59 protein-coding genes and 1 pseudogene (2 of these 60 only partly in view) are annotated in these 55,455 nt (G+C 64.4%); 36 read left to right on the top strand and 24 right to left on the bottom strand.

Going from position 1 to position 55,455, the window contains the following annotated elements:
• The 7 genes from H3Z74_RS15505 to H3Z74_RS15475 form a co-directional block, all read left to right on the top strand.
• Positions 1-179: the 3' portion of a tautomerase family protein gene (locus H3Z74_RS15505; protein ID WP_187760495.1), read on the top strand. Its footprint begins 58 nt before the window's first position; 179 of the gene's 237 nt are visible here — the last part of the coding sequence; its start codon lies beyond the left edge, outside the window; its stop codon occupies positions 177-179.
• 444 nt (positions 180-623) lie between these two features.
• Positions 624-1,250, top strand: coding sequence for a M23 family metallopeptidase (locus H3Z74_RS15500; protein ID WP_187760494.1), 627 nt, complete (start codon positions 624-626; stop codon positions 1,248-1,250).
• A gap of 95 nt (positions 1,251-1,345) precedes the next feature.
• On the top strand, positions 1,346-1,609 hold the full coding sequence (locus tag H3Z74_RS15495) for a hypothetical protein (RefSeq protein WP_187760493.1): 264 nt from the start codon (positions 1,346-1,348) through the stop codon (positions 1,607-1,609).
• A gap of 27 nt (positions 1,610-1,636) precedes the next feature.
• Positions 1,637-2,710, top strand: coding sequence for a suppressor of fused domain protein (locus H3Z74_RS15490; protein ID WP_187760492.1), 1,074 nt, complete (start codon positions 1,637-1,639; stop codon positions 2,708-2,710).
• Positions 2,711-2,793: 83 nt separating this feature from the next.
• Complete coding sequence (locus H3Z74_RS15485; RefSeq protein WP_229726612.1) at positions 2,794-3,108, top strand: hypothetical protein; 315 nt, start codon at positions 2,794-2,796, stop codon at positions 3,106-3,108.
• Between the two features lie 99 nt (positions 3,109-3,207).
• Entirely contained in the window at positions 3,208-3,621 is a 414-nt protein-coding gene (locus tag H3Z74_RS15480) for a glycine zipper 2TM domain-containing protein (RefSeq protein ID WP_187760491.1), read from the top strand.
• Positions 3,622-3,695: 74 nt separating this feature from the next.
• Positions 3,696-4,910 (top strand): hypothetical protein, encoded by a 1,215-nt coding sequence (locus H3Z74_RS15475; protein WP_187760490.1) that lies wholly within the window; start codon positions 3,696-3,698, stop codon positions 4,908-4,910.
• Positions 4,911-5,277: 367 nt separating this feature from the next.
• Here the strand turns inward: H3Z74_RS15475 and H3Z74_RS15470 are convergent, their stop codons facing one another.
• Positions 5,278-5,874, bottom strand: a complete 597-nt coding sequence (locus H3Z74_RS15470; RefSeq protein ID WP_187760489.1) for a DUF4126 domain-containing protein — start codon at positions 5,872-5,874, stop codon at positions 5,278-5,280.
• Positions 5,871-6,536, bottom strand: a complete 666-nt coding sequence (locus tag H3Z74_RS15465; RefSeq protein ID WP_187760488.1) for a TMEM175 family protein — start codon at positions 6,534-6,536, stop codon at positions 5,871-5,873. The genes H3Z74_RS15470 and H3Z74_RS15465 overlap by 4 nt, the downstream gene beginning before the upstream one ends.
• 171 nt (positions 6,537-6,707) lie before the next feature.
• Between H3Z74_RS15465 and H3Z74_RS15460 the strand changes: the two genes are divergently transcribed.
• From H3Z74_RS15460 to H3Z74_RS15415, 10 genes are all read left to right on the top strand, one after another.
• Positions 6,708-9,248, top strand: coding sequence for a penicillin-binding protein 1A (locus tag H3Z74_RS15460; protein WP_187760487.1), 2,541 nt, complete (start codon positions 6,708-6,710; stop codon positions 9,246-9,248).
• Positions 9,249-9,344: 96 nt separating this feature from the next.
• Positions 9,345-10,472 carry a peptide chain release factor 2 gene (prfB, locus tag H3Z74_RS15455; protein ID WP_187760486.1) on the top strand — a complete coding sequence of 376 codons (1,128 nt, stop codon included), beginning with the start codon at positions 9,345-9,347 and terminating at the stop codon, positions 10,470-10,472.
• A 38-nt stretch (positions 10,473-10,510) separates the two neighbouring features.
• Complete coding sequence (locus H3Z74_RS15450) at positions 10,511-11,254, top strand: class I SAM-dependent methyltransferase (RefSeq protein WP_187764353.1); 744 nt, start codon at positions 10,511-10,513, stop codon at positions 11,252-11,254.
• Positions 11,254-12,048 (top strand): thymidylate synthase, encoded by a 795-nt coding sequence (locus tag H3Z74_RS15445; protein WP_187764352.1) that lies wholly within the window; start codon positions 11,254-11,256, stop codon positions 12,046-12,048. Before H3Z74_RS15450 ends, H3Z74_RS15445 begins: the two co-directional genes overlap by 1 nt.
• Positions 12,045-12,515, top strand: a complete 471-nt coding sequence (locus H3Z74_RS15440) for a dihydrofolate reductase (protein WP_187760485.1) — start codon at positions 12,045-12,047, stop codon at positions 12,513-12,515. Before H3Z74_RS15445 ends, H3Z74_RS15440 begins: the two co-directional genes overlap by 4 nt.
• A 75-nt stretch (positions 12,516-12,590) precedes the next feature.
• On the top strand, positions 12,591-13,757 hold the full coding sequence (locus H3Z74_RS15435) for a dipeptidase (RefSeq protein WP_187760484.1): 1,167 nt from the start codon (positions 12,591-12,593) through the stop codon (positions 13,755-13,757).
• Positions 13,758-13,841: 84 nt separating this feature from the next.
• On the top strand, positions 13,842-14,765 hold the full coding sequence (locus H3Z74_RS15430) for a bifunctional riboflavin kinase/FAD synthetase (RefSeq protein ID WP_187760483.1): 924 nt from the start codon (positions 13,842-13,844) through the stop codon (positions 14,763-14,765).
• 62 nt (positions 14,766-14,827) lie between these two features.
• On the top strand, positions 14,828-17,734 hold the full coding sequence (gene ileS, locus H3Z74_RS15425; protein ID WP_187760482.1) for an isoleucine--tRNA ligase: 2,907 nt from the start codon (positions 14,828-14,830) through the stop codon (positions 17,732-17,734).
• A complete protein-coding gene (lspA, locus tag H3Z74_RS15420; RefSeq protein ID WP_187760481.1) occupies positions 17,731-18,267 on the top strand; it encodes a signal peptidase II in 537 nt (178 codons plus the stop codon). The genes ileS and lspA overlap by 4 nt, the downstream gene beginning before the upstream one ends.
• Positions 18,260-18,676 carry a DUF3035 domain-containing protein gene (locus H3Z74_RS15415; protein WP_187760480.1) on the top strand — a complete coding sequence of 139 codons (417 nt, stop codon included), beginning with the start codon at positions 18,260-18,262 and terminating at the stop codon, positions 18,674-18,676. The genes lspA and H3Z74_RS15415 overlap by 8 nt, the downstream gene beginning before the upstream one ends.
• A 526-nt stretch (positions 18,677-19,202) precedes the next feature.
• On the opposite strand, the gene H3Z74_RS15410 is transcribed toward H3Z74_RS15415, so the two are convergent.
• The 3 genes from H3Z74_RS15410 to sseA all read right to left on the bottom strand — a co-directional run bounded on the left by H3Z74_RS15410 (position 19,203) and on the right by sseA (position 22,997).
• Positions 19,203-20,720, bottom strand: a complete 1,518-nt coding sequence (locus H3Z74_RS15410; RefSeq protein ID WP_229726611.1) for a TorF family putative porin — start codon at positions 20,718-20,720, stop codon at positions 19,203-19,205.
• A 238-nt stretch (positions 20,721-20,958) separates the two neighbouring features.
• The gene (metC, locus tag H3Z74_RS15405) at positions 20,959-22,203 is read right to left on the bottom strand and encodes a cystathionine beta-lyase (protein ID WP_187760479.1); all 1,245 of its coding nucleotides are present in this window, start codon (positions 22,201-22,203) and stop codon (positions 20,959-20,961) included.
• Positions 22,158-22,997: a 3-mercaptopyruvate sulfurtransferase gene (gene sseA, locus H3Z74_RS15400; RefSeq protein WP_187760478.1), complete on the bottom strand. Its 840-nt coding sequence runs from the start codon at positions 22,995-22,997 to the stop codon at positions 22,158-22,160. Before sseA ends, metC begins: the two co-directional genes overlap by 46 nt.
• 399 nt (positions 22,998-23,396) lie before the next feature.
• Here sseA and H3Z74_RS15395 point away from each other — a divergent pair, with 399 nt between their 5' ends.
• From H3Z74_RS15395 to H3Z74_RS15380, 4 genes are all read left to right on the top strand, one after another.
• Positions 23,397-24,593 carry an MlaA family lipoprotein gene (locus tag H3Z74_RS15395; protein WP_187760477.1) on the top strand — a complete coding sequence of 399 codons (1,197 nt, stop codon included), beginning with the start codon at positions 23,397-23,399 and terminating at the stop codon, positions 24,591-24,593.
• 68 nt (positions 24,594-24,661) lie between these two features.
• Positions 24,662-25,108, top strand: coding sequence for a preQ(1) synthase (gene queF, locus H3Z74_RS15390; RefSeq protein ID WP_187760476.1), 447 nt, complete (start codon positions 24,662-24,664; stop codon positions 25,106-25,108).
• Positions 25,109-25,273: 165 nt separating this feature from the next.
• Positions 25,274-27,547, top strand: coding sequence for a glycosyltransferase family 4 protein (locus H3Z74_RS15385; protein ID WP_187760475.1), 2,274 nt, complete (start codon positions 25,274-25,276; stop codon positions 27,545-27,547).
• A gap of 43 nt (positions 27,548-27,590) precedes the next feature.
• Positions 27,591-28,874 carry a glycoside hydrolase family 130 protein gene (locus tag H3Z74_RS15380; RefSeq protein ID WP_187760474.1) on the top strand — a complete coding sequence of 428 codons (1,284 nt, stop codon included), beginning with the start codon at positions 27,591-27,593 and terminating at the stop codon, positions 28,872-28,874.
• A 174-nt stretch (positions 28,875-29,048) separates the two neighbouring features.
• Here the strand turns inward: H3Z74_RS15380 and H3Z74_RS15375 are convergent, their stop codons facing one another.
• The 3 genes from H3Z74_RS15375 to H3Z74_RS15365 form a co-directional block, all read right to left on the bottom strand.
• Complete coding sequence (locus H3Z74_RS15375; protein ID WP_187760473.1) at positions 29,049-31,037, bottom strand: OPT family oligopeptide transporter; 1,989 nt, start codon at positions 31,035-31,037, stop codon at positions 29,049-29,051.
• Positions 31,038-31,217: 180 nt separating this feature from the next.
• A complete protein-coding gene (locus H3Z74_RS15370; RefSeq protein WP_187760472.1) occupies positions 31,218-31,358 on the bottom strand; it encodes a hypothetical protein in 141 nt (46 codons plus the stop codon).
• Between the two features lie 14 nt (positions 31,359-31,372).
• The gene (locus H3Z74_RS15365; RefSeq protein ID WP_187760471.1) at positions 31,373-32,242 is read right to left on the bottom strand and encodes a Crp/Fnr family transcriptional regulator; all 870 of its coding nucleotides are present in this window, start codon (positions 32,240-32,242) and stop codon (positions 31,373-31,375) included.
• A 72-nt stretch (positions 32,243-32,314) separates the two neighbouring features.
• On the opposite strand from H3Z74_RS15365, the gene H3Z74_RS15360 reads away from it, so the two are divergent.
• The 3 genes from H3Z74_RS15360 to H3Z74_RS15350 all read left to right on the top strand — a co-directional run bounded on the left by H3Z74_RS15360 (position 32,315) and on the right by H3Z74_RS15350 (position 33,293).
• Positions 32,315-32,533, top strand: coding sequence for a hypothetical protein (locus H3Z74_RS15360; RefSeq protein ID WP_187764520.1), 219 nt, complete (start codon positions 32,315-32,317; stop codon positions 32,531-32,533).
• Between the two features lie 182 nt (positions 32,534-32,715).
• The gene (locus H3Z74_RS15355; protein WP_187760470.1) at positions 32,716-32,976 is read left to right on the top strand and encodes a YjhX family toxin; all 261 of its coding nucleotides are present in this window, start codon (positions 32,716-32,718) and stop codon (positions 32,974-32,976) included.
• 116 nt (positions 32,977-33,092) lie between these two features.
• Positions 33,093-33,293, top strand: coding sequence for a hypothetical protein (locus tag H3Z74_RS15350; RefSeq protein ID WP_229726610.1), 201 nt, complete (start codon positions 33,093-33,095; stop codon positions 33,291-33,293).
• A 2-nt stretch (positions 33,294-33,295) separates the two neighbouring features.
• Here the strand turns inward: H3Z74_RS15350 and H3Z74_RS15345 are convergent, their stop codons facing one another.
• The 6 genes from H3Z74_RS15345 to H3Z74_RS15320 form a co-directional block, all read right to left on the bottom strand.
• The gene (locus H3Z74_RS15345) at positions 33,296-33,631 is read right to left on the bottom strand and encodes a DMT family protein (protein WP_187760468.1); all 336 of its coding nucleotides are present in this window, start codon (positions 33,629-33,631) and stop codon (positions 33,296-33,298) included.
• A 30-nt stretch (positions 33,632-33,661) separates the two neighbouring features.
• Complete coding sequence (locus tag H3Z74_RS15340; protein WP_187760467.1) at positions 33,662-34,342, bottom strand: hypothetical protein; 681 nt, start codon at positions 34,340-34,342, stop codon at positions 33,662-33,664.
• Between the two features lie 77 nt (positions 34,343-34,419).
• Entirely contained in the window at positions 34,420-34,857 is a 438-nt protein-coding gene (locus H3Z74_RS15335) for an ExbD/TolR family protein (RefSeq protein WP_187760466.1), read from the bottom strand.
• A 64-nt stretch (positions 34,858-34,921) separates the two neighbouring features.
• Entirely contained in the window at positions 34,922-35,518 is a 597-nt protein-coding gene (locus H3Z74_RS15330; protein ID WP_187760465.1) for a YdeI/OmpD-associated family protein, read from the bottom strand.
• A gap of 107 nt (positions 35,519-35,625) precedes the next feature.
• Complete coding sequence (locus H3Z74_RS15325) at positions 35,626-35,958, bottom strand: DNA primase (protein WP_187764350.1); 333 nt, start codon at positions 35,956-35,958, stop codon at positions 35,626-35,628.
• Positions 35,959-36,207: 249 nt separating this feature from the next.
• Entirely contained in the window at positions 36,208-37,434 is a 1,227-nt protein-coding gene (locus tag H3Z74_RS15320; protein WP_187760464.1) for a multidrug effflux MFS transporter, read from the bottom strand.
• Positions 37,435-37,567: 133 nt separating this feature from the next.
• Between H3Z74_RS15320 and H3Z74_RS15315 the strand changes: the two genes are divergently transcribed.
• The gene (locus tag H3Z74_RS15315; protein ID WP_187760463.1) at positions 37,568-37,930 is read left to right on the top strand and encodes a DUF3597 domain-containing protein; all 363 of its coding nucleotides are present in this window, start codon (positions 37,568-37,570) and stop codon (positions 37,928-37,930) included.
• A 91-nt stretch (positions 37,931-38,021) separates the two neighbouring features.
• Positions 38,022-38,537: a hypothetical protein gene (locus tag H3Z74_RS15310; RefSeq protein WP_187760462.1), complete on the top strand. Its 516-nt coding sequence runs from the start codon at positions 38,022-38,024 to the stop codon at positions 38,535-38,537.
• Between the two features lie 135 nt (positions 38,538-38,672).
• On the opposite strand, the gene H3Z74_RS15305 is transcribed toward H3Z74_RS15310, so the two are convergent.
• Positions 38,673-39,041, bottom strand: a complete 369-nt coding sequence (locus H3Z74_RS15305) for a winged helix-turn-helix transcriptional regulator (RefSeq protein ID WP_187760461.1) — start codon at positions 39,039-39,041, stop codon at positions 38,673-38,675.
• A 105-nt stretch (positions 39,042-39,146) separates the two neighbouring features.
• Here H3Z74_RS15305 and H3Z74_RS15300 point away from each other — a divergent pair, with 105 nt between their 5' ends.
• From H3Z74_RS15300 to H3Z74_RS15280, 5 genes are all read left to right on the top strand, one after another.
• Positions 39,147-39,857 (top strand): glutathione S-transferase family protein, encoded by a 711-nt coding sequence (locus H3Z74_RS15300; RefSeq protein WP_187760460.1) that lies wholly within the window; start codon positions 39,147-39,149, stop codon positions 39,855-39,857.
• 71 nt (positions 39,858-39,928) lie between these two features.
• Positions 39,929-40,882 carry an isopenicillin N synthase family dioxygenase gene (locus tag H3Z74_RS15295; protein ID WP_187760459.1) on the top strand — a complete coding sequence of 318 codons (954 nt, stop codon included), beginning with the start codon at positions 39,929-39,931 and terminating at the stop codon, positions 40,880-40,882.
• A gap of 10 nt (positions 40,883-40,892) precedes the next feature.
• Entirely contained in the window at positions 40,893-41,759 is an 867-nt protein-coding gene (locus H3Z74_RS15290; RefSeq protein ID WP_187760458.1) for a helix-turn-helix domain-containing protein, read from the top strand.
• Positions 41,760-41,828: 69 nt separating this feature from the next.
• A complete protein-coding gene (locus H3Z74_RS15285; RefSeq protein ID WP_187760457.1) occupies positions 41,829-42,248 on the top strand; it encodes a VOC family protein in 420 nt (139 codons plus the stop codon).
• 302 nt (positions 42,249-42,550) lie between these two features.
• Positions 42,551-43,840, top strand: a complete 1,290-nt coding sequence (locus H3Z74_RS15280) for a homoserine dehydrogenase (protein WP_187760456.1) — start codon at positions 42,551-42,553, stop codon at positions 43,838-43,840.
• A 21-nt stretch (positions 43,841-43,861) separates the two neighbouring features.
• On the opposite strand, the gene H3Z74_RS15275 is transcribed toward H3Z74_RS15280, so the two are convergent.
• From H3Z74_RS15275 to H3Z74_RS15255, 5 genes are read right to left on the bottom strand one after another with little or no spacing between them, the layout of a single operon-like run.
• Entirely contained in the window at positions 43,862-44,233 is a 372-nt protein-coding gene (locus H3Z74_RS15275; RefSeq protein WP_187760455.1) for a hypothetical protein, read from the bottom strand.
• Between the two features lie 39 nt (positions 44,234-44,272).
• The gene (locus H3Z74_RS15270) at positions 44,273-44,755 is read right to left on the bottom strand and encodes a hypothetical protein (protein ID WP_187760454.1); all 483 of its coding nucleotides are present in this window, start codon (positions 44,753-44,755) and stop codon (positions 44,273-44,275) included.
• The gene (locus H3Z74_RS15265; protein ID WP_187760453.1) at positions 44,752-45,153 is read right to left on the bottom strand and encodes a hypothetical protein; all 402 of its coding nucleotides are present in this window, start codon (positions 45,151-45,153) and stop codon (positions 44,752-44,754) included. Before H3Z74_RS15265 ends, H3Z74_RS15270 begins: the two co-directional genes overlap by 4 nt.
• A 31-nt stretch (positions 45,154-45,184) precedes the next feature.
• On the bottom strand, positions 45,185-45,613 hold the full coding sequence (locus H3Z74_RS15260; protein WP_187760452.1) for a CoA-binding protein: 429 nt from the start codon (positions 45,611-45,613) through the stop codon (positions 45,185-45,187).
• A gap of 1 nt (position 45,614) precedes the next feature.
• Entirely contained in the window at positions 45,615-46,559 is a 945-nt protein-coding gene (locus H3Z74_RS15255; RefSeq protein WP_187760451.1) for an Mrp/NBP35 family ATP-binding protein, read from the bottom strand.
• Between the two features lie 70 nt (positions 46,560-46,629).
• Here H3Z74_RS15255 and hflK point away from each other — a divergent pair, with 70 nt between their 5' ends.
• From hflK to H3Z74_RS15240, 3 genes are all read left to right on the top strand, one after another.
• The gene (gene hflK, locus H3Z74_RS15250; protein WP_187760450.1) at positions 46,630-47,787 is read left to right on the top strand and encodes a protease modulator HflK; all 1,158 of its coding nucleotides are present in this window, start codon (positions 46,630-46,632) and stop codon (positions 47,785-47,787) included.
• Complete coding sequence (gene hflC / locus H3Z74_RS15245) at positions 47,784-48,650, top strand: protease modulator HflC (protein WP_187760449.1); 867 nt, start codon at positions 47,784-47,786, stop codon at positions 48,648-48,650. The genes hflK and hflC overlap by 4 nt, the downstream gene beginning before the upstream one ends.
• A 100-nt stretch (positions 48,651-48,750) precedes the next feature.
• On the top strand, positions 48,751-50,298 hold the full coding sequence (locus tag H3Z74_RS15240) for a Do family serine endopeptidase (protein WP_390901763.1): 1,548 nt from the start codon (positions 48,751-48,753) through the stop codon (positions 50,296-50,298).
• Positions 50,299-50,380: 82 nt separating this feature from the next.
• On the opposite strand, the gene H3Z74_RS24440 is transcribed toward H3Z74_RS15240, so the two are convergent.
• Complete coding sequence (locus tag H3Z74_RS24440) at positions 50,381-50,530, bottom strand: hypothetical protein (RefSeq protein WP_229727120.1); 150 nt, start codon at positions 50,528-50,530, stop codon at positions 50,381-50,383.
• Between H3Z74_RS24440 and H3Z74_RS15235 the strand changes: the two are divergent.
• Positions 50,462-52,065 (top strand): annotated as a pseudogene (locus H3Z74_RS15235) (helicase HerA-like domain-containing protein). The gene H3Z74_RS24440 and the pseudogene H3Z74_RS15235 overlap by 69 nt on opposite strands.
• Before the next feature lie 2 nt (positions 52,066-52,067).
• Entirely contained in the window at positions 52,068-53,300 is a 1,233-nt protein-coding gene (locus H3Z74_RS15230) for a M20 metallopeptidase family protein (RefSeq protein ID WP_187760447.1), read from the top strand.
• A 316-nt stretch (positions 53,301-53,616) separates the two neighbouring features.
• Here the strand turns inward: H3Z74_RS15230 and H3Z74_RS15225 are convergent, their stop codons facing one another.
• The 3 genes from H3Z74_RS15225 to H3Z74_RS15215 all read right to left on the bottom strand — a co-directional run.
• The gene (locus H3Z74_RS15225; RefSeq protein ID WP_187760446.1) at positions 53,617-54,882 is read right to left on the bottom strand and encodes an MFS transporter; all 1,266 of its coding nucleotides are present in this window, start codon (positions 54,880-54,882) and stop codon (positions 53,617-53,619) included.
• Entirely contained in the window at positions 54,879-55,322 is a 444-nt protein-coding gene (locus H3Z74_RS15220; RefSeq protein WP_229726609.1) for a MarR family winged helix-turn-helix transcriptional regulator, read from the bottom strand. Before H3Z74_RS15220 ends, H3Z74_RS15225 begins: the two co-directional genes overlap by 4 nt.
• Before the next feature lie 123 nt (positions 55,323-55,445).
• Positions 55,446-55,455: the final stretch of a TonB-dependent receptor plug domain-containing protein gene (locus tag H3Z74_RS15215; protein ID WP_187760445.1), read on the bottom strand. 2,183 nt of this gene lie beyond the right edge of the window; only the last 10 of its 2,193 coding nucleotides appear in the window; the start codon falls outside the window, past its right edge; its stop codon occupies positions 55,446-55,448.

Below are 55,455 nucleotides of genomic sequence, written 5' to 3'. Positions count from 1 at the left end.
TCACGGCGGAAGAAAAGGCGAAACTGATCGCCGGCGTCAGCCAGCTGCTGCTCGATGTGCTGCACAAGCCGCTGGAATCGACCTTTGTCGTCATTGAGGAAGTCGATACCGACAATTGGGGCTGGGGCGGCTTGCCCGCGCTGGAATACCGCAAGAAGCGCGCAGCGGGCGGGACCTGATCGAATCGGAGGTCGGCGGTGATGCGCCGGCCTCCACTCCATATCGATTCAACGCATCGCGCATCCTGGCAATATCGGAGCGACCGGGGCGATGCGCGTCCCGACCGCTCTTTCTCATCCTGAAACAAGCGATCCTCATGCTTCCGGCGGAAATGACCTCTGTTTCCGCCCGCTGTTGACCGCTGTTCCTGCCCTGTCCCACCCCTGTTATCGCGCAGTTCCACCGCTGTTCTGGATAACAGCGGTGAAGGCCGCCAAGGCACTGAAAACAAGCTGGTAATTCGCTCGGGGAAGCCAACTTAACAGGGGTGGCTTTTTTATTTATGCCGGAACAGGGATAAGCGGGGTGTCGCCATGTGCATGCCGGTCTTGTTTGGCACGGCGACAGGCCCGAAAGAGCGCCGGAGACTGGCCTTTCGGGCCGTAACGAATGGGAGAGATTCGATGTGGCCGGCCAAATTGACTCTCATTCTCGGGGCACCCGTGCTGCTCGCGGCTGCCGATACGGTCGCGGCGCCTGAAACCGGCGCGAGCCAGGGACAATACCGGCTCCCTTATGAAGACGGCACGACGGTGAAGGTGTTCGACGATTTTACCTCGCACCGGCCGGTCGGCCGAGTGGATCTCTTCGCCGTCGCGGGGGCCAGGCCCTATAAGGTGCTGGCCGCTGCGGACGGTGTGGTGAAGGCGATCCAGAACGGCTTTTCCGAACAGCTGTCCGGCCGCGCGGCCAAAGATTGCCACAATAATTATGTCTGGATCGCTCACGCCAATGGCGAATGGTCCAATTACTCGCATGTCGCTCATGGCTCGGTGGCCGCTGCCGGGTTGCGCGTCGGCGACCGGGTCAAGGCCGGGCAGGTGATCGGCATCGAGGGGGCGGTGGGATGCGCGATGCTCGACCATGTCCATTTCGAGATCGCGGTTCCATCCTCGGTCGCCCCGCTCGACGCCAATGGTTTCCTGACCGACAATGACGGCGGCAGGCGCGAACGCAATCCGCGCTTTTGCGGGCTCGGCGATCATCCGGCGGTCAAGGGCCAGACCTATACCGCCCGCCCATGCGGTTGACCCTGCGGTCACCGTAGGGAAGGCGCAGTCCTGTCGCGGTTGAGTATCGACCACGCCCCCGCTAGCCTCACGGTACAGGGGCGGGGACCGGGATCATGGGCGATGCGATCGGATTGTTGATACTTCTGGCGTGCGTCGCCTTTCCCTTCGTCGCGATGCCGCTGCTGTGGCGGCGCATGAAACGCGTACGCAACCAGGCTTATATTCGCAGCGAGCCGGTGTCGCATCAGCCGGCCTGGCAAGAACCGATCCGCTCCGAAAACGGTCTCGACCTTGGTCGCGCGAACAGCCCCAATGACGACCTGATCGGGCTGGGCGACAAGGCGACACAGGCGCGCTGGCCGCTCGACAATCAGTGAGTTGGCGTTCGAAACCGGAAAGCAACGATGGCGACACCAGACGATCCGCAAGATGATGCCACGCCGGGCTGGGATGCGATCACCGCAGCCTTTGAGCCGCTCTATCCCGGTCAGGAGCCGAGGCATGTCGGCCCGGTCATACCCTGGCAATTCAATGGCAATGATCCGCTTGACGGCATCAGCGCGTGGCAGCGCCTGGAGCCGGTGCCGCACTGGCATTTCGTCAGCTACGGCCTGTCCGAACTTTACGACAAGGCGTCCGACAACCCCGCACTTAGCGGCTATGGGTTCGAGCTGACGTTCCGCCTTGCCTGCGACCCCGACGAGGTCGATCCACCGGCCTGGGCATTCAGCCTGTTCCAGAATCTCGCCCGGTATGTCTTCCAGAGCGGCAATGTCTTCGAGGACGGCCATTGGATGAATCTCAACGGCCCCATCGCGCTGGGAAGCGATACGCTGATCGGCTCGCTTGCGTTTGTGCTCGATCCGGAAGTGCCGCAGATCGACACGCCCCATGGCCGTGTCGCGTTCATCCAGCTCGTCGGGCTGACCGTGGACGAGGAGGCGGCAGGAAAGCGCTGGGATGCCCGCAAGATGCTGGACACGCTGCTTCCGCATATGCCGCTGTGGATCACCGACATCTCCCGGGCGTCGCTGCTCGACCGGGACGACATCCGCGCGGCGCTCGATGCGGGGTCGGCGCGCGACGGGTCCTCGACCGCCATGCTGTTCAACGAAGCGCTCGGCTGGACACAGCGGAGCCGGTTGCTCCGCACCGACCTGACCACCATCACGATCGGCGCCAATCATGTCGAGAATATCCTCACATTGCTGCGGCTCCGCCTGCCGTTCGGCAATGAGTTGCGTCTCATCGGCCCGGAAAAATACATCATGATCGAGCCGGGCGAGGCCAACGGCCTGGTGCCGGAGAAAGAACAGCTCCGCGTGACGCTGACCAGAGCGACGGTCGACGCGCTCGCCACCACGCTGCGCCCGCGTGCCGGCATTTATACCGTGCCCGGCCTGGACACGGTGCGCTGGGACATCCGCCAGACTCAGATCAAGGATGCAGAGGGCAAGGTGGTCGAAACGATCGGCTGAGGGCGTGTCGCGGCGTCCCGCGAGGAACGCCGCGACACGCCATCCGTTGAACGGCGGAACGCACATCATCCGGAGCCCCGATCATGGCCGACACCCGAACCCCCAGGCCCACCGCCAGGAAGTCCTCTCGTCGCGCGCGCAAGACCTCGACCGCATTGTCGATCGGTGCGGCGGTGCTGACGGTCGGCGCGGGGCTCGCCGCCTGGCTCGCCCGGCGCCAGATTGCCGCCTGGGTCGCCCCCGGATCGGCGGAGCATGATGCGCCCGATCTCGCACTCGATCAGCCGCGCCCTGCCGCCGGCGACCGCGCGCCGGTCGACTTCCGCCCCGACATCGGCGCCCCGATGTCGCCTGCCGAACGCGAGGCGCTGCGTCCCGCGCCCGGCCCGGCCGGCTGAGAGGCGAGAGCCATAGCTTGTCCTCCCTGCGGAATCTTATCGGGAACGCAACGAATACGCCGCTCGCGCATTACCCCAGTACCAAAGAGGAGAGAAGCAATGCGCGCACTCACGCTTGGCCTTGTCGCCGCGGCGACCATGGTCACCGGCTGTGTCGGGACCGACGATGGCGGGATGGACCCGCGATATCGCAGCTATAGCCAATATGACTATGATCGCCCCGATCCCTCCTATAACGGCTATGATGCCGGGCGTTATTATCGCGAGGACAATCGCCGCTATCGCGAACGTCGTCTGAGCAGCAATGATCGCGTCTATCGCGGCCAGGACGGGCGCTATTATTGCCGACGCAATGACGGCACCACCGGCCTGATCGTCGGCGGTATCGCTGGCGGCGTGCTCGGCAGCCTCATCGCCCCCGGCGGTTCGGGCGTGCTCGGTGCACTGATCGGCGGCGCTGGCGGTGCGGTTGCCGGCAAGGCGATCGACAAGGACGGCGCACGCTGCCGCTGAGGCGCGCCTGACCGCATTTTGACCCCCTGCCCCGTCCCGTAGTATCCGGGACGGGGCAGGGCGGGGGTGCGGCAATGAGCGATCTGACGGTGAGTGCCAGTGGCGGTGCGGTCGAACCGCAAACCGCGGGCAGTCCTCCCGCGCGCTCGCTGAAGCAGCGCGGGGTCGAGCTATGGGGCAAGACTCGCACCGGCCTGTCCGATGGGCTCGATGTGGCGGGCGCCTCGATCCAAAGCGTCCATCGCCGCTTGATGCTGGTGATCGCCGCGCTGTTTGCCATCCTCATGCTCGGCGCAATATTCCGCAGCATCGGCTGGCCGCAGCTCAACTATGCGTTGATCGGGCTGTTCGGTGCGGGTGCGCTCTACGCATTTCTCAGCCCGGTGCATGTTGTCGGCGTGCTGCTGGTCAGCGGTGGTGTCGGCATGGTCAGGGGCGTGGATGGCGCCCGCGACGCATTGCTCGGTTACGCCCGTTTGCTCGGCCGCGCCTTTCTTGCCTTCCTGCTGCCGTTGTTCCTGTTTGCGCAGGGGCGCGGCGACATGTCGCTGGGGACCTCGCTGCGGCTGATCCTATTCGCGCCGATCGCATTGCTCGCCATGTGGCTGTTCGGACGCGCCGCGCCGAAGGTCGAGCGGCTGGTCTTTCTGGTCGTGCCGCTCGCCGCGCTGGTGCTGGCGGCCGCCAATATGATCGTGCCGCAAGGCACGCTCGCCCGGATCGGCATCCCCGCCTGGCTGCGCGCCGAACGTCCGCAGGACGACGAACTCGCCCGGGTCGAATTATTGCTCGAAAAGCGCCGCAACGAGGCACGCGCCGAACAACTGCGCGCGATCCGGGTGAAGATCGAATCCGGCACTGTGCTCACGCCTGGGGATGAGGCCGTGGTCGCCGCCGCTCAGGCCGACCGTGTCACGCTGACCGGCTGGGTAGGCAAGCAATATGACGAGGTACTTACCGGCCTGCGCCAGCGCGTCGCCGCCCGCGCCGCCGGGGCGAAGCAGGCCGCCTCGGCCGGCGCCATGCCGACCGGATCGATCTTCGCTCCGCGCAAGGGCTGGTCGACGGTGGTGGCGAGCCCGGCTGGTTATCGGCTCTGCGCGACGAGCGAGCGCCGCTTCGTCAGTCAATGCCATCTGCGCGGCCGCAGCGCCGACCTATGGTATGCCGAGGACTCCGACATGTGCGATCCAGCCCGGATCGACATGACCCGTTTCCGCGGCACGACGGCCAAGCAGGAAGTGGGGTATCGCTTCGTGCGGTCGGGCGAGGCGTGCGCGAGGAAATAGCCCTCGTTGAAATGGCGCAAGATCTCGGGTCGGACGATCCCCTCGGTGTTCACCCAAAGCGATTCAATGAAGCTGCGGGATGCAGCACTGCTACGGTCGGACGAAACGCCGGTCAGGCGCTCTTGTCCCGCTCTTTGACATGGCCGCGAAGCACCGGGCGATCATCCCCCTGTTTTGATCGCAACGGCCCCTGTTATTGCCCCTGTTCCACCCCTGTTTGCATAACAGGGGCCGGTCCAGCCAAGTTGCTGAAAACAAACGCGCAACCCCGCAATCGAATCCAACATAACAGGGGCGAGAAAATACAATGCCGAAAACAGGGGATAACAGGGGCGGGCAGCCGATCGCGGCGGGGTGGAAATCGGGCCTAACCCGTCTTCGCCTTCGGTCCGATCAATCTCGCCAGCATTCGCCGCAGCACCACCAGCGCCGCCACGGCAGCGCCGACAATGCCCAGCGCGATCACCACCGCCGCGATCGGGTTGGCTAGTGCGAGGACCAGCAGCCCGCCGGTCGCGACATCCTCGCCGGTTGACACGACCACATTGCTCACCGGCTCGGGGCTGGCATTGACCACCGCGCGGGTGCCCGCCTTGGCGCTGTGCGTCAGCAATGAGGCGCCGCCGCCGAGCAGGACGGCGATCACTTGCCATTCGGGCTTGCTTGGGTCGACGATCGCCAGCGCGAGCAGCGCGCCGCCGACCGGGCGCACCAAAGTGTGGACCGCGTCCCAGGCGCTGTCGATCCACATCACCTTGTCGGCGGCGAACTCGATCAGCGCGAGCAGGCCGGCCACGCCCAGCACCCAGGGATTGGCCAGTATGTCGAGCTGCATCAGGTGATCGGGCAGGGGTACCCAGCCGGTGCGCATCGCCAGCCCGACCGCGAACACGCAGAGATAGAGCCGCCACCCGGCAAGCAGGCTGACGCTGGCCGCGACGCCGAGGATCTCGACGATGCTCATGCCGCCGCTGCTCTGGCCTTGCGTGCGACCTGCCGGTCTACCCGTCGCAGGAACAGCCGCTGCCAGATCGGGATGGTGAGCAGCCCCATCTGGCTGAAACGCGGATCGATGAACGCGATCAACAGCGCGCACAGCGCGCCGAAGATCACCGTCCCGCTGCGCGCGCGGACATAGGCGATCATCTCGGGCGAGACATCGGCAGCGACCACGGGCGCCGAGGTCACGATGAACATCAATCGCCGGTTGAAGAGCCCGGTCAGCAGCAATGTTGCGGCATACAGCACCGAAGGCACCAAAGTGCCGGTATTGGCGCTCATGAATGCGGTCGCGAACGGCATGAATACTATCAGGCACAGCACCATCAGATTGGCGCCGACCAGCCGCTCCGAATAATGCGCGGCGAGCCCGAACATGCGATGATGCGCAGCCCAGAACGCGCCGATCACGAAGAAGCTGACGATAAATCCGAAGAAGTTCGGTATCAGGTGCCACAGCGCTTCAAGATAGGCATGATGCGGCGATCCAGGCGGCAGGTCGGGGACGTGCACTTCGATGATCAGCAAGGTGATGGCGATCGCGAACACCGCATCGGAGAAGAAGATCAACCGTTCGAGCGAATGCTCGGGGCCGCTCGGCCGATCGCCCTTTGCGCGTGTCGTCATGATCCGCCTTTTCCCCCGGAAGCGTTGCTGGCGGTAGCTTAGCCCGGGTGGAGCAGGGTGCAAGCCGCCAAGACGGAGCGGGGAGTGAACGATGCATGCCGAGCAATGCGGTGGGTCGTTCCAATCATCCGCTGGCAAGCCGCGTCAAACTTGCTAGAGGCTGACATAAGTATGACCGCCACCGAATCCCCCCGCGTCAAATTCCGCCTGCGTCGCGAGGTCGACGGCTTTCGCGGTTTCCTCGGACGGACCTGGGCGCGCTGGTGGGTGAAGGCGCTCGCCATCCTCGCGGGGCTGGGGATGATCGGCATCCTGCTGATCTGGCTGCTGATCGCGCGCGACCTTCCATCGGTCGACAATCTGCGCGCCTATGAGCCGCCGCTGCCGACCAATGTGCGCGGCATCGATGGCACGCCGATCCACAGCTATGCGCGCGAGCGCCGCGTCGAGCTGAGCTATGACGAATATCCGCCGCTGCTGGTGCGCGCCTTTCTGGCGGCCGAGGACAAGACCTTTTTCGAGCATCACGGCGTCGACTACCCCGGCATCGCCTCGGCGATCCTGATCAATCTGCGCAATTCCGGGCGCCCGGTCGGCGCCTCGACGATCACGCAGCAGGTCGCGAAGAACCTGCTGATCGGCAATGAGGTCAGCTATCTGCGCAAGGCGAAGGAAGCGATCCTCGCCTACCGGATCGAGGACACGCTGACCAAGCAGCAGATTCTCGAACTTTATCTCAACCAGATATTCCTCGGCCGCAACGCGTACGGCGTCGCCGCGGCGAGCCATGCTTATTTCGACAAGGATCTGGACGAACTCAGCCTGCCGCAGCTCGCCTATCTCGCGATCCTGCCCAAAGGGCCGGCCAATTACGACCCTGACCGCAGCACCGAAAAGGCGCTGAAGCGGCGCAATTTCGTGCTCAGCGAAATGCAGCGCAACGGCTTCATCACCCCGGCACAATATCAGGAAGCGGTGGTCCAGCCGATCGGCGCGGTCGCGCGGCAAAAGCCGAAGTTCGAACGCGTCAGCGGCTATTTCGTCGAAGAGGTCCGACGCGAGCTGATCGACAAGTTCGGCGAAGCGGCAGACGGTGGCCGCAACCCGTACAGCGTCTATGCCGGTGGCCTGTGGGTGCGCACGTCGCTCGACAACAAGCTGCAGACCTATGCCCAGGACGCGCTGCGCGACGGCCTGTTGCGCTATGACCGCGGGCGCGGCTGGAACGGGCCGATCCGCCATGTCGAGGTTGCCGGCGACAATTGGCTACCAGCGCTGCTCAACACCAATATCGGCCTCGACTATGCCGACTGGGTCGCGGCGATCGTGACCTCGGTCGGTGGCGACAGCGCCGGGATCGGCTTTGCCAATGGTCGCACCGGATCACTGCCGCGCTGGGCCGCACAGATGCCGGTGCGCGGTACCGGCGGCACTGCCTTTGCTGCGCTGAAGGTCGGTGACATCATTGCGGTCGCGCCTGAGGGCGGCAGTTATGCGCTGCGTGCGATCCCCAAGATTTCGGGCGGCATGGTGATCATGGAGCCATCGACCGGGCGGGTACTGGCGATGCAGGGCGGGTTCGATTCGCGGCTGCAATCCTTCAATCGCGCGACTCAGGCGATGCGCCAGCCGGGTTCGACGATCAAGCCGATCGTCTATTCCGCCGCGCTCGAGCACGGCATGACCCCGGCCTCGATCATCGTCGACGGGCCGTTCTGCGTCTATCAGGGCGGACGCCTCGGGCAGAAATGCTTCCGCAACTTCGGTGGCGGCGCCGGCTCGGGACCGCACACCATGCGCTGGGGCATCGAACAGTCGCGCAACCTGATGACGGTGCGCGCTGCCGCCACCACCGGCATGGACAAGGTCGTGGGGCTGATGGACCAGATGGGCGTGGGCAAATACCCGCCTTATCTCGCCTTTGCCTTGGGTGCGGGCGAAACCACCGTGATGCGCATGGTGAACGCCTATTCGATCCTTGAGAATCAGGGGCGAGCGCATTCGGCGACGCTGATCGACTTCGTGCAGGACCGCCATGGCAAGGTGATCTGGCCGGAGAATTGGCGCGCGTGCGACCGCTGCAACGCGCCCGACTGGAACGGGAAGCCCATGCCGCGCCCGGTCGTCCGCGGCAAGCAGGTGCTCGACGCCATGACCGCCTATCAGATGGTCCATATCACCGAAGGCGTGATTCAGCGCGGCACCGCCACGACGCTGCGTGATCTCGATCGGCCGATCTTCGGCAAGACCGGTACTTCATCGGGCCCGACCGATGTGTGGTTCATCGGCGGCACGCCGCAGATGATTGGCGGCCTGTATATCGGCTTCGACAAGCCGACCAGCATGGGCGGCTATGCGCAGGGCGGTACGCTCGCCGCGCCGATCTTCAAGCAGTTCGCGCTCAAGGCGTATGACGGAATGGAGAAGCTGCCGTTCCGCGCACCTCCCGGCATCCGTATGGTGCGCATCGACCGCGCGTCGGGCAAGCCGGTGTTCGGCGGCTGGCCGGGCACCGATCCCAAAGCCGGGATGATCTGGGAGGCGTTCAAGCCGGAGAGCGAACCGCGCCGTTCGATCAAGCGCGCCTCGCCGGAAGAACTCGCCGCCCAGGCTCAGGCCGCGGCGGTCAAGGCGCGTGCGGCGCAGGCCGAGCAGCGCAGCGAGCAACGCCGCGATACCGATTTCTTGCAAAGGGAAGGCGGAATCTACTAGTCCGCACCGTCTGTGTTATATCTATCCACCACTCTAACCTATCATCCCATGCCCGGCTTCGTTCCGGGCCCAGTTTATTGACCCGGAGTATTCCCGATGCGCGCTGAAGCGCAGGCCCATGTCGACACCATCAACGAGGCGCTGGCGCTGTTGCGTCGCTTCCTCGACTGGGACCGTGCGCTCCGCCGTCTCGACGAACTCAATGCGCGAGTCGAGGACCAGGCGCTGTGGAGCGACCCCAAGGCAGCGCAGGATGTGATGCGTGAGCGTCGCCGTCTCGAAGAGGCGATCAATGCGACGCGCGCGATCGAGAGCGAACTGGCCGATACGTCCGAGCTGATCGAGATGGCGGAGGCCGAGGGCGATACCGAGATGGAGAGCGAGGGCGTCGCCGCGCTCGCTGAACTCGCCGCACGGGCTGACCGCGACAAGGTCAAGGCGCTGCTTGCCGGTGAGGCGGATGCCAACGACACCTATATCGAGGTCAATGCCGGCGCCGGCGGGACCGAGAGCCAGGATTGGGCCGGCATGCTCAGCCGCATGTATTCCCGCTGGGGTGAGCGTCATGGGCTGAAGGTCGAACTGATCGATCAGCATTCGGGCGAACAGGCCGGGATCAAGTCCGCGACACTGCTGCTCAAGGGCGAGAACGCGTACGGCTATGCCAAGACCGAGAGCGGCGTGCACCGTCTGGTGCGGATCAGCCCCTATGACAGCGCCGCGCGGCGCCACACCAGCTTTGCCAGCGTGTGGGTCTATCCGGTGGTCGACGACAATATCGATATCGAGGTCAACGAGAGCGAGCTGCGCATCGACACCTATCGCGCGTCCGGTGCGGGCGGGCAGCACATCAACACCACGGATTCGGCGGTGCGCATCACGCACATCCCGACCAACATCGTCGTTCAGTGCCAGAACCAGCGGTCGCAGCACAAGAACAAGGCCGAGGCGATGAACCAGCTCAAGGCGCGTCTCTACGAGCGCGAGTTGCAGGCGCGCGAGGCGGTGGCCAATGCGGAGAATGCGGCCAAGACCGATATCGGTTGGGGCCACCAGATCCGCTCCTACGTCCTGCAGCCCTATCAGCTGGTCAAGGATTTGCGCACCGGCGTGACCTCGACCTCGCCGTCGGACGTGCTCGACGGCGATCTCGATGCGTTCATGGCAGCAGCGCTGTCGCAGCGCGTGACCGGAGAGGCGGTCGAGGTGGAGGACGTGGATTGATGCGTCTGATGCCCGCCCTGTGCTCGACGCGCACCATGATGCTGGTGGGGCTGGCTGGTCTGACCCTGCTCGCCGGTTGTGAACCTGGCCCGCCGCGCGTCAAGAAACCGGTCGATACGGTGGGCAAGTTCCCCGCCGCCGACCGACCGGTTGCGCATATCGTCTCGTCGCGCTGGTCGACCGAGGAAGCGCGCGACCGGCTGAACGAAGCAAGCGAGGTGATGGACAAATCGGGCATCAAGCCTGGCATGACCGTCGCCGATATCGGCGCGGGCGAGGGCTATTACACGATCCGTCTGGCGCAGCGCGTCGGCAAGGACGGTCGCGTGCTCGCCGAGGATATCGTTGCGGGCGTGCGCGATGCGCTGGCCGAACGCGTCGCGCGCGAGCGGCTCGACAATGTCAGCGTGCGTCTGGGCGAAGCGGACAATCCCAAACTCCCCGACAACAGCTTCGACCGTATCCTGATGGTGCATATGTATCATGAGATCGCCGAGCCGTATGAATTCCTGTGGCGCATGCGCGCATCGCTGCGTCCGGGCGGCGAGGTTGTGGTGGTCGATGCCAAGCGCCGCACTCAGGATCATGGTACGCCGCCGAGCCTGTTGAAATGCGAATTCGCCGCGGTCGGCTATACGCTGGTCGAGATGCACGACATGCCCTCGGCCGGCGGTTATCTCGCGGTGTTCCGCGCCGCCGGGTCGCGGCCCGAGCCCGAGGCGATCAAGCCGTGCGTCACGGTTTCATCGCCTCCTCCGGCCACGTCGGCCGCAGCCGGCTGATGCAGCCCTATCTCGCCCTGATGCAGCGCGTGCTTGATCATGGCGCGGAGCAGATGGACCGCACAGGCACCGGTACGCTCAGTGTGTTCGGGCACCAGATGCGTTTCGATCTCGCGCAGGGCTTTCCGGTGTTGACCACCAAGAAGCTGCATCTGCGCTCGATCATCGTCGAGCTGCTCTGGTTCCTGCGCGGCGACACCAACGTTCAATGGCTGCGCGATCGCAAGGTCAGCATCTGGGACGAATGGGCCGATGAGAATGGCGATCTCGGCCCGGTCTATGGCAAGCAGTGGCGCGACTGGGAGGCGGCCGATGGCCGCCATATCGACCAGATCGCCGAGCTGATCGCGCTGATCAAGCGCGACCCCGGGTCGCGCCGCCAGATCGTCACCGCCTGGAACCCCGGCGACCTGCATGCGATGGCGCTGAGCCCGTGCCATTGCCTGGTTCAGACCTATGTCGCGAATGGCAAGCTGTCGCTGCAGCTCTATCAGCGCAGCGCGGACATCTTTCTCGGCGTGCCGTTCAACATCGCCAGCTATGCGCTGCTGACCCATATGCTGGCGCAGCAATGCGGGCTTGAGGTTGGCGAATTCATCTGGACCGGTGGCGATTGCCATCTTTATTCCAACCATCTGGAACAGGCGCGCGAACAATTGTCACGCACGCCGGGGCCGCTGCCCAGGCTCGAAATCCTTCGCAAGCCCGACGCGATCGACGGCTATGAATATGAGGATTTCGCGCTGACCGGCTATGCAGCGCAAGCGCATATCAAGGCGCCGGTGGCGGTTTGATCAGCTTCCATCTCGCCCGTGCCGACAATGGCGTGATCGGCCGCGACGGCAAACTGCCCTGGCATCTCCCCGCCGATCTCAGGCGCTTCAAGGCGCAGACCATGGGCAAGCCGATGGTGATGGGGCGCAAGACGTTCGAGAGCTTTCCGAGCCCGCTGCCTGGGCGACGGCACATCGTGCTGACCCGCGACCGAGAGTGGACGGCACCGGGTGCGGAGGTTGCGCATACCCCCGACGAAGCGCTGGCCCTGGCGGGCGATGGCGACATTTCCGTAATCGGCGGGGCTGAGATATTCGCGCTGCTGCTCGACCGCGCCGACCGGATCGAGCTGACCGAAGTGCATCTCGCGCCCGAAGGTGATGCGGTAGTGGCGGCATTTATGGGCTGGAACGAGATCGCGCGCGAAGATCATCCAGCCGAAGCTGAGCGTCCGGCCTATAGCTTCGTGACCTTGGCGCGTAAGTAATCTAATCGGACCTCCGCAAAGGCGGGGGCCAGGCTGTGCTCTCGCCTTCGCGGGAGCACATCAGGAGAGGCGGCGATGAAGAAATGGCTGTGGGGCATCCTCGCCCTGATCGTCCTTGGCGCAATCGCCTTTTTCGTTTTCGCCCCGGGCCTGGTCGAGAAATCGATGAACAAGGTCGAGCCGGTCGCGCTGAAGGTCAGTCCTGGCGCGCGAGCGTTGCACGCCCGGCTGCAGGTCGCCGACATGCATGCTGATACGTTGCTATGGAAGCGCAGCCTGCTGACGCGGTCGGCGCGCGGGCAGGTCGATCTGCCACGGCTGGTCGAGGGCAATGTCGCGCTGCAGGTCTTCTCCTCGGTGACCAAGACGCCCAAGGGCCAGAATTACGACGCCAATTCCGCCGCGACCGACAATATCACGTCGCTGGTGATCGCCGATTTGCAACCGCTGCGGACGTGGAACTCGCTGCTGCAGCGCTCGCTCTGGCATGCGACCAAGCTCAATCGCTACGCTGCCGCATCGAACGGTCAGCTGCGCGTGGTTCGTACCGCGGCGGATCTCGATGCGCTGCTCGCCGCGCGCGCGGGCGGCGCGAAAATGGTCGGCGGGATGCTCTCGATCGAGGGGCTGCAGGACCTGGAAGGCAAGATCGGTAATCTCGATATCTTGTACGGCGCGGGCTTTCGCATGGCGGGCATGGCGCACTTCTTCGACAATGACGTCGCTGGATCGATGCATGGCGAGAAGAAGGGCGGGCTGACCCCGCTCGGCCGCCAGGTGATCGCGCGGATGGAGAAGCTCGGCATGATCGTCGATGTGGCGCATGCCAGCCATGAGACGGTGGCAGAGATCCTCAAGCTGGCCAAGCGCCCGGTGGTGTCGAGCCATGGCGGGGTCCGGGCGACCTGCAACGTCAATCGCAACCTGACCGATGAGGAGATCAAGGGTATTGCGGCGACCGGCGGGGTGATCGGCATCGGGTATTGGGATGCGGCGATTTGCGGCACCAGCCCGAAGCAGGTCGCGCTGGCGATTGCGCATGTCCGCGATGTGGTTGGGGTCGACCATGTCGGGCTGGGTTCGGATTTCGATGGGGCGGTGACGACCGGCTTCGATGTGAGTCAGCTTGTTGCGGTAACTCAGGCATTGCTGAATCAGGGCTTCACGCCGGAGGAGATCGGCAAGGTGATGGGCGGCAATGTGCTCAGGGTGCTGCGCGCGGGGATCGTGCCACAACCTTGATGCTAATCTCCCTCTCCCACAGGAGGAGAGGGGTTTTAGAGAGGGGGCTTTCGCCGCCCCTTCGTCCCCCCTATAGCCCGCGTCATGCAGCGGCTGGACGGCAGCGCAACGATCCCGCCCGAACTCCGTGGCGGCATCGTCGCGCTTGGTAATTTCGACGGGTTTCATCGCGGTCACCAGGCAGTGGTGGGGGCTGCGGTCGCGATGGCGAGGGCGCAGGGCCGGCCGGCTTTGGTCGCGACCTTCGATCCGCATCCGGTGCGCTATTTTCGCCCCGACGCGCCGCCTTTTCGCCTGACCACGCTCGACCAGCGTGAGCGGTTGTTTGGCGAGGCCGGTGCCGACGCGATGATCGTGTTTCGCTTCGATGCGACGCTCGCTGCGCTGACCGCGGAGCAGTTCGTCACCGAGCGACTGTGCGCCAATATCGGCGCCGGCGGAGTGGTGACCGGCGAGGATTTCACCTTCGGCAAGAACAAGGGTGGCGATGTGCGCGTGCTGGCCGAATTCGGTCGTCGCGATGGCTTTGCGGTCGAGACGGTCGGCGCGGTGGCGCAGGATGGCGAGATCGTCTCGTCGAGCCGCATCCGCGAACTGCTCATCGCAGGCGACCCGCGCGGTGCGGCAAAGCTGCTGACCCGGCCGTTCGCGATCCAGGGCAATGTCCAGCATGGCGACAAGCTCGGCCGCACGATCGGCTATCCCACTGCCAATGTCGACATGGGCAATTATCTGCGCCCGGCTTACGGCATCTATGCGGTGCGCGGGACCCTGCCCGACGGACGCGTGCTGAACGGTGCGGCGAATCTCGGCATCCGCCCGACCTTCGACCCGCCCAAGGAATTGCTCGAGCCCTATTTCTTCGACTTTTCCGGCGATCTGTACGGGCAATGCATCGAGGTCGAACTGATCGAATATCTGCGGCCTGAGGCGAAGTTCGACTCGCTCGACGCGCTGACCACACAGATGGCGGCGGATTGCGCGCGGGCGCGAATTATTCTTTCCTAGTTCCCCGCCCGCGGGGAACTGCTTTCCAATTCCCATCGCTCTCGTCTAAAGCCCCGAAACTCATGACCGACACGCCTTCCGACACCGCACGCGACTATCGCGATACCGTCTTCCTGCCGAAGACCGACTTTCCGATGAAGGCGGGCCTTGCCGCCAAGGAGCCGGCGATTCTGGAGCGGTGGGCGACGCTCGGCCTGTACGACCGGCTGCGCGAACAGCGCGCCGGGCGCGAGCGCTTCATCCTGCATGACGGTCCGCCCTACGCCAATGGCGACATCCATATGGGCCATGCGATGAACAAGGTGCTGAAGGACATCATCGTCCGCAGCCAGACCTTGCTCGGCAAGGACGCGCCGTACGTGCCTGGCTGGGATTGCCACGGCCTGCCGATCGAATGGAAGGTCGAGGAAGCGTACCGCGCCAAGAAGCTCGACAAGGACCAGGTGCCGGTCGCGCAGTTCCGCGCCGAATGCCGCGCCTATGCCGAGAAATGGGTCGCGGTGCAGCGTGCGCAGTTCGAGCGGCTCGGCGTGATGGGCGACTGGGAAGATCCCTATCTCACCATGAAGTTCGACGCCGAGGCGGCGATCGTCGGCGAGTTGCTGAAGTTCGCCGAAAGCGGTCAGCTCTATCGCGGCGCCAAGCCGGTGATGTGGTCGCCGGTCGAAAAGACCGCGCTGGCCGAGGCCGAGGTCGAATATGAGGATGTCGTGTCGACCCAGATCGACGTGGCGTTCGAGATCGTCGAGGCGCCGGGCGCGCCCGAACTGGTCGGTGCGCATGCGGTGATCTGGACGACCACACCCTGGACGATCCCGGTCAATCAGGCGCTGAGTTATGGGCCTGAGATCGACTATGTTCTTGTCGACGTGATGGTTGCTGATCGTTTTGTGCCGATTGGCGAAGAAGTTGCCGCTTGGAAATCGGGTGGCAAATTCTTGATTGCCGCGGCGCTCGTTTCAGCGTTCGCCCAGCGTACGGCCAAAAACTTTGGTGGCACGACGGATCTCCAAACCGTTTGGATGGGCAAGGGCTCGCAATTGGCCGGTACCGTCGCCCGTCACCCAATGCACGCCCTTGGCGGCTTCTTCGCCAAACCGCGTCCGCTCCTGCCCGGCGACTTTGTCACCACCGAGGCCGGTACCGGCCTAGTCCATATGGCGCCGGATCATGGCGAGGACGATTTCTTGCTGTGCAAGGCGCATGGCATCGATCCCGTCTTCGCGGTCGATGGCGCCGGCATGTACCGGCCCGACTGGCTGTGGCTGGGCGGGCAGGGCAGCGTGATCAACAAGAAGTTCGTCGCGTCGGACGGGCCGATCTGTTCGGACCTGCGTGCGGCCGGTGCGTTGCTCGCGGCGTCGGACGATTTCGCGCACAGCTATCCGCATAGCTGGCGCTCCAAGGCCAAGGTGATCTTCCGCGCCACGCCGCAATGGTTCATCCCGATGGATCAGCCACAACAGGCCGAGAGCGCGCACTCGCCGATCGAAATCGGCGCGGAGATCGGTTTCGCGCCGGTGCTCGGTCACGCCAAGGGCAATGGCCCGACGCTGCGCAACATCGCGCTCGATTCGATCGAGCGCACGCGCTGGGTGCCGGCGCGATCGCAGAACCGGATCCGGGCGATGGTCGAGCAGCGTCCCGACTGGGTGATCAGCCGCCAGCGCGCCTGGGGCGTGCCGATCGCGCTCTATGTCGACCGCAAGACCGGGCAGTATCTCAACGACCCGGCAGTCAATGCGCGCATCGTCGATGCGTTCAAGGCGGGCGGCGCGGACGCATGGTTCGACGCCGACCATCAGGCGCTGCTCGGCGAGAAATACGTCGCTGCCGATTATGAGGTGATCACCGACATCCTCGACGTGTGGTTCGATTCTGGATCGACCCACGCATTCGTGATCGAGGCGCGCTATGGCGAAGGCACGCGCGCCAATTTGTATCTCGAAGGCTCCGACCAGCATCGCGGATGGTTCCAGTCGTCGCTGCTCGAAAGCGCGGGCACGCGCGGCCGGGCGCCGTACGACGCAGTGCTGACGCATGGTTTTGCGCTCGACGGGCAGGGCCGGAAAATGTCGAAGAGCCTCGGCAATGTGGTCGATCCGCTCAAGATCATCCAGGAATCGGGCGCCGACATCCTGCGCATGTGGGTCGCACAGACCGATTATTTCGAGGATGTGCGGATCGGCAAGGAAGTGCTCGGCACGACCAGCGATGCCTATCGCAAGCTGCGCAACACCTTCCGCTACCTGCTCGGCGCGCTCGACGGCTTCAGCGATGCCGAGACGCTCGAAGTCGGCAAGATGCCCGAGCTTGAGCTGTATGTCCTGCACCTGCTGGGCAAGCTCGACGTCGAGCTGAAGGCGGCGACGGCGAATTTCGAGTTCAACCGCTATCTGCGCCTGCTGACCGATTTCGCGGCAGAAGACCTGTCGGCCTTCTTCTTCGATATCCGCAAGGACTCGCTCTATTGCGATGCGTCGGGCGATGTGAAGCGGCGCGCCTATCGCACCGTACTCGACATACTGTTCCACGCGCTGGTGCGCTATGCCGCGCCGATCCTGACCTTCACGGCGGAGGAAGTATGGCAGGCGCGCTATCCGAGCGAGGATGGGTCCGTGCATTTCCTCGAATGGCCGGTGCTGCCCGCCTTGCCGGGTGACGATGCGCTGTCGACCAAATGGGCCGATCTCCGCGCGCTGCGCGTGCAGGTGACCGAGGCGATCGAACCGTTGCGCCGCGACAAGCAAGTGCGTTCGAGCCTTGAGGCCGAAGTGACGGTGCCCAAGTCCGCCATGTCGCTCGAAGCGCTGGCCGAGGCGTTCATCGTGGCGAAAGTGACCGAAGCCGACACAGTGTCGGTGAAGCCGACCGATTTTCATAAATGCGGCCGCTGCTGGCGCCATCTTCCCGAAGTGACGGAAGATGGTACGCTGTGCGCTCGTTGTGCAGAGGTTGTGCCCGCATGAAATCGCTCCGCCCCGCCGGGCTCGTCACTGCGGCGATCGTGCTGCTGGTCGATCAACTCGCCAAATTCACCGTGACCGGGTCGCTCGGCATCGATCATCTCGGTGCGGTTCGTGAGATCACCTCTTTCTTCGCCCTGCGCTTCGTACCCAATTTCGGGGTGTCGCTCGGCCTGTTTCAGGCCGATGGTGCGATGATGCGCTGGGGTCTCGTCGGCCTGACGGCGGCGATCGCGATCGGCGTTGTGGTGTGGATGACGCGCGAAAAGAACCGCCAGGATCAGATCGCGCTTGGTTTCGTGCTCGGCGGGGCAATCGGCAATATCCTCGATCGGGTGCGGCTGGGCTATGTCGTCGATTTCGCCGATCTGCATTTCGGCGAGTGGCGGCCCTTTTTGGTCTTCAATGTCGCCGACGCGGCGATTACGATAGGGGTGCTCGTCTTGCTTGTGCGCGCGCTTCTGGTACGCGACAAACCCAGGAACGGTCAGGACGCGGGCGCGGAACGTGCTCCAGTGGAGAATTTGAATGCGTAAGATGGCGTCGATCGCAACCGGGCTGGGCCTGGTGGGTATGCTGGCCGGATGCGGTACGACCGGGGTCAACCGTGTGCGCCCCGACGAATTCGCCGTCGCGCGTCAGGCACCACTGGTGATTCCGCCCGATTTCTCGCTGGTTCCGCCGGCGCCCGGCACTGCGCCGACCTCCAGCACAAATCCCAACGCCCAGGCGCTTGACGCGCTGTTCGGCGGCTCCGCGGCGCGCAGCGCCTCCGAAACCGCGACGGTCGATGCAGCGGGCGGCGATTCGGCTGCACCGGGCATCCGTTCCGATGTCGGCGATCCCGATACGGCGGTGGTCGACAAGGGTAGCACGACGCGCGACATCGTCGCTGCGCCGGAAGGCGATGGCCAGGACGCACGGACGGCCACGCCGAATCCGTAAGGCCTCGTGCTGGCCCAGTTGGTGAGCATTTAACGACTTGGCGCTGCGCTTCATCTCCTCGACCTTCCCGACTGGGCCCCGGCCTTCGCCGGGGAAGCCGATCAAAATGGGTCATTGTCAGAAGAACCCAAGCGTCGACCCTGCAAGGGACGATATGCCCGATCCTGTATGATGGTTGAATCGTCGCTCCGACGGGGCCGGGCGGAAGGGCGACGAGAGATATGGGACACCGGAATGTCGCATATTTCGCGCGGCCGCTTCGGCGAGAGTTTTGAGATATGGGACACCAATGTGTCGCAGGTTTCGGGTCGCTTCCCCGGGAGGGCTTGAGATATGGGACACCCATATGTCGCATATCTCAGACCGCAGCCTCGACGTAGGGGCGCGGCATAATATTACATTATATCAGATACTTATGCAGGATCATATCCGCATGCAGGACTGATCAATAGGCCGCCCCCCTTTCGCGAACCGCAGACGATACCGGCGATCCACGAAAGGGGAGACAGGGATCAGAAGGACGGGATCAGAAGGATGCGCCGATCGAGAAGATCACCGCACCGTCCGCACCGAGCAATTCCTTGGCATTGAGGACATTGGTTTCGTTGGTGTTGACGTAGGAAACGCCGAAGGTCAGCGCCTTCCAGGTCGCGGTCGCGCCGACGGAATAATCGACCACATCGCCGGTCACACCGCCCAGGAAGCTGTCGCTCTTGGCATAGCCGAGATGGCCGGTCAGGCTGAACGGCGTCTTCGGGATCGCGGCGGTCAGGTCGCCATGGAAGTAGATGCTCGAATAATCGCCCAGCGCGGCCTGGCCGCCCCAGGCATAGTTCGCGCCGACCTTCGCGGTGACCGGGCCGAGCGTGCCGCTGACATTCACATAGGGCTCGAAATAGTCGGTGTCGGCATTGCCGTGCTTGGGATAGAGATAATAGAGCAAGCCGCCGTCGAGCGTGATGCCATTGATGGTCTTCGAATAGCCGCCATAGAGATCGACTTCGGTATTGCCGGCAAAACCCACGCTCGAGGCCCAGGTGCCGACATAGAAGCCGCTGTCATGGGTCAGGTTGATCGTGCCCTGGATCGCCGCATTCTCGTTATTCTGAGTGAAGCCGCGGAAGCGATAGTCGCTGACCAAAGTCGCACCGCCGGTGATCTTGATCGATGAAGGGGCGGAGGTGTCCGATCCGGCCGCCGGCATCGCCGCAGTCAGGCTGAACACCACCGCGCCGTCAGCGCCGATGGCGTTCTTGTAGCCGCCGGTGAACAGGCCGCCAAAAGTCGAATTGGTCTCGTCGGTGTTGACGTAGGTCACGCCGAAGGTCAGCGATTTATAGGTCGCGGTCGCGCCGATCGAATAATCGATCACGTCGCCGTCGATCCCGCCGGGGAACGCGTCGCTCTTGGCATAGCCGATATGCGCGGCGAGGCCGAACGGCGTCTTCGGAATCGCGGCGGTCAGGTCGCCGTGCAGATAGACGGCCGAATTGTCGCCCAGCGCAGCCTGGCCGCCCCAGGCGAAATTCGCACCGACTTTCGCCGTGACCGGCCCGACCGTGCCGCTGACATTGATATAGGGTTCGAAAAAGTCGGTGTCGGCATTGCCCTTCTTCGGATAGAGATAATAGAGCAGGCCGCCATCAAGCGTGATGCCGCCGATCGTCTTGGTATAGCCGCCGTACAGATCGACTTCGGTATGGCCGGCAAAGCCGACGCTCGACCCGAACGTGCCGATATAGAAGCCGCTTTCATGGTTCAGGTTGATCGTGCCCTGAATCGCGCCGTTCTCGCCGGTCTGTGAAAAGCCGCGGAAGCGATAGTCGCTGACCAGGGTCGCATTGGCGGAGATAGTGAAGGGCGATGCCGGTGCCGCAGCTTCGGCGGGTGCAGCGTCCTGTGCGGCGGCAGGTGCGGCGTCATCGACGACAGTTGTAACGGTTTCCGGCGCCGCAGTCGGGGCGCCCGGGGTGGTTTCGGCGAACGCCGGAGCGGCGCTGGCGAACATCAGCGCACTGAGGCTGATCATGGAAATACGGCGCATGGATACCCTTTCAATTAAGATCTGGTTCCACACCTGCGTCCGCCGGGTAGCGCATCTGTCGAAAGGATTGATCCTCCCCGCGCCGCTTCCCCGATCGGTATCCCTGAAATCGGCTAGAATTTGCTGCAGCACAACATAAATCGACAGAGCAGCAACAATCCGGCAATATTGTGTTGCCGCGCTGCAACAGTGATGGGCGAGCCTCCAGGGCATGCCACTCCACGGACGGGGTATTGCCTCAGCGGCTCGACACAGCTTCCCGGAAGCGCGCCAGACCAGCGGACAGGTCGTCGATCAGGTCATCGACATGCTCCAGCCCGACCTGCAGCCGGACCATCGGCCCGGCATCGTCGCGTTCGGTCACGCTGCGATAGCGGACCGGATCGACCGGCAGTGCCAGGCTCTCGAACCCGCCCCAGCTATAGCCGATGCCGAAATGCTCCAGACCATCGATCAGCGCAGCGCGTGCCGCTTCATCGCCGCCCTGAAGCACGAAGGAGAACAGCCCCGAAGCGCCCTTGAAGTCGCGCAGGAAGAATTCATGGCCGGGGCAACCGGGCAGGGAAGGGTGGAGCACAGCGGCGACCTCGGGCTGTTGCTGCAGCCAGCGCGCGATCGTCAGTGCACTCGCCTCATGCTGTTTCAGCCGCACTGCCATGGTGCGCAGGCCGCGTGCGCCGAGCCAGCAATCGTCGGGACTCGCCACCTGGCCGAGTTGCAGGCTGGTGTCGCGCAGCTTCGTGAAATGCCCCGGCGCGGCGGTGACCGATCCGAGCATGACATCCGAATGGCCGACGACATATTTGGTGCAGGCCAGCACGGTCAGGTCGATGCCGTGCGCGATGGCGGGGAACAGCAATGGCGTAGCCCAGGTATTGTCGAGCAGGGTGGTCACGCCGCGTGCTCTGGCCGCAGCGACGATCGCGGGCACGTCCTGCACTTCGAAAGTCAGGCTGCCCGGGCTTTCCATCAGGATGGCGCGGGTGCGCTCGCCGATCAGGTCGGCGATGCCGGCACCGATCATCGGATCGTAGAAGCGCGTCGTGATGCCCATGCGCTTGAGCAAGCCATTGGCCATCGACCGGGTCGGATCATAGGCGCTGTCGACCAGCAGCAATTCGTCGCCCGGCGACAGGACCGAGAGCAAGGCCGCCGCCAGCGCCGCGACGCCCGAGCAATAGAGGAAGGTGCCCTCCGCGCCCGGCTCCAGCTCGGTCAGCGCATCGGCCAGCGCCCATTGCGTCGGGGTGCCGCGCCGGCCGTAGAATAATTTGTGGTGCGTGTCCGATACGCGTGCGCGAAGCTCCGCGACCGAATCGTACAGGATGGTCGAGGCGCGCCACACCGGCGGGTTGACGATCCCGCCGGTCCATTCCTTGCGCCGCCCGGCGGAAACGACGCGGGTCGCGTCATCCTTTGGGCGGCCGGAATCCTTACTCACTGAGCGCCGGTCGCCTTGGGGGTGGAGCTGTCCGCGCCCCATTCCGACCAGCTGCCGTCATAGACCGCTGCTTCGTTGCCGAGCAGATGCGCACCGAAAGCGAGGACCGAGGCCGTGATGCCCGAGCCGCAGGTGGTGACCAGCGGCTTGGCAAGGTCGATCCCGGCGCTTTCGAACGCAGCCTTCAGGTCGTCGCCCTGCTTGTAGGTGCCGTCGGCGTTGAACAACTCGCCCTGCGGCAGGTTCTTCGACCCCGGGATATGGCCGGCATGCGTCGCCGGACGCGGATCCGGCTCCGCACCCGAGAAGCGTGCCGCCGAGCGTGCGTCGAGCACCTGCTCCGCACCGCTGTCGAGATTGGCCTTCATCTGGTCGAGATTGCGCACGCCCTTGTCGTCGGCCCACACGGTGAAGTGACGATGGCGCAGCTGCTCCTTGCCGCTCGCCGTGTCGCGGCCCTCGGCCCTCCACTTGGCGATGCCGCCATCGAGGATTGCGACGTCATGCGCACCGAAGGTGCGGAGCATGAACCATGCGCGTGCCGCAGTGTGGTAGGGCGAATCGTCGTACAGCACGATGCGGCTGCCATCGCCCAGGCCGAGCGACTGCATGCGGCTGGCGAATTTCTCCGGCGGCGGCAACATCGAGGGCAGGTTGGTATTGGTGTCGGCCAGTTCGGCCAGGTCCATGAACACTGCGCCAGGAATATGCGCCGCTTCATATTCGGCGGCCGGGTCGCGCTTGTCGCCGGCCAGCACATAAGTGGCGTCGACGATACGCAGGTCGTTCGCGCCCAGTTCGTTCGCGAGCCATTCGGTCGTCACCAGCGAGTCCATCACATTCTCCTAATCTCGTCACCGCCATCCCTAGCCATCGATGGCGGCGGCGTCGAGACGATCAAATTCAAGAGCATGGCAAATTCAAGAGCATGGAAAGCGGTTCAATTTCACCCCGACCCGATAAGAATCCTCGTCGCAAGCCTCTGCATGTCAGCTCAGCGATGGGCTAAATCCTATCGAACCGGCGCAACCGGGACCGCGTTGAGGGAAGGATGATCTTCGCGACGGTGCGATCGATTCCCGGGTTGGCCAAACGATGTTGGTCGATTTATTACAGGTTAGAGTATTGATCATTGGCTCGCGGCGAATATCTGAGTCGCGCGCGGGTGCATTCGTGAAAGCGAGTCGTGCGAAAGAAGCGCGATATGCCGGTCGGCGGCAGGAGATAAAGAAATAATGGTTCCTGTATTCGGCGCGGTCGTGCTGTTCGCAAATTTGCCGTTGTCCGCTGTCGAAGTGCAGATCCCGCCAGTGGTGATCCAAACGGCAAGTGGTCAGCAGGCCCCGGTCACGACACCGGAATCCCCCGCTCCGGCCCCAGTGCCGGGCCCTGCGCCGACAGCTCCCGGCGCTCCTCCGGAGGGGGTGCCCGCGGCCCAGTTTCCGGCGACCGTCACCCAGGCCCCGGCAACACCCGACGCGGCTGTGCCGGCGGCAGATGCGGCGGCGCAGCAAGCGTCCGGCGGCGGCCTGGTCGATGACGATATTCTCGTCTCGGCGCGGCGGCGCTCTCCGGGCGATCCGGCGGAACGGATCAATGTCGAATCCTACAAGGCGGTGCAGGCGGTGGACCGCGCCCTCGTCGCCCCGATCGCCAAAGGCTATAAAAAGGGACTGCCCAAGCCGGTGCGCGACGGCATCCACAATTTCCTCGATAACGTTCAGGAGCCGATCGTCTTCTTGAATTATCTGCTGCAGTTGAAACCGGGCAAGGCGATCGAGACGCTGGGCCGCTTCGCGATCAATTCCACGGTCGGGCTCGCCGGAACGGTCGACATCGCCAAGCGCCGTCCGTTCAAGTTGCCGCATCGTCCCAACAGCCTGGCCAATACGCTGGGCTATTATGGGGTGAAGCCGGGACCCTATCTGTTTTTGCCCTTTATCGGGCCGACGACGGTGCGCGATCTGTTCGGAATCTCGGTCGATCGGCTCATCCTGCCGGTGACTGTCGGAACGCCGTTCAACAAGCTCTATTACACCATTCCGGTCAACACGCTCAGCGCGCTGGATTACCGCGTGGCCTTTGACGACACGCTGACCGTGCTGCACACGGCCACCGATCCCTATGCCGCGACCCGCGACGATTACCTCCGCAAGCGCAAGGCGGAAATCGATCGTCTGCACAGTCCGAACTGGTCGGGGCACCGCCGGCCGGCGCAGCCGATCACGCCGGCTGCCGTATCTGCACCTGCTGCTGCGCCTGCACCCGAGGCAGAGGGAGCGCCCGGCGTGACTGTTGCGCCCGGCGCGCCGGCGCAGGCTGCGCCTGCCCCGTCGACAACTGTTCCACCGGCAGCTGTTCCACCAGCCGCTGTCCAGCCCGCACCCGGCACCGACGCCAAGGTGCCGGAGGTGACGGCCCCGACGCCGTAAGACGTGATCGGGAGTATGGCTGATCCTGTCAGGGTGACGGCCCGCCTCCGCGCTCCTATATCCCGCTCATGACTCCAAAACATCTTGGCCAGAGCAGCGCACTTCCCTCCTCTCCCGAGGAGGCGGTGCTTGATTATGTGCCCAATCCGCGACCCGGCCGGCCCTATCTCGTGCGCTTCACCGCGCCCGAATTCACCTCGTTGTGCCCGGTTACCGCGCAGCCCGATTTCGCGCATCTCGTAATCGATTATGCGCCGGGAGCGACGATCGTCGAATCCAAGTCGCTGAAGCTGTTCCTCGGCGCGTTCCGCAATCATCAGGCATTCCACGAGGATTGCACCGTCGGCATCGGGGAGCGGCTATTCAGTGAAATGGCGCCGGTCTGGCTGCGAATCGGCGGCTATTGGTATCCGCGCGGCGGCATCCCGATCGACGTGTTCTGGCAATCCGGTGAACCGCCGGCCGGCCTTTGGCTACCCGGCCAGGATGTTCCCGGGTATCGCGGACGCGGCTAAGTCACTCGGTTCGTCGCAGAATCCGTTCATTCGGCGTCAAGATTGATTTCGATCAGGACGATTCACTTGTTGCGCCGCAGCATGGCTGCAACCATATTCACATCTGGCCGTTCGGAGAAGGCATGGATGGGGTGAAAGACCCCTTTCGCACTCGGAAGGATTGAAATGTCGCTCCAAAAGGATGCTGTAGCGTCTATCGGTCACCTTGCCCTGATTGGCAACTTCCTGCCGCGTAAATGCGGCCTTGCAACATATACTACCGATACATTTACCGCGTTGAAGGGCCGCTACCCGGACCTTCAGGTCGATGTCTATGCGATGGACGACCATCCCGGCCGGTACGACTATCCGCCCGAAGTGACCGGCAGCATCCCGCAGCAGGAGCGGGTCGCCTATCTCGACACCGCACGCGCGATCGAGAAGAGCGGCGCCAAGGCGATCTGGCTGCAGCACGAATACGGCATTTATGGCGGGGCTGCCGGTGAGCACATCCTTGCCCTGCTCGACCGGGTGTCGATTCCGGTCATCGTCACGCTCCATACCATATTGGAAAAACCCAGCGCGGATGAGCGCCGCGTGATGGAAGGGCTGTTGCGCCGTGCCGCGCGCGTGATCGTGATGGCAGAAAAGGGCCGCGAGATACTGGAGCGCGTCTATGCTGCGAATCCGCGCTCGATCGTGATGATCCCGCACGGCGTGCCCGATCGCGATTTCGTCGATCCCGATACGCTGAAGGCGCAATTCGGCTGGGAAGGGCGGCAGACCGTTCTGACCTTCGGCCTGCTCGCACCCAACAAGGGCATCGAGACGATGATTGAAGCCTTGCCGGCGATCGTCGAGGCCAACCCCGATGTGCTCTATGCGGTGCTGGGCGCGACTCATCCCAATCTCGTCGCGCATGAGGGCGAGAAATATCGCGACCGGCTGAAGACGCTGACCGAGGAGCTTGGGGTCGCCGCCAATGTCGAGTTCATCGACGCCTTTCTCGAACATAATGAGCTGATCGATTATCTGCAGGCGTCGGATATCTATGCCACGCCCTATGTGAACCCGGCGCAGATCACCTCCGGCACGCTGTCCTATGCGATCGGCGTGGGCAAGGCTGTGGTCTCCACCCCCTATGTCCATGCCACCGAGATCCTGGCGGACGGACACGGCGTGCTGGTCGATTTCGGTGACAGCGCAGCGTTCGCGCGCGAGATCAATGCGCTGCTCGGCAGCGAGCGCAACCGCGTCAAGCTGTCGGAACGGGCCTATGCGCGCGGCCGGACGATGATCTGGCCGGTGCTGGCGGAGACCGCGATGCGCGAAATCGAGTCGATGGTCCTGGCCAAGCCGCGCCGATTGTCCAAGACCCAGTCCGTCTTCACCCCGCTGGCGCCCGATTTCGCGGCGGTCGAGCGGATGAGCGACATGACCGGCATGCTGCAGCACGCGATCCTGTCGGTTCCCGACCGGCGTCATGGCTATTGCATCGACGACAATGTCCGCGCGCTGATGCTGATGACCGCGATCGAGGACATGGACGAGCAGGTCCGCGACAAATGGATGACGGTGTACGCCGCGTTCGTCCAATATGCCTGGAACCCGGATCATCGCCGCTTCCGCAACTTCATGAATTTCGACCGGACGTGGTGCGAGGATGAAGGGTCGGAGGATTCGAACGGACGTACGCTCTGGGCGCTCGGCGTCACCGCGAAGCGCGCGACGGCGGCAAAGCATCGCGATTGGGCGGTGCGGTTGTTCGACGAGACCGCCAGCCTCGCGTTCGATCTGGGCAGCCCGCGATCGCAAGCGTTCGCGATGCTCGGCGCGGCGGCGATGCTCGGGGCGCATCCGGGCCATAGCCTGGCGCGCAATATCCTCGAACGCTTCTCCAACGACCTGCTTGCCCTGGTCGAGGAAACGCGCCGTCCCGAATGGGAATGGTTCGAGATCGTGCTCGCCTATGACAATGCGCGCCTGCCCGAGGCGTTGATCCGCGCCGGCATGATGCTCAATCGCGACGATCTGCTTCGGACCGGCCTGTCGACGCTCGACTGGATCACGCAGCAGCAGACCACGCCCGAGGGGCGCTTCCGCGCCATCGGCACCGAGAGTTTCGGCCGGCCCTATGCCGATCCGCTGCCGTTCGACCAGCAGCCGCTGGAAGCGCAGGCGACGATCGATGCCTGTGCCGCCGCGTTCAAGGCGACCGGCGACCGGCGCTGGGTCGAGGAGGCGGTAAAGGCCTATCGCTGGTATCTGGGCCAGAACGATCTCGACCTGCCGCTCGCGACCGCACAGGATGGCGGCTGTTTCGACGGGTTGATGCCAACCGGTCTGAACCGGAATCAGGGCGCCGAGTCGATTTTGGCGCTGCAATTGGCCTCTTGCGCCATTTCGGGGCTTTCAAAGGCAAGCGAAAGCGTGGCAGGACCGGAGCGCGCCGTCGCATAGCCTCGCTAACGACGCCGCTCGGGCGTTGCACGCGAGGCTGAACTTGGTCGATATCTTCCGTCACTCATTGCGGCTCTATGCCGATCCGTCGCGCGTCGTGGTGCGGCCGTTCCATCTCGCCTGGGGTGGAAATGGCGGGCATCGCACCGAGCGGCTGGTGCGCGAGGTGCTCGAGATGGACACTGCGCAGACCCGCGCGGAGCTCGAGACCGTGCTCAAGGATTTCGAGGCACGGCACTGGCAGACGCGTCGCGTGTTCATGACCCGCTATGACGAGATCGAGGAGATGCTCGGCCTCGACGGCAGCGAGATCGGCGACGAGAAGCGCCAGCTGATCGGTGCCTATTTCTGTCATGAATACAGCTACGCCGCCGCAGCGCTGATGAATCCCAGCGCGGTGCCGCATTTCGACCAGTCGGGCATGCCCAAGGGGTCGATGCGCATCCTGATGAGCCTGCGGGCGGTGGGCGAGGGGCATATCTCCTCGGTCGCCTTCCGCGAAGGGATCATCACGTCCAAGAACGAGATGAAGCTCGCGCCCGAGCCGCCTTTCGCCACCGCGACCGATGCGGTCGGGATGGACGAAGAGGAGATTCCCGAGGGGCCGATCACCGTTTATCGCCACCGCGATTCGACCCTGTCGGGCACGGTGATCTTCCCGATCACCGCGGCGCAGTCCAAGGGACTGGAAGATCTTCGCCTGGTCCATTTCACGCATGACGATGGCAGCGTCGAATGGCTCGGCACCTATACCGCCTATAACGGGTCGAAAATCCAGTCGGAGTTGATGCGGACGCGCGATTTTCGCGCCTTTGACCTGGTGCCGATGACCGGCGCCGCGTCGCGCAACAAGGGCATGGGCCTGTTCCCGCGCAAGGTGAACGGTCAATATATGATGATCGGCCGGCAGGACGGCGAGAATCTGTTCCTGATCAAATCCGACACGCTGACGCATTGGGACGAAGGCGAGAAGCTGCTCGAACCGCATTACCCATGGGAGCTGGTTCAGATCGGCAATTGCGGGCCGCCGATCGAACTGGATGAGGGCTGGCTGTTGCTGACTCACGGTGTCGGCGCGATGCGCAAATATTCGATCGGCGCGGTGCTGCTCGACAAGCATGACCCGTCGCAGGTGCTTGGCCGCACCAGCCAGCCGATCCTCGCTGCGGCCGACCAGGACCGCGAAGGCTATGTGCCCAATGTCGTCTATAGCTGTGGCGCGATCCGCCACGGCAACACCTTGTTCGTGCCGTACGGCGTGGCGGACAGCTCGGTCGCCTTCGCGTTCATTCCGATCAGCGAATTGCTCGCCGGGATGACGCGCTAGAACCTAATCGAGTCAGCTGGAATCGCCTAACAGCCGTTCGGGCTGAGCCTGTCGAAGCCCAAGCGTTGCGCGTGCCCTTCGACAAGCTCAGGGCGAACGGCTGGGTGGATCCACTCAACTCGAAATATTCCAGGCCGGAGCGGACGAGTTTACCTCGACCGCTGCCGATCGATCCTATCGCGCCAGCGCGCGCGTGCGATTGTAGAGCAAGGCGATGAACGCCGCGAACAGCAAAGGCGCTGCATATATTGCGATGGGGGCGAATCCCTCGCCGACCACTGCCAGCGGCGCATCGATCGGCGGGATCGGCGAGCCACGGTTGAACCAGGCGACGATGCCGGCGAACGCCACGCCGAACAGGCTTTCGCCGACGATCAGGCCGGTCGCCGCGAGCGTGCCGAGCCGCTCCGCGAACTCGGGATTGGACGCGCGCTTCGCCCAGCGGTCGTAGAAATGGCCGATCACCGCGCCGATCGGGATCAGCAGGGTGAGCGCCATCGGCAGATAGATGCCCATGCCGACCGCAAGCGGCGGCAGGCGCATCTTGCCGGTCCGGCCGAGCAGTTCGTCGATGATGATCACCACCACGCCGATGCCGGCGCCGATCGCGATCAGGCTCCAGTCGAGATCGCCGCCCAGAACGCCCTTGGCGAGCGAGGAGATCAGCGCGGCCTGCGGGGCGGATAGCGCATTGGGGCCGGCATTGGGCATGCCGACGAAACCGAGCGTGTCCTTGAGCAGGTCGAGCACCAGCGGGATGACCAGCGAGCCGAAGATCACGCCCATGACCAGTGCGACCTGCTGCTTCCACGGCGTTGCGCCGACCAGCTGCCCGGTCTTCAGATCCTGGAGATTGTCGTTGGAGATGGTCGCGACCGAGAACACGATTGCGGTGGTGAACAGCGCATAGGCGATCAGTGCGTTGGTGCGCGCGACATCGGTCGAATAGCCGAAAATCGCCACCAGCAGCAGTGAGGCGCCGAGTACTGCGAGGATGCCGACGCCGGATACAGGCGAATTGGACGCGCCGATCAGGCCGGCCATATAGCCGCAGATCGCCGCGATCAGGATGCCGACGATCAGGATATAGAGCACCGTGCCGCCGATCACCGCGAGCGGATATTCATGCACCGGGCCGCCGGCGGAGAAGCTCCACAACAGCCACGCGATCGGTGGCAAGGTCAGCAGGATCGATGCGCCGACGATGCCGATCGGCAGGTCGCGCTCGGTCAGTTCGAGGATCGAGCCGCCGGCGCGTGCACGCGATGCGGCCATCGCCGATCGCAGGCCGCCGATGATCGGTCCGATGATGCGCAGCAACGACCAGACTGCGGCAACGCCGATCGTGCCCGCGCCGATGAAGCGCACCTGGCTGCGGAACACGGTATTGACCACCGCATCGACCGGATCGGCAAAACTGTTGAACGAGGTGAGGTACGGCACCAGGCCGGCCCAGGAGATGATCAGCCCGAAGAACATCGCCGCGCCGACCGAAAGGCCGACAAGATGGCCGACGCCGATCAGCGCCATGGAATAGCTGGTCGAGACGCCGGTCGCGCTGCCGCCGATCTTGAAATTCTTCGCCGCTTCACCCGCGACCAGCTTCATCGAGGCAAGCAGCGCGAACAGCGCCGAGATCACCGATCCGAAAATGATGACGCGCAAGCCCTTGGCATTTTCCTGGTCGCCTTCGACGGATTCGGAGCCGACCTTGAGCACTTCGGCCGCGGCGACCCCTTCCGGATAGGGCAGGTCCGATCCGGTGACGAGCGCGCGGCGCAGCGGGACGGAAAACATCACGCCGAGAATGCCGCCCACCGCGCAGACCGCGACCGTGGTCCAATAGGGAAATCCGGTCCACCAGCCGACCAGGATCAGCCCGGGCAGCACGAAGATGATTGCCGCCAGCGTCCCCGCCGCCGAGGCGATCGTCTGGACGATGTTGTTCTCCAGGATGTTCGAATTCTTGAAGAAGCGCAGCACTGCCATGGAGATCACCGCTGCCGGGATCGATGTGGCGAAGGTGAGACCGACTTTCAGCCCGAGATAGACATTGGCGGCGGTGAACACGATGGTGATCAGCGCACCGAGGATGATGCCGCGGATGGTGAGTTCGGCAAGCGGACGGCCGGGGGGAGAGGCTGTGGCGGGGGCTGTGGCCATGAAGGATTACCCTTGAGAGATGGGGAGGATGCCCGGGATCGCAGCCGCAGCGGCGCTGGCCGGCGGCAATGAAGCGAGAGGGCAAAGCGTCATGCCGCACCGTGGCACAATCGCGACGCCTTGTGACAGGGTTTTTTAGCGCCCCGGTTTTCAGTGTCCCGGTTTTCAGCGCCCCGTTCTTCAGCGCTGGGCGATCCGGGCGGGCGATGGGCTGGGATCGTCGGTCGTCATGCTCAAGATCAGGCGTTCGAGCCGCTCGCGATCGGTCCAGTCGATGCCGCGGCCGATCACGATTCCGATGCACAGGCCGAAAATAGCCACCGCGGCCAGGTTGGTCAGTCGCGCCCGTGTTCGGCGCGGACCTGACGCAGCGCGCCGATCGCGCAAGCGCGGCTGGTTGCGGTGAAACTCCCGATCGTGCCGCATGGTCCCGCGCCCGCCCCTGTCTGGGTGCGACCTTGGACGGTTACTGGTAACCGGACTGCTAAAACGCTGCGATCAATCGAAAAAAGATAACCGGGATCGAATCCCGCAAAATCCCTCAGCGCGTCCCAATTGAGGATTTTCACCAGGCCCTGGCGGAATTCGACCAGGCCCTGTTCGCGCAGCTGACGCAGCATGCGATTGGCATGGACTGCGGTCAGGCCGGTGGCATCGGCCAGGTCGATCTGCGTTACCGGAAAGTCGAACTCCAGCTCGCGAGTCATGCCGATCCGCTCAAGCCGCATGAACATCTCGCAGAACAGATGCGCGAGCCGCGCGGCAGCGGAGCGCGCGCCGACCGAGACGATCCATTCGCGATTGATCGCCGCATCGACCAGGGTCGATCGCCACAGCAACTCGGTCAGCGCCGCCGAACGCTCGGTCAGTGCGCGGATCTCGGGATGCGGGAAGGTCGCGATCGTCACCGGGGTCAGCGCCGCGACTGAATGTTCGAGTCGCTTGAGCGGATAGCTGTGCAGATCGACGAAATCGCCCGGCACATGGATGGCGAGGATCTGGCGGCGGCCTTCCGCCGTATCCTTGAATCGTTCGATGAAACCATTGAGCAAAAGGGTGCACTGAGTCAGCGGCATCTGTTCGCGCACAATGATGCGCTTGGCGGCGAATTCCTGCGTCCGCGCGCATGCGGCCTCCAGAGCCGCGGCATCCTCGTCCGAGAGAATTGGCTTGCGATGGGTTTGCAGGAACAGTCGAGTGATCATCAAAACTCTCCAGGCACCGGAACGCTCGGTGCGGTGCGACGTTAATAGTCTCTAACGCTTGGAGAAAACAGCGTGACCAGCAAGGCACCTCACAACATCCCGACCGAAGCGACGGCGGAACAGGGCGAAGTGATGCTTGACGGTCCGGATGGTCTCGCCGTCTCGTTAACGCCCGATGCCGCAAGGCGATCCGCCGAACGCATTGCCCGCGCCGCGCAGGAGGCGCGGGACCAGTCTCGCGCCGTGGATTCCGCGGCGGAGCAGGAGCAGATTGACCACCATAGGCTGTAGATTCTATCAGGGCCGGGTTCATCCCGGAGTGGTTCATGAAGGAAATTGTCGCCCGCTGATCGCCGACCCGGAGCATCGTCTCCGGTGGATCGGCATCGTGCGTAGCATCGCCTGACCGGCACGTTCCCGGCCGGGTGGATCGCTGCGTCGGGCCAACCCCAGTTCCGGGGTCATGATTTCCAATGAATATCTCGAAATACGAACAGCGCGTGCTGCACGCGCTGGCTCAGGGCGGACGCATCGTTCATCGCTGGGACGATACCGGCAAGCATATCGTCACGATCGACTGCTTCACGCGTGAGGGGCACCGTCTGGCGGATTGTTCGCTCGCGCTGTTTCGCCGCTTGCGCCGGCGTGCGCTGATCGCGAGCATGGGCGGGCAGCCCTATCGCATCACGCGCCTCGGCCTGGCTGCGGTGCGGTCTCAACTCGACAATCGTTGAGCAAATGGCATTGAGCACTGGCACTGAGCGCTGGAGGGCCGGGCGGCAACGTCCGGCCCAAAGCGTTAACCGCCTGTGCGAGCGCCGCGTTAACCGTGCGGGCTTAGGGTTGCATGATGTTCAGCCGCCTCTTCCGCAGCCGATGGGCCGCGCTCTTCTGGGCGTGCGGTGTCCTGTGGACCGCGGTCGATGTCGCCGGCTATGCGCCCGCCGCGAAACCGGCATCCGCGGGCAATGCGTCCGAAGATGCGCTGGGCGACGCCGTCAACAATGGCGACCTCGCGATCCTCGCCAATGCGATGGGGACCGGCGGCTAGCGCTATTTCCCCGCGAACAGGAAGGCGACCGCGCCGACCAGACAGACCAGGGCGCCGACGTGACGCCAGCCGACCGGTTCGCCCAGCACCGTCACCATGAAGATGCCGAAGACGAGCAGCGCAATCGCCTCCTGCGTCACTTTCAATTGGCCGCCGCTCCACCCTGCGGCAAAGCCGATCCGGTTGGCCGGTACCGCCAGGCAATATTCGAACAGGGCAATGCCCCAACTGATCAGGATAACCAGCAGCAGGGGCTTCTCCATGCCGCCCTTGAGATGCCAGTACCAGGCGATCGTCATGAAGATGTTGGACGCGACCAGCAGCAGGATCGTCGGCATCGCATCAGGTCTCCGGCATGCCGGAGGGAATCAACCGGCCTTGGGTGTCGGCTTGATATCTGCGCTCTTGATATGCCAGCTTTTTTGCGCAGGGCTGGCGCCGTCGATGTCGCCGACCCGGTGAAGGGTCACGCTGCCCAGCATATAGACTGGCTTCGCGCCTGCCTTCAGCCGGGCATAGACCTGCACAGGCACGGTGACATAGCGCTGGCCCGCACCGGCATCCACGTCGCCGGGCGCGCCGATATTGGCGTGATATTCGCTATATTTGGCGAAGCTTGCGGTAAAGGCGTCGACGCCCATGCCCGATGCCTTGCCGCCATCGTCCCATAATGCCCAGGCCTGGTGATATTTCCCTTCTCCGAGCAGCGCATAATAGGTCTGCACGACATTCGCCGCGCCTTGTGCACTGTCGGGGGTGAAGGGCGCTTCGGACACAGGCGTCCTGTCGTCGGGCAGGCCGCCAGGTTCGCCCGGCGCAGGCGGATTGAGTGGTTCGACCGCTCCGACTGGCGTTGCGGCTGGCGTCGGAACGGCCCCAGGCGTCTCCGCCGTCAGGTTCGATGCCTCATCGGTCGCATTGGCGGCGTAGCTGTCGATGCTGTTCTGCGCCTGGTTCGCCGCCGAATTGATGTCCACCGCGTTGCTGCCGGGTTCAGTGCCGGGAGCACAGCCGGCGAGCAACAAGGGCAATGCTAAAAACAGGCGCATGGCGGCCTCGTCATGGTCTGGAAAGGAATGATCTTAACGCAGATCAACCCCCCCAGTTCCGCCGAAAAGCGCCGAATTCAGAGGTCGCCGAACTTTGCGTAGCGTTCGTTGCCGACAAAGCCGAGCCGGGTCACACCAGCCCGCTTGATCGTCGCCAGCGTCTGGTCGAACCGCTCATAGCGCGCGGTGGCGGCGGCGCGGATCTGCAACTGCGCATTATTCTCCTTCATGAACCCGGCGAGCCGTGCCGGCAGCGCCGCATCGGTGATCGGCGCATTGTCCCAGGTGAGTGAGCCGTTGGCGTTGAGATCAATGCGATGGACGGTGGCGGTCGATGGATCGGATTCGCCCGGTTGTATGTCGACCGGCACCTTGTGCGTCATGATCGGGATGGTCAGGATCATCATCACCAGCAGGACGAGCAGCACATCGATCAGCGGCGTGATGTTGAGGTCGGAAAAGGGCTCGGTATTCTCACTGCGAGCCGGACCATATTTTATCCCACGAGCAGCCATGGCATCCTCCTGTCAGACAAAAGATGTTACAACGTAACATGATTCCATCCGCCCGCAAGAGGCTTCAGCAGCTCTCGTATTTCCAGTTGCGGCGCTTGCCCTCGCGCAGCCATTCGATCGCTTCGATGACGCGCTTTGCCCTGGTTTCCGCGCGTTTGGCATCGCCGATCCATTCGCAATATTCACGACGGCAGCTCGGCGGAAAATTGGCGAAGGTCGCGGCGGCAAGGTCGTCCCGGGCCAATGCCTCGGCAAGTTCCCCGGGCACCTCCGCCTCGGGTTTGGGCGGGCGTGCGGCGCGGGTCCGGCCGCCGGCGCCCGTATCGATCAACGCCCCGGCTTCGCGGATCATCGCATCGAATGCGGCCTTGTCGGGCAGGTCGCCGATCGTGGCGAGCTTGCCGAACTGGCCCATCGCCTCGCCCTCACGCCCGGTGGCGAATGCCTCGCGCTTCCAGAAACCAAAGCTTGCGTGCGCCTTGAACGCGGCCATCCCGGCCAGCGGCTTGCCGTGATAGACGAAGCTCGGCATGCCCCATTTGATCGTCTCCTCCACCTCCGGCAGTACGGCATGCAGCCGCGTGCGGCACAGGGTGAGGATCGGCCGCGCGAAGGGCGCGCAGGCGGCAATATAAGCATCGACGCGAGGATCGGTCGGCATGGCAAGCTCCTGATGCGAGCCGATGCTGGACCAACGCGGCAGGCGCGGTCAATCCGTGTCGCCGACACCGCCAGAATGCGCACTGCCAGGTGCCTTCAAGCCCATGCTCAGGGCTTCAGCGCGGCGTCGTCCGCATCGGTCAGCTCGTCATCTTCGTCGAGCGCACCATTATCGAAATCTTCCTGCAGGTCGTCCTCATCGTCATCGTCTTCGTCGCTGACATCCTCGTCATCGTCCTCGCCGATTTCGTCGCTGCTCATTTCGAGGTCGTCGTCGTCCTCGTCATCGCCGATATCGGGCATCAGGTCGGTCAGGATCGTGCCGTCGGTTGGCCCGTCGCGTGTGACCTCCAGGATCTCGGCGCGCTGGCTCTCGTCATAGCCTTCCTCTTCGAACCCGTCGTCGCCGGTGCCTTCGCCCGGCACCTGATAACCGCCCATCGTCATGTCTGCTCTCCCGTCCGGCACGATAGCCGGTTGAAGTGGCGAACGGTGGGGCAGGGTAGAGGGTTCCGTCGAGGCAGGATTATCGCGATGAAACGCTGTTTGAGAATGCGCTGAAATGCATTCTGGCGGTACCGGCCCGCTCCCTACCCGACCACCAGTCAGGATATTCTGTGGGTGGCCGGGTAGGGAGCGGGCCGATACCGCCTGCAAAATTCGCTCTTCGGGCTATTCTCAAACCACCAATCAGGTGGGGCGAAACAGCCGCCCGCGCTCGACGATCGCGACGATGGCCAGCGCGACCAGCCCGGCGGTGAAGAAGCCGAGATAGAGCGGCACGGTCGTGCCGTCGAAGCTCTGCCCGATCAGCGCGCCGAGCAGCGCACCCGCCGTAACGGTGATGAAACCCTGCACACTTGATGCCGTGCCGGCGATATGGCCCATATTCTCCATCGCCATTGCACCGAAATTGGCCGTGGCGAGGCCGAAGCAACCCATCATCAGTGCCTGCAGGATGGCGAAACTCCACAGCGATTCATATCCCGCCCAGGCGATCGCCAGATGCGCGCCGGCGAGCAGGATCAGGACGGTCAGCGCAGTGTGCGAGATGCGCCGCGTGCCGACCCGCATCACGATGCGCGAATTGAGCAGATTCGCGACCGCCATCGTCCCCGCCGTCACCGCAAAGACAATGACGAGCAGGTCGGGCCGGTGAAAGGTGTCGTACAGGATCTGCTGGATCGAATTGATATAGCCATAGAGCCCGCCGAGCAGCGCGGTCGAGGCGAGGGTATAGCCGATCGACCAGCGATCGGTGATCGCCAGCCGGAAGCCGCCGAGCAGCCGCCCCGCCGATAGCGGCATGCGGTCTTCCTCGTGCAGCGTCTCGGGCATGCGCCACCAGAACCATAACAGGATCGCGGCGCTGACCGCGGCGATGCCCCAGAAGATCAGCCGCCAGCTGCCCACCAGCAGCACCGCCTGGCCAAAGGTCGGGGCGATCACCGGCGCCGCCATGAACACGATGAAGGCAAGGCTCATCACCCGCGCCATCGCCCGGCCGGAATAGCAATCGCGCACCAGCGCGATCGTCACCACACGCGACGCCGCGATGGCTGTCCCGCCGATGAAGCGCGCGACAAGCAGCAACATGAAGCTGCCCGAATAGGCCGCAACCACATTGGCGACGACATAGGCGGCAAGCGCCACGCCAAGTACCGGCTTGCGGCCATAGCGATCGGCGAGCGGGCCATGGACCAGCTGGGCCACGCCGAAGCCGATCAGGAAGACGGTGATGACGAACTGGCGCTCATTGTCGGTCACGATGTCGAGCGAGCGGCCGATCGCCGGCAGTGCCGGCAGCATTGAATCGATGCCGAGCGCGGTAAGCGCCATCAACGCCGCGATCAGCGCGACGAATTCGCGGAAACCAAGCGGCGGCGTGTCGCGCTGGCGGGGTTGAGTCGCGTCCATCCGGCTGCCCTTCGCAGATGCAGTACAGCAGGTCACCCCCAGATCGCCCTTCCACGGAACCGGCGCGCAACGCCGATGATTATGGTATCAGGCCGTCGGGGCCATCCTGACGGTCCTCAAGGAGGAAACGGACATGAGCATATTCGGCGCAATCAAGGACGCCATTTTCGGTCATGACGAAGCGGCGCCAGCGCCCGCTGCGCCGGCCGCACCCGCTGCCCCGGCTGCCGCAGCACCGCCGCCACCGCCTGCCGCCAAGCCTGCCCCGAGCCGCGAAGCGATCGAGGCCGTCCTGGCCGACCGTGCGGCCGCGCGCGGCGAGACGCTCAACTACAAGACCTCGATCGTCGATCTGATGAAAGCGCTGGGGCTCGATTCGAGCCTCGATGCGCGCAAGAAGCTCGCCACCGAACTCGGTTATACCGGCGACCAGAATGACAGCGCGACGATGAACATCTGGCTGCACGAAAAAACCATGGAGCGGCTGCTCGGCTAATCGCCTGACGCCAGAACTGACGTCAAAACTTGACGAACGTCATGGCGGGTCTGTAGTGTGTTGCTCGAATATAGCACTCTGGAGGTCCGCCATGCTTCGTATTCTCGCCATATTGAGTCTCGCAATGCCGCTGGCCGCATGCGACTCCAGCGGTGACGGAACCTCGATCACGATCAACGCCACCGATTCGGACGGCAATATGCTCGCCGGCGTCGACAAGAATGGCCAGATGTCGGTCAACGTCCCGGGCTTTTCCGGCAAGATCAACCTGCCTAAGCTGAAGCTCGATGCCGGGGACTTCGATCTCAACGGCGTCAAGCTCTATCCCGGTTCGACCATTTCCACGATGAACATCGATACCAAGGATGGCGGCAATGGCGGGAAGGATTCGGGTAATGTCCGCATCAGTTTCGACAGCCCTGGCACACCCAAGGCGGTACAGGACTGGTTCCTGCAGCGGCTCAACAAGGATGCCGGCTTCAAGGTGAAGGTGGACGGTGCGGGGCTGACCGGCACGACCGATGACGACAAGCCGTTCAAGCTCGAACTGGCGCCGGTGGGTGCCGATCACGCCAAGGGCACGATCATCCTCAGCGACCAGAACTGATCCGGTCCTTGCCGGTGATCGTCTGCCTCAAACATTCAACTCTTCCACTGCTCCCCCGACGGGGCCCCGACCTTCGCCGGTGAAGAAGGTACATGTCAGTAGGTGATCTCCGCCGCTTTCGCCGACGGGACGGATTTAGCCAAGATGAACCAGGTCAGGTTCCGGCAGCACGGCCGGGGCCGCCAGGGCGCGGTCTGTTTCCAGGTCGGTCCACCACGCGCCGATCGCATCGATCAACGGGACCAGCCGCCACCCGGCCTCGGTCAGGGTATAGTCGACGTGCAGCGGATATCCCTCACGCTCGGTGCGGCGCACGATCCCGGCCGCCTCCAGCTTGCGCAGCTCGAGCGAGAGGATACGGTGCGACACGGTCGGATTGTCGCGCTGCAAATCGCTGAACCGCTTGGTGCCTCCCTTCAGATAATAGAGCAGCAGGGTTGGCCAGCGGCCGCTCAGGACCTGCATTGCCCCCGCAATCGGGCAGCGCGAGACGACAGTTTTCATGAGCGCTCCGTCTGGTTACAAAATTGTGCGTAATTTACTTGGGCCCCCGAGCGCCTAGATCAAGCCTCGCTGCGCAGCGACACCCTTCCACATCAGGAACATCCAATGGAACCGATACTCGTCTATGGCTTCCCGCTGGGAAGCTCGATGGGGCTTGTCGCCGCGTTCGAAGCGCTCGGTCAGCCCTATCGCCTCACTCGTGTCGACATGCTCGCCGACATGAAGAACGACAATTACGCGCGCCTCAACCCGCGCCAAGAGACTCCGGTCCTGCTCACCGACAAGGGAAACGTCCTGACCGAGACCATGGCGATCGCCGCCTGGATCGAGGCGCGCGACACGGAGCGGCGGATCAGCTTTGCTGCGGGGACGCCCGAGGCGGATCGCGTGCATCAATGGATCGGCTTCATCAACAGCGGCTTCACCGGCGCTTTCAGTCCGTTATGGGCCGCACTCGAAATGACTCCGCCCGACCCGGACTTTCAGGCGGCGCTGCGCCGGTATGGGCGACAGGCGGTGGCCAACCGCCATGAGAAGCTGGAGGCGGTGATCGGCGACACGCCGTTCCTGGCCGGTGATCGGCCGACCCTCGCCGATCTGGTGCTGATCGGCGTGGCGCGCTGGGCCGAATTCCATCAGGCGGTCGATCCGGCCGATTATCCTCGACTGGCGGGCTTGCGCAGCCGGATCGAAGCGCTTCCGGCGGTCCGCTTCGCCGTGGCGATCGAGAATGGCGAAAGCCCCGCCGGATCGGGCGCCCTGCTTGGTCAGGTGCCGCTCGATGAGGTGATCGAGCGTTTCGGTAAGAAGGTCTGAGGAGCGAGGCTGTTCGTTCGGCGTTGGGCTTGTTATCTAGGTCGATTGAAGCTCCATATGGACGAACAGCCATGCTCGATACTCCCGCCGCCCAGGTGCCTGCGCTCTCGCTCAATGACGAGGCTGCCGATCCCGATGCCTTTGCCGCAGCACTTGGCGGGTCGTTCGAACGCTTCGGCTTTGCGGTGATCGCCGATCACGGCATTCCCGCTGATCTGATCGAGCGCGCCTGGGCCGAAACCCGGACGCTGTTCGAACTGCCCGAGGCGGAAAAGCGCAGCTATCACACGCCCGGCGGCGGCGGCGCGCGGGGCTATACCCCGTTCAAGACCGAGATCGCCAAGGGGGCGAGCGCAGTCGACCTGAAGGAATTCTGGCATGTCGGCCGCGAACTGCCCGCAGGGCACCGCTTCGCCGCGCAGATGTCGCCCAATATCTGGCCGACCGAACCGGCCGGTTTCAAGCCGGTATTCCTTGAATTGTTCGAGGCGTTCGATCGCGCGGGCGACCGGCTGTTGTCGGCGATCGCGCGACATCTCGGCCTTGCTCCCAACTGGTTCGACCGTGCCGTGGGGGACGGCAACAGCGTGCTGCGCCTGCTCCATTATCCACCGATCCCGGTCGATGCCGAAGGCGTACGCGCCGGCGCGCATGAGGATATCAACCTGATCACCTTGCTACTCGGTGCCGAGGAGGCCGGGCTCGAACTGCTCGACCGCGACGGCAAATGGCTTGCGATCAAGCCGCCCGAGGGAGCGATGGTCGTCAATGTCGGTGACATGCTGCAGCGGTTGACCAATCATGTCCTGCCCTCGACCACCCACCGCGTGGTCAACCCGCCACCGGAACGGCGCGGCGTGTCGCGTTACTCGATGCCGTTCTTCCTGCATCCAGCGCCCGATTTCCTGATCGAGACGCTGCCCGGCTGCATCGATGCGGATCATCCCAATCGCTATCCGACGCCGATCACGGCGCATGACTATCTGCACGAGCGGCTGGTCGAGATCGGCCTGGTCAAGAAATGAGCGGTGCCGGGTGCCAGGCGGGCGCCTGACCCGGCTCGATGCGCATGACGATGGCGTCAATGCGTGGAGCATGGCGCATATCGCGCCGCCGGCGGCGCTTGTCGGGCTGATCCACGGCTATTGCGACTATGCCGAGCGCACCGGCGGTTTCACCGCGCGGCGGGAATTGCCGCATGGCGACGGCGTGATGATCGTCAATCTCGGCGATCCGATCACCATTGTCGGCGGCGACGGCCAGATCCTCGACCTCGGCACGGGCGAGGCGTTTGTGGGAGGAATCCATCTCCGGCCGGCTTTGTCGCAATCGAACGGCACGCAGCGCGGCGTTCATGTCTTCCTGCCGCTCACCACGTTGCGGCGCTTGCTTGGGCTGCCGATGCATTTGCTGCTCGACCGGGTCGTACCGCTCGATGCGGTGCTAGGCGTCGCAGCATGGCAGCTTGGCACCGAGCTGGTCGAGGCCCGCTCGCGTGACGAGCGGATCGCGCTGCTCGATGCGGCGCTGATCGCACGAATCGCGCAGACCCGGCCGATCGCCGCGATCGACGATCACGCCGTTGCCTTGGTGAGCCGGCGCCCCGATCTCGACTTGCGCACCGTTGCCGACCAGGTCGGCTGGAGCCGCAAGCATCTGGCCGATCGCATTCGCGACACTGTCGGGATTGGCCCGCGCAGCTTTCGACGCGTGCTGCGGTTCCACCGCGTCACCAGCATCGTCAGCGCGGCACCAGACCCGGACTGGGCCGGCCTGGCGCATGACATCGGCTATTGCGATCAATCGCATTTGATCCGCGAGTTCCGCGAATTCGCCGGAATCACGCCCAGCGCTTTCGTCGCGCGTCTCGCCGGGGCAGGCGGCGGACTGATCGAGCATTGAGGTGCGTTTGATCCAATACGGGTGACGGGGCGCACCGCTAGGTCGTCCGGGCAACCCGAGGAGCCTGTCATGCGACACGAACTGATTCCCAATCTGCGCTATGCCGATGCGGCGCGCGCGATCGACTTTCTGTGCGATGCGTTCGGTTTCACGCGTCATGCGGTGTTTGCCGATGACGAGAATCCGGCCATTATTCACCACGCCCAATTGCTGTGGGAGGACCGGATGATCATGCTGTCCTCGGTCCTCGACAGCCCGTTCGTGCATGGCGGCCGAATCACCACCGTCGCTCAGGCCGGCGGCGCGACCATGTCGCTCTATCTGATCGTTGCCGATGTCGATGCCCATGCGGATCGCGCCCGCGCGGCGGGTGCTGAAATCTTCCTTGAACCGGTTGATCAGGATTATGGCGGGCGCGGTTATTCGGCGCGCGATTTCGAAGGCAATGTCTGGAGCTTCGGCAGCTATGACCCGTGGGCGGCCGCCTAGGAGGTTGTGCGTTTGGCGCAACATTACAACTAAGTATATGATTTACAGTAATTATATTGGATGCCGTCAAGGCGATGGTGGAAGAAGATGTGACACATTCCGGTGTCCCATATCTCCCGCCCATTCCTTATACTCCTGCGAAGAAGGGCCTCAGGCTGAGCCAGTGCGCCCGCGGAGCCCCTGGTGCATGACCCGAGCCCTTTGCGCAGGCTCCCGACATGATGCTCGGGGCTCCGGCAGCGCGACGATGACTTGCCTTGGCGGAAAGATCGGCTAGGCCGCGCCCGGAAAGGGTGGCCCAAATGACCAAACCGCTACGTATCGCGCTCGCCGGACTCGGCACTGTCGGCGGGGGCGTGATTCGACTGATCGATGCGAACAATGCGCTGATCGCGCGCCGCGCCGGTCGGCCGATCGAGATCGTGGCCATTTCCGCGCGCGACCGCGCCAAGGACCGCGGCGTCGACCTGTCGCGCTTCGCCTGGGTCGACGACACGACCGCGCTTGCGCATCACGACGATGCCGATGTGGTGGTCGAATTGATCGGCGGATCCGACGGTCCCGCTTTGGCGCTGGCGCGCTCGACACTGGCGGCGGGCAAGGGCTTCGTCACCGCCAACAAGGCGATGATTGCGCATCACGGTCTCGAACTCGCCCGCGCTGCCGAAAAGGCCGGCGCCGCGCTGAAGTTCGAGGCGGCGGTCGCCGGCGGCATCCCGGTGATCAAGGGCTTGCGCGAAGGCGCTGCGGCGAATGAGATCGCGCGGGTCTATGGGATTCTCAACGGCACCTGCAATTTCATCCTCAGCAAGATGGAGGCCGAAGGCCGCGACTTTGCCGAGGTGCTGGCCGAAGCGCAGGCGCTTGGCTTTGCCGAATCCGACCCGACCTTCGACATCGACGGCATCGACGCCGCGCACAAGCTGTCGATCCTGTCGAGCATCGCTTTCGGCACACAACCGGCCTTTGGCGACGTGGTTGCAAGCGGCATCCGCCACGTCATCGCCGCCGACATCGCCGAGGCGGCTGCGCTCGGCTATCGCATCCGGCTGCTCGGCATCGCCGAGGATAGTCCGCACGGTCTGTTCCAGCGCGTCCATCCGCACCTGGTGCCGGTCAGCCATCCGCTCGCGCACGTTACCGGCGCGACCAATGCGGTGGTGGCGGAGGGGAATTTCGTCGGCCGGTTGCTGTTCCAGGGCGCGGGCGCGGGTGACGGTCCGACTGCCTCGGCGGTGGTTGCGGATCTGATCGACATTGCGCGCGGCGAATTCGGGCCCGCATTCGCCATGCCCGCCGATGCGCTGGCGTCGCATGCGCCGGCCGATAGCGGCGATCGCCGCGCACGAGCCTATGTGCGCTTCACCGTGACCGACAAGGTCGGCGTGCTGGCGGAGATCGCGGCGGCGATGCGCGACGCCGGCGTGTCTATCGAGAGCCTGATCCAACGCGGCGCGATGCCCGATGGCAGCGTGCTCGTCGCGATCGTGACACATGAGGGGCCGGAGCGCAGCGTCGCTCAGGCGCTGGAGAAGCTGCGCGGATCGCAGAGCCTGGTCGGTCAGCCGATGTGGATGCACATCCTCAGCTGATGTAGCGGATTCCACATCGGCCTATTTCGCCCCGACAGGAACATATTCGGCGCGCAGCACTGGCCGTGGATTGGACGGGCAGACCTTCGGGCCGATCACTTCGCAATCGCTGCCGTCCATCTTCACGGCGCGATCCTTGGCCGATGGACCGATGGCGGCGATGTCGGTCGACAGACGATAGCGTGACTGCTTCTTCACCGCGCAGCCTGGCAGTGTGCGGTCGGCGCATTCGTTGACGCTCAGCCGCGCGGGGATGCCAATCGGCGCCCGCGCCTTGGCGCCGCGGCGAGTGCGGCGACTGGCGACCGTCACGATGACCGGTTTGCGAAAATGCCGCTGCGGCGGTGCGGCAGCCGGCGCGGCGGCCAGCAACAGAAGCGACAGAATTACCACGACAATTTCCTGTTCGTTCGAAGTTTCATGCTAATCGCTTCAACCACCGCTTGGTTGCGTCGCGTCCTGCTTTTCTTTCTTTTCCTTGAGATCTCCACCGGTCGCGGGCGGTGGGGGATCGTCAAGCGGAATGGTCACGCGCCCGGCCTTGTCCGGCTTCTTGGTGAGCGCACCCTCGGCCAATCCGACCAGGCCTTTGACGATCGGTACGATCGGCGGCCCGAAGCCGACCGTACAGCCGCCCATTCGCGTGGCGCAGGGCGTGGCGCTTGCCGCCAGTGCGCCGGCGCCGGTGCGGTTGGGGTTGGAGGGGCGGGGTCCGTCGGGAATCACCTCATCCGGAAGCGGCAGGCGTTGCGACGGTAGCGGGTCGGCACAAACCAGGATGTCGTCGCCCTGGGCTGCGGGGCGGCACGGCTCGTTCGTCACCGGCACCAGGATCGACCAGCGTTGCGGCGCATCGCTTGCGGGCGGCTTGTCCGCAACCGGCGACGCCTGGAGCAGGAGAGCGAGCAATATCATGGCGCGATCGGCCGTTCGCCGCTGCCGAGCTGTACTCCGCGCGTGCCGACCGAGACACCGGCCATGCCGCATCCGACGAGAAAGCTCGATTTCTCGGCGCAATTGTTGCTGCGGGCGAGCAATCGTTCGCGTTCGGCCGGTACGCCTTCATTCTTGGGATCGCCAGGATCCGGGGGAACAATCAGCGGCACGCGGTACAGGTCGGCGCGACGGCGGTCGCACACCAGTATCTCATCGGGGTCGGTCGATGCGGCACAGCGCGGGCCGACCTTGGTCAGCGCGCGATACCGCTCGATTGCAGCGCCGTCCGGCACCGCATCGACCGGACTTGCCTGGATCAGTATCAATAACAGCGCGCCCAGCATCGACATCGCCTCCCGCCGGCCCGCAGAATGCATGCCGCCGGCCCGGATGCAAGCCGGATCGGCGTCAGTCGCGCCGGGCGACGCCGAGCCGGGGAATCTCGATCGCCGGGCAACGGTCCATCACGACCTTCAGTCCCGCCGCCTCGGCCCGTGCGGCCGCCTCTTCGTTGATCACGCCGAGTTGCATCCACACCGCTTTCGCACCGACTGCGATCGCCTGGTCGACCGCGTCGCTGGCGGCAGCCGAGTTGCGAAAGATATCGACCATGTCGATCGGGTCGCCGAGCTGGTTCAGTTCGCGGAACACGAACTCGCCATGGACATGTTCACCGGTGATCTGCGGATTGACCGGGATGACGCGATAGCCATGGCCCTGCAGCATCTCCATCACGCCATAGGAAGGGCGATTCGGCCGGTCCGACGCGCCGACCAGCGCGATGGTGCGCGTTTCTTCAAGCAGCGCCCTGATATCCTCGTCCTGGGTCAACGGCATGTCAGCCTCCTTTGGGAATCCAGTCGAACACGCGCTGGCTCACCTCGGCAAACGCGCTGGTTTCACCGGCGTTCCCTGCATCGGACGCGGTGCGGATCGCGATGTCGAGCGGAATGCGCCCGAGGAACGGGATGCCGAGCTCCGTTGCCGCTGCTTCTGCACCGCCCCGGCCGAACGGGTCGGAAATCTCGCCGCAGGAAGGGCAGGCATAGCCCGCCATATTCTCGATCAGCCCGATGATCGGCACGCCCGCCTTGACGAACAGGTCGATCGCGCGGCGCGCGTCGATCAGCGCGAGGTCCTGCGGCGTGGAGACGATCACTGCACCGGTCGGGCGGTATTTCTGCACCATGGTCAGCTGCACGTCGCCGGTGCCGGGCGGCAGGTCGATCACCAACGTGTCCTGCGCCGCCCAGTTGCCGTCGAGCATCTGGCCGAGCGCGCCGGCGATCATCGGACCGCGCCACGCGATCGCCTGATCGGGCGCGACCAGCTGGCCCATCGACAGCATCGGCACGCCGTGCGGCGTGGGCACGGGCTGCAGCACCTTGTCGCGCGCGGTGGGCTTGGAGCCTTCGACGCCCATCAGCTTGGGCTGCGACGGGCCGTAAATGTCCGCATCGACCAGGCCGACCTTGCGGCCGAGCCGGTGCAGCCCGATCGCGAGGCTGGCCGAGACGGTCGATTTTCCGACGCCGCCCTTGCCGCTGGCGACCGCGATCAGGGTGCGGACGATGCGCTGACTGGTCTGGGCGATTCGCACCGTGGCGATGCCCGCCACGCTCTCGGCGGCGGCGCGCACGCGGCGTTCCAGCTCGTCGCGCGACGGCTGATCAAGGCCGGTGACGTCGAGGATGATACTGGCGCGATCGCCATCGATCCGGCCGGTGGCGCGCTCGCCCGCGACGGTACGCAGGGCGGCATCAAGCGTGTCTTCTGTGCTCATTGTCGGCGAGATAGGAGCGTTAACGGCGCTTGCCACTGTTTTTCCGCGCTCACACACCTATAAAGACGTTATGACGATCCTTACCGGCTGGCTTCAGCGTTTCACCATCCTCAATTCCGACCGACCGAAAAGCCCTTGGGGCGGCTCGGGCGGCGACAATGGCAATGGCGGGGGCAACGCCGGAGGCGGCTCCGGTGGCGATGGCGGTCCGCGCAATCCCTGGTCCGTGCCCCCGGGCGGCACGCGCGGCCCGAAGCCGACCGCGCTCGACGAATTCCTCAAGCGCGCCAAGGGCAGCGGCGGTGGTGGCGGCTTTGGCGGCGGACGTCCGCGCATTCCCGGCTCGCCGGGTGCCGGTACCTTGTGGGGCCTCGGCGTCGGCCTGATCGTGCTGGTCTGGGTCCTGTTCACCAGCATTCATCAGATCGGCCCGCAACAGCGCGGTGTGGTCACCTGGTTCGGCCGTTATGCCGGCACGCTCGAGCCGGGCATCCGCATGACCCTTCCGGCGCCGATTGCGTCGGTCACCAAGGTCGATGTGCAGAAGATCCGGCTGGAGGACTTTCCCGAAGGATCGGGCGGTGAGAATCTCGTGCTGACCGGTGATCAGAACATCATCGATCTGGCTTATTCTGTGCGCTGGGACGTGTCGAACCCGCAGGATTACAGCTTCCAGATTCGCAATCAGCAGGAAACGGTCCGCGCCACCGCGGAAAGCGCGATGCGCGCGGTGATGGCGACCACCACGCTGAACGAAGCGATCGGCGCCGGTCGCGGTGCGATCGAGGGGCGCGTGCAGGAGCTGATGCAGACCGTGCTCAACGACTATAACGCCGGCATCCGCATCCAGGGCGTGGCGATCAAGCAGGCGCAGCCGCCCGCCGCCGTGTCGGAGGATTTCAAGGCGGTGTCGGCGGCGCAGCAGGCGGCGCAGGGCAATATCAACCTCGCGCGCGGCTATGCGCAGCAGCAGCTGGCCTTCGCGCAGGGTGAGGCCACGTCATTCGACAAGGTCTATGCGCAGTACAAGCTTGCCCCCGAAGTGACGCGCCGACGTATGTATTACGAGACAATGGAGGGTGTGCTGGCCAAGAGCGACAAGACGATCGTCGAGGCGCCGGGCGTGGTCCCTTATCTGCCGATCCCGGGCGGCACGCGTCGCCTGCCCGACCCCCAGACCACGGCGCCCGCCGCCCAGGCCGCACCTGCGACGGGAGGCAGCCAATGAGCGGTTCCATGTTCCGTAACCCGATCGTCCTCGGCTTCCTCGCGTTGATCTTGCTGATCCTCGTGGCGAGCACCGTCGCGATCGTTCCCGAAACCAAGCAGGCGGTGATCCTGCGCTTCGAAAACCCGGTGCGCACGATCAACCGCTGGCAACCCAACCAGCCGTTCGGCCGGACCGGCGCCGGCCTTGTCCTGCGCGTGCCGTTCATCGATCGCCTGGTCTGGGTCGACAAGCGCGTGCTCGACGTCGATCTCGACAATACCCAGGTGCTGTCGACTGACCAACTTCGCCTCTCGGTCGATGCCTATGCGCGCTTCCGCGTAGTCGATCCGCTGCGCATGGTGGTGACCGCCGGCAGCGAGGAGCGGGTCGGCGATCAGCTGCGCCCGCTGCTCGGCTCGGCACTGCGCAACGAACTCGGCAAGCGGCCCTTCGCGGCGCTGCTCAGCCCGGAACGCGGCCAGGTGATGGATAATATCCAGGCCGGTCTGCAGCGTCAGGCGACACAATATGGCGTGCAGATCGTCGATGTCCGCATCAAGCGTGCGGATCTGCCGGATGGCAGCCCGCTCAACAGCGCGCTCGACCGCATGAAGACCGCACGGCAGCAGGAAGTGGCGACGATTACGGCGCAAGGTCAGAAGACGGCGCAGATCATTCGCGCCGAAGCCGATGCCAATGCAGCCAAAATCTATGCCGAAGCGTTCAACAAGGATCCGGACTTCTACGACTTCTATCGGGCAATGCAGTCCTATCGGTATACATTCGGGGTCAATAATGACGGCAAGCCACGTGGAGAGACGTCGTTGATCCTGTCGCCGAACAACGCATATCTGAAGGAATTCCAGGGCCGCGGTCGCTGATCCAAAGCTTTCCCGGAAACTGTCAATGCATTCATATTCAATCGCCGTTCAGATTTAGGACCCCAGAAACGGGATCTTGCCGACCGGCAATCGAGAGGAAATGACTCACGTGCGTTATGCTTACGTCATCACCGGTGCCTTGCTGCTGAGCGGCACTGCCGCGACCATGATGTTCCAGCCGACGGCATCTGCGCAAACTGCGCAGAACGAGCCTGGCGCTATCGAGGCGACCGCGCCCAAACCCGGCGCACCGATGAGCTTCGCCGATATGGTTGCGCGGCTCCAGCCTGCGGTTGTCAACATCTCGACGACTCAGAAAATCACGCAGCAGGCCGCCGGTAATCCGTTTGAAGGCACGCCGCTCGGCGACTTCTTTGGCCAGTTCGGCCAGGGCCAGGGTCAGGGTGGGGCGCCGATCACGCGTGAGGCGCAGTCGCTCGGCTCGGGCTTCATCATCTCGCCCGACGGCTATGTAGTGACCAACAATCACGTGATTGCGCCGGGCGCCAAGGGCGCCACAGTCGAATCGATCAAGGTGATCATGCCCGATCGCAAGGAATATGTCGCCAAGCTGATCGGTCGCGATCCGGCGTCGGATCTCGCAGTGCTCAAGATCGAGGGTGCCAACCTGCCGTTCGTCAAGTTCGGCGATTCGGCAAAGGCACGAGTCGGCGACTGGGTCGTGGCGATCGGCAACCCGTTCGGGCTCGGGTCGACCGTGACCGCCGGCATCGTTTCGGCACTGCATCGCGTGACCGGTTCGGGCGGGGCCTATGACCGCTTCATCCAGACCGATGCGGCGATCAACCGCGGCAATTCGGGTGGCCCGATGTTCGATCTTTCGGGCAACGTCATCGGTATCAACTCGCAGATCCTGTCCGAAACCGGCGGCAATGTCGGCATCGGTTTTGCGATCCCTGCGGAGGAAGCGCAGCCGGTGATCAACACGCTGATGAAGGGCGGCGCGATCAAGCGCGGTTATATCGGCGTTGGGATCGGTGGCCCGGTCGACGAGAATGTCGGCGCCGCACTCGGCCTGCCCAAGGGGCAGGGCGAACTGATCGCCCGGGTCGAACCCGACGGTCCTGCTGCCAAGGGCGGACTGAAGGCCGGCGATGTGGTCGTTCGCGTCAACGACAAGGCCGTCACGCCCGACCAGACGCTGTCCTATCTGATCGCCAATGTCACGCCTGGCCAGGTCGCCCGGCTCGACGTGATCCGCCAGAGCAAGCCGACCAAGCTGTCGATCACGGCGGCCAACCGGCCAACCGAGGATCAGCTGGCAGCGATCGCCGGTGGTGGCACTGACGGACTGCCCGACGAAGACGATGGCCCCGGCGTCCAGGCACCTGTGGCCGCCCCGCTTGGCCTGAACGTGGTGCCGCTGACACCGCAGATCGCACGTTCGATCGGAGTCGAAGCCACGGTCCAGGGCGTGGTCATCGCCTCGGCCAGCCCTGCAACCGATGCAGGCCAGAAGCTGAAGCGCGGCGACGTGATCCAGTCGGTCAACAATGTGCCGGTCCGCACGTCGGCCGAATTGGCGGCGCAGGTCGCGCAGGCATCGGCGGCGGGCCGCCCGCAGGTGTTGCTGCTGGTGACGCGTGGTCGCCAGACCAACTTCATTCCAGTGAAGATCAAGAACTGAACTAAATTCCTCCCCGGGAAACACTCCCGGGGAGGACATCCCGTCTTCCCCCTCACCGGCAAACGCGCAATAGTCGCTGGGCCTAGTTCGAGGAGCGATCATGACGGACGGACCTATCTTCATCGGCAGCGGCCTCGGCGGCGAGCATCCCCAGCAGCTCGAGCTGAAGCGCGCCAATCGCCACGGCCTGATCGCGGGCGCCACCGGCACCGGCAAGACCGTCACGCTGCAAGGCATTATCGAGGGTTTCTCGCAGCGCGGCGTGCCGTGCTTCGTCGCGGACGTGAAGGGTGATCTTTCGGGTCTCGCCATGGCCGGGTCACCGATGACCAAGACGCACGAGATCTTCGCGGCGCGCGCCAAGGAGATCGGTTACACCGACTGGACCTATGCCGATAATCCGGTGCAGTTCTGGGATCTGTATGGCGAGCAGGGCCATCCGATCCGCACCACGGTCAGCGAAATGGGACCGTTGCTGCTGTCGCGGCTGATGGACCTGAATGAAGTGCAGGAAGGCGTGCTGACCATCGCCTTCCATGTCGCCGACAAGGACGGGCTGTTGCTGCTCGACCTGGACGATCTGCAATCGATGCTGTCGCATTGTGCCGAGCGTGCCGACGAGCTGACCACCACATACGGCAATGTCTCGAAGCAAAGCGTCGGCACGATCCAGCGTTCCCTGCTCCAGCTACGCAGCCAGGGCGGCGAGCATTTCTTCGGTGAGCCTGCGCTCGACATGGACGATTTCATCGGCGTGGATGACAAGGGCAGGGGGGATCGTCAACATCCTCGCCGCCGACAAGTTGATGGCGAGTCCGAAACTCTATTCGACGTTCCTGCTGTGGCTGATGAGCGAGTTGTTCGAGCATCTTCCCGAGGTCGGCGACCCGGACAAGCCCAAGCTGGTGTTCTTCTTCGACGAGGCGCATCTGCTGTTCGACGCGGCGCCCAAGGCGCTGCTCGAGAAGATCGAGCAAGTCGTGCGCCTGATCCGGTCGAAAGGCGTCGGCGTATACTTCATCACGCAGAACCCGATCGACATCCCCGATACCGTGGCGGGCCAGCTCGGCAATCGCGTGCAGCATGCGTTGCGCGCCTTCACGCCGCGCGATCAGGCAGCAGTCAAATCGGCGGCCGAGACCTTCCGCGCAAATCCCGGCGTCGATGTCGCCACCGCGATCACCGAATTGAAGGTCGGCGAGGCTCTGGTCTCGCTGCTGTTGCCCGACGGGTCGCCATCGCCGGTCGAGCGCACTTTGATCAAACCACCCTGCTCGCGCGTCGGCCCGGTCACGCCGGTCGAGCGTGGCGTGTTGATCCAGACCGATCCCATCGGCACCAAATACGACACGCTGGTCGATCGTGAATCGGCCGAGGAACTGCTCGCGGTCAAGGCGAGCGAGGCGAGTGCGGCGGCTGCAGGAAGCCAAGGCCGATACCGATGCGGCCAAGGCTGCCGCTGTACAGGCCAAGGAAGATGCACGGCTGGCGCGTGAAGCGGAACGCCAGCGCATCGCCGACCAGCGCGAGGCCGACCGTCAGGCGCGGCTCCAGGCACAGGCGCAGAAACAGGCCGAACGCGAAGCGGCCAATTCGCCATGGAATCGAGCGATGACCTCGGCGACGCGCAGCGCATCCTCGGCGGTCGGGCGATCGGTCGCCAACGAGGTGTCGAAAGCGGTGTTCGGCAGCTCGCGCGGTGCCGGCGCCAGCGTGATCGGCGGGCTGGTGCGCGGCGTGCTCGGCGGCTTGTTCAAGGGACGCTGATCATGGATTTCACCAGCGATAGCGCCACCGACTGGAGCGCGGTCGGCGAAGCCGAACTGGCCGATGTGGTCGAGCTGCGCCGCGCGATCCATGCGGATCCCGAGATCGGGCTGCACTGCCCGCGCACCGCCGAGAAGATCAGGGCGGCGTTGGCTGGCCTGCCGTTGGAAATTCGCGAAGGCGGGTCAACCACTGGCTTCGTCGCGATCCTGCGTGGCGGCGCGGATCGCGGTGCGGGGAATAATGGCCGCACCGTGTTGTTGCGCGGCGACCATGACGCACTGCCGATGCAGGAAGAGACCGGGTTGCCCTTTGCCAGCAAGGTGGCGGGCGCGATGCATGCCTGTGGCCATGACGCGCATACCGCAATGCTGGTCGGCGCCGCCAAAGCGCTGTGCGCGCGGCGCGAAAGCTTGCCGGGCACGATCGTCTTCATGTTCCAGCCGGGCGAGGAAGGACATCACGGCGCGCGCTTCATGATCGAGGACGGGTTGCTTGACGATCCCCGGCCCGAGGCGGCGTTCGCGCTGCACATCTCGCCCAACATCCCGGCCGGTACGATCGTCAGCCGCACTGGCGCGCTGCTTGCCTCGACCGACACGCTGACCGCGACGATCACCGGGCGCGGTGGCCACGCGGCAATGCCGCACGACTGCATCGACCCGATCCCGGTCGCGTGCGAGATCGTCACCGCGCTGCAGACCTTCCTCGCGCGGCAGGTTCCGGTCAGCGATCCGGCGGTGCTGACCATCGCCAAGATCAATGCCGGCAGTGCGCACAACATCATTCCGGGCGAAGCGACGATGCTCGGCACGTTGCGCACCCTGTCGGAGCGAACCCGCGCGACGATGCGCGAAGGGTTCGTGCGCATCGTCGAGAATATCGCCGCGGCCCACGGTGCGACCGGCGTCGCGCATATCGATCCGGGCTATCCGGTGACGATGAACGACGCGCGCGCGACCGAGCTGATGCGGTCCTGCGCGGTGTCGCTGGGCGGCGATCAGGCGTGGCAGGTGATGCCGGCGCCGATGATGGGCGCGGAGGATTTCGCCTATGTGCTGCGCGACGTGCCCGGCGCTATGGCGTTCATCGGTGTCGCGCCCGAGGGCAGCGACGCGCGCACCAACCCGCCGCTGCACAATACGAAGATGACAATCCGCGAGGACGCGATGGCGCTGGGCGTGGCGATGCATTGCGCACTGGCCGAGCGGTTCCTGAACGGCGGGTTCGATTGAGCGGGCGCTCCCTGTTCCGGTGTGATTCTCCCTGTTTCTCCCTGTTATTCGGCATTATATTTTTTGAGGCGGACAGAGAGCGTTTGGGCGTAGATTCACGCCATTATTCAACGCGTTATGATCATTCGCCCTGTTATCGATAACAGGGAGACTTGCGGGCCGTAACAGGGAGTATCTGGGAGATAACAGGGAGCGGCGGCGAAATCGCCGTCAGTTGTGAGTCTTCAACATGAGAAAGAGCGGGTCGAAACCTTGTACGCGTGACGCTGCATGAATTGGCTCGCGAGTTGAATCATTTCGTCGGAAAAAAGGGGCTTCATGCGGTGGCCATTACCGGACGTTTTGCGCCTAATCCAATGATCGCCACCGAAGCGACCAGTGCGAAGGCGCCAGCGATCACGAAGGCGATCGTGTAGCTGCCAGTCTGCTCGCGGATCAGGCCGGCGCCGAACGCAGCGGTCGCCGCGCCGAGCTGGTGCCCGACCAGCACCCAACCGAACACGATCGGCGCCTCGCGCTCGCCGAAGGAGAGGTTGGCGAGTTTCACCGTCGGCGGCACGGTCGCGATCCAGTCCAGGCCGAAGAAGATCGCGAAGATCGTCAGGCTCGCCGGGCTGAAATCGAGAAAGGGCAGCGCAAGCAGCGAGAGGCCGCGCAGGCCGTAATAGACGAACAGCAATTTGCGCGGATCATAACGATCGGTGAGCCAGCCCGAGGCCGTGGTGCCGACGAGATCGAACAGGCCCATCATCGACAACAGGCCGGCCGCGGCGATCGGCGCGATGCCATGATCGCCGCAAAAGGCGATCATGTGCGTGCCGATCAGTCCGTTGGTGGTCAGGCCGCAGACGAAGAAGGTGCCGAACAACAGCCAGAACACCGGCTGCTTCGCCGCGCGGAACAACGCGGCGAAAGCAAGCATGGGCGAGGCGGCCTGTTTCAGTGGCGGAGGCGGTTCGCTTTCGTCGGTCTCGCCGAAGCGGCGCGTGCCGACATCGCCGGGCCGTTCGGGTACGATCCAGGCGACCAGCGGGATCAGCACGAGGCAGGCGATGCTGACCGCCATCACCACTGGCCGCCATGCGCCTTCACGCGCGAGCCAGGCAAGCAGCGGCAGGAAGACCAGCGCGCCGGTCGCGGTGCTTGCGCTGAGCAGGCCCATCACCAGCCCCTGGCGTGTGGCGAACCAGCGATTGACCACCGCCGCGCCGAGCACCGAGGCGACCGCGCCGCTGCCGACGCCGGAGATCACGCCCCAGCTGAGCACATAATGCCAGGGCAGGGTCATCCACAGGCTGGCAAAGGTCGAAGCGGACATCAGCGCGAGCCCGGCGAGCATGGTGCGCCGGATCCCGAATGAGACCATCAGCGCGGCGGCGAACGGGCCGACCAGCCCGTAGAGCAACAGGCCGACGGCGGCGGAGAAGGATATGGTCGCGCGGTCCCAGCCGAAATTGACCTCAAGCGGGACCATCAGCACGCCGGGCGCGGAGCGCAGCCCGGCCGAGATGAGAAGTGCGAGGAAGGTCACTGCGACGACGACATAGGCGTAGCTGCGCGCGGGCAGGCGGATCGTGGTCACCGCGCGTCTCCTGCAATCGCGGTCAGCGTGCGCAACATATTCTCCAGCGTTTGCCAGTCCTTCGCGCCGAATTCACCCAGTATGCGCGCCTGTGCCGCCTCCCATGGGGCGGTCGCGCGCAGCATCGCTGCACGGCCGGCTTCCGTCAGCGACGCGATCCTTGCCCGGCCTTCCGGGGCAGGGGTGACCGACGCCCATTGCTGCCGCTCCAGCGGGATGAGCGCCCGGTAGAGCGAGGTGCGGTCCATCACCAGCTGCTCGGCGAGCCGACTGAGCGGCACCTCGCCGGCGCGCCAGATGTGGCGCAGGATGGAGAATTGCGCGATGGTCATGCCGGTATCGACAAGCGCGGCGTCATAGACGCCCGACAAGGCGCGTGACGCCTTGCGCAGGGCCGTGCAGGCGCAGGCGGCCTCGGCGATCGAATCTTCGTGATGCATATACATGATGTATTTGCATCATAAATAGCGGTCAACCGGGAAGATCGACCGTCGGACAAGTTCGGACCGTGCTGCGCCTTTGCCAATAGAAGGGAGAGGGGCGGCTGACCGCCCCTCCCGACATCAGAATGCC

The organism is Sphingomonas alpina, from assembly GCF_014490665.1.
Lineage (GTDB): Bacteria > Pseudomonadota > Alphaproteobacteria > Sphingomonadales > Sphingomonadaceae > Sphingomonas > Sphingomonas alpina.
Note: the sequence above shows the minus strand (reverse complement) of the source record. Positions and strands in the feature narration are given on the sequence as shown.

Bases quoted from the DNA above. Each gene is read 5' to 3' on its own strand.
- H3Z74_RS15500 (WP_187760494.1), top strand. From the start codon at position 624: ATGTGGCCGGCCAAATTGACTCTCATTCTCGGGGCACCCGTGCTGCTC.
- H3Z74_RS15495 (WP_187760493.1), top strand. From the start codon at position 1,346: ATGGGCGATGCGATCGGATTGTTGATACTTCTGGCGTGCGTCGCCTTT.
- H3Z74_RS15490 (WP_187760492.1), top strand. From the start codon at position 1,637: ATGGCGACACCAGACGATCCGCAAGATGATGCCACGCCGGGCTGGGAT.
- H3Z74_RS15485 (WP_229726612.1), top strand. From the start codon at position 2,794: ATGGCCGACACCCGAACCCCCAGGCCCACCGCCAGGAAGTCCTCTCGT.
- H3Z74_RS15480 (WP_187760491.1), top strand. From the start codon at position 3,208: ATGCGCGCACTCACGCTTGGCCTTGTCGCCGCGGCGACCATGGTCACC.
- H3Z74_RS15475 (WP_187760490.1), top strand. From the start codon at position 3,696: ATGAGCGATCTGACGGTGAGTGCCAGTGGCGGTGCGGTCGAACCGCAA.
- H3Z74_RS15470 (WP_187760489.1), bottom strand. From the start codon at position 5,874: ATGAGCATCGTCGAGATCCTCGGCGTCGCGGCCAGCGTCAGCCTGCTT.
- H3Z74_RS15465 (WP_187760488.1), bottom strand. From the start codon at position 6,536: ATGACGACACGCGCAAAGGGCGATCGGCCGAGCGGCCCCGAGCATTCG.
- H3Z74_RS15460 (WP_187760487.1), top strand. From the start codon at position 6,708: ATGACCGCCACCGAATCCCCCCGCGTCAAATTCCGCCTGCGTCGCGAG.
- prfB (WP_187760486.1), top strand. From the start codon at position 9,345: ATGCGCGCTGAAGCGCAGGCCCATGTCGACACCATCAACGAGGCGCTG.
- H3Z74_RS15450 (WP_187764353.1), top strand. From the start codon at position 10,511: ATGCTGGTGGGGCTGGCTGGTCTGACCCTGCTCGCCGGTTGTGAACCT.
- H3Z74_RS15445 (WP_187764352.1), top strand. From the start codon at position 11,254: ATGCAGCCCTATCTCGCCCTGATGCAGCGCGTGCTTGATCATGGCGCG.
- H3Z74_RS15435 (WP_187760484.1), top strand. From the start codon at position 12,591: ATGAAGAAATGGCTGTGGGGCATCCTCGCCCTGATCGTCCTTGGCGCA.
- H3Z74_RS15430 (WP_187760483.1), top strand. From the start codon at position 13,842: ATGCAGCGGCTGGACGGCAGCGCAACGATCCCGCCCGAACTCCGTGGC.
- ileS (WP_187760482.1), top strand. From the start codon at position 14,828: ATGACCGACACGCCTTCCGACACCGCACGCGACTATCGCGATACCGTC.
- lspA (WP_187760481.1), top strand. From the start codon at position 17,731: ATGAAATCGCTCCGCCCCGCCGGGCTCGTCACTGCGGCGATCGTGCTG.
- H3Z74_RS15415 (WP_187760480.1), top strand. From the start codon at position 18,260: ATGCGTAAGATGGCGTCGATCGCAACCGGGCTGGGCCTGGTGGGTATG.
- H3Z74_RS15410 (WP_229726611.1), bottom strand. From the start codon at position 20,720: ATGCGCCGTATTTCCATGATCAGCCTCAGTGCGCTGATGTTCGCCAGC.
- metC (WP_187760479.1), bottom strand. From the start codon at position 22,203: ATGGGGCGCGGACAGCTCCACCCCCAAGGCGACCGGCGCTCAGTGAGT.
- sseA (WP_187760478.1), bottom strand. From the start codon at position 22,997: ATGGACTCGCTGGTGACGACCGAATGGCTCGCGAACGAACTGGGCGCG.
- H3Z74_RS15395 (WP_187760477.1), top strand. From the start codon at position 23,397: ATGGTTCCTGTATTCGGCGCGGTCGTGCTGTTCGCAAATTTGCCGTTG.
- queF (WP_187760476.1), top strand. From the start codon at position 24,662: ATGACTCCAAAACATCTTGGCCAGAGCAGCGCACTTCCCTCCTCTCCC.
- H3Z74_RS15385 (WP_187760475.1), top strand. From the start codon at position 25,274: ATGTCGCTCCAAAAGGATGCTGTAGCGTCTATCGGTCACCTTGCCCTG.
- H3Z74_RS15375 (WP_187760473.1), bottom strand. From the start codon at position 31,037: ATGGCCACAGCCCCCGCCACAGCCTCTCCCCCCGGCCGTCCGCTTGCC.
- H3Z74_RS15365 (WP_187760471.1), bottom strand. From the start codon at position 32,242: ATGATCACTCGACTGTTCCTGCAAACCCATCGCAAGCCAATTCTCTCG.
- H3Z74_RS15355 (WP_187760470.1), top strand. From the start codon at position 32,716: ATGAATATCTCGAAATACGAACAGCGCGTGCTGCACGCGCTGGCTCAG.
- H3Z74_RS15350 (WP_229726610.1), top strand. From the start codon at position 33,093: ATGTTCAGCCGCCTCTTCCGCAGCCGATGGGCCGCGCTCTTCTGGGCG.
- H3Z74_RS15345 (WP_187760468.1), bottom strand. From the start codon at position 33,631: ATGCCGACGATCCTGCTGCTGGTCGCGTCCAACATCTTCATGACGATC.
- H3Z74_RS15340 (WP_187760467.1), bottom strand. From the start codon at position 34,342: ATGCGCCTGTTTTTAGCATTGCCCTTGTTGCTCGCCGGCTGTGCTCCC.
- H3Z74_RS15335 (WP_187760466.1), bottom strand. From the start codon at position 34,857: ATGGCTGCTCGTGGGATAAAATATGGTCCGGCTCGCAGTGAGAATACC.
- H3Z74_RS15330 (WP_187760465.1), bottom strand. From the start codon at position 35,518: ATGCCGACCGATCCTCGCGTCGATGCTTATATTGCCGCCTGCGCGCCC.
- H3Z74_RS15325 (WP_187764350.1), bottom strand. From the start codon at position 35,958: ATGGGCGGTTATCAGGTGCCGGGCGAAGGCACCGGCGACGACGGGTTC.
- H3Z74_RS15320 (WP_187760464.1), bottom strand. From the start codon at position 37,434: ATGGACGCGACTCAACCCCGCCAGCGCGACACGCCGCCGCTTGGTTTC.
- H3Z74_RS15315 (WP_187760463.1), top strand. From the start codon at position 37,568: ATGAGCATATTCGGCGCAATCAAGGACGCCATTTTCGGTCATGACGAA.
- H3Z74_RS15310 (WP_187760462.1), top strand. From the start codon at position 38,022: ATGCTTCGTATTCTCGCCATATTGAGTCTCGCAATGCCGCTGGCCGCA.
- H3Z74_RS15305 (WP_187760461.1), bottom strand. From the start codon at position 39,041: ATGAAAACTGTCGTCTCGCGCTGCCCGATTGCGGGGGCAATGCAGGTC.
- H3Z74_RS15300 (WP_187760460.1), top strand. From the start codon at position 39,147: ATGGAACCGATACTCGTCTATGGCTTCCCGCTGGGAAGCTCGATGGGG.
- H3Z74_RS15295 (WP_187760459.1), top strand. From the start codon at position 39,929: ATGCTCGATACTCCCGCCGCCCAGGTGCCTGCGCTCTCGCTCAATGAC.
- H3Z74_RS15285 (WP_187760457.1), top strand. From the start codon at position 41,829: ATGCGACACGAACTGATTCCCAATCTGCGCTATGCCGATGCGGCGCGC.
- H3Z74_RS15280 (WP_187760456.1), top strand. From the start codon at position 42,551: ATGACCAAACCGCTACGTATCGCGCTCGCCGGACTCGGCACTGTCGGC.
- H3Z74_RS15270 (WP_187760454.1), bottom strand. From the start codon at position 44,755: ATGATATTGCTCGCTCTCCTGCTCCAGGCGTCGCCGGTTGCGGACAAG.
- H3Z74_RS15265 (WP_187760453.1), bottom strand. From the start codon at position 45,153: ATGCATTCTGCGGGCCGGCGGGAGGCGATGTCGATGCTGGGCGCGCTG.
- H3Z74_RS15260 (WP_187760452.1), bottom strand. From the start codon at position 45,613: ATGCCGTTGACCCAGGACGAGGATATCAGGGCGCTGCTTGAAGAAACG.
- H3Z74_RS15255 (WP_187760451.1), bottom strand. From the start codon at position 46,559: ATGAGCACAGAAGACACGCTTGATGCCGCCCTGCGTACCGTCGCGGGC.
- hflK (WP_187760450.1), top strand. From the start codon at position 46,630: ATGACGATCCTTACCGGCTGGCTTCAGCGTTTCACCATCCTCAATTCC.
- hflC (WP_187760449.1), top strand. From the start codon at position 47,784: ATGAGCGGTTCCATGTTCCGTAACCCGATCGTCCTCGGCTTCCTCGCG.
- H3Z74_RS15240 (WP_390901763.1), top strand. From the start codon at position 48,751: ATGACTCACGTGCGTTATGCTTACGTCATCACCGGTGCCTTGCTGCTG.
- H3Z74_RS15230 (WP_187760447.1), top strand. From the start codon at position 52,068: ATGGATTTCACCAGCGATAGCGCCACCGACTGGAGCGCGGTCGGCGAA.
- H3Z74_RS15220 (WP_229726609.1), bottom strand. From the start codon at position 55,322: ATGCATCACGAAGATTCGATCGCCGAGGCCGCCTGCGCCTGCACGGCC.